This window comes from Bacteroides sp. LFL-34 (genome assembly GCF_027257075.1).
GTDB classification, from domain to species: Bacteria; Bacteroidota; Bacteroidia; order Bacteroidales; family Bacteroidaceae; genus Bacteroides; species Bacteroides ovatus.
Map to the genome: position 1 here is coordinate 1 of NZ_JAPQKZ010000005.1, position 57,671 is coordinate 57,671.

Genomic DNA, 57,671 nt, shown 5'->3' on the forward strand with positions numbered 1-57,671 from the left:
ATAATTGGAATATAGCAACTTGTTGCCAAATGCATGAGGAAAAAGCAGCATAGCCAAAAGAAAATATAGCAGAACTGTAAAATATAAAAGAGGTTGTGCCAACGTTTTGACACAACCTCGTTCGACACCGAGAAACATCCTGTTTCTTTTAAAGGAACGAGCTGTTTCTTTAAAGACGGATATTAAATAGTTTACTTTGTAATGATTTTATCTTATTGATGTTTTTTCAGTTCTTCTTGTAAGATGACTGGTTCGTTGGTGGTAATGAAATCTACTTTCTGTTCGATCAGCGATTTCATATCTTCCACTTCGTCCACAGTCCACACATTTACTTTCAAGCCGAGTTCATGAGCTTCTTTGATCCATTCGGGGTGTTTCTTAATCACTCCCATGTGATAATCAAGACCGGCAGCACCGAGTTCCTTTAATTCTTTGGGAGACAGTTCCCCGTTAAGGTAAAATACCGGAGTACCGGCAGGAGCCAGGCGGATAAACTCTTTCATGGCATGCAGGGAGAACGTGATATATTCCATGCGGTTTTCCAGTCCCATTTTCTTCACCATGGCAAGGATTCCCTGTACGGCTTTGGTTTCACGTTTCTTGTTACTATGTGCTTTCAGTTCGAGAATCAGTCGGGTATTACAGTTTTTCCCGGCTTCCAGATATTGTTCCAGGCTGGGTAAGTTTTCTCCGTTGGATAATTTAAGTCCGGTCAGTGCGTCACCTTTGGAATACTCCATCGGTCTCATCTTGTATACAGGATCATGGTTGACCACCAACTTGTTATCCTTAGCGATCCATACGTCAAATTCTGAACCGTAACAACCGATGGAATCTGCTTTTAGAAGTGATGAAATACTGTTTTGTGATGATCCCGGAGTTTTCCAGAATCCACGGTGGGCTATCACTTTTGTCTGTGCCTGCATACAGCAAGCAACCATTAGAAGGGCAGAAGCCATCATCATTTTTTTTAAATTCATTTGTTTGGTCTTTTAAAAGTTTGATAGATTTAATTTGGTTTGGCCTCAAAATTATAAAAAAGAAAACGCAAATCAGACAATAATATGCTAATCTGCGTTAATCCTTGAGATTTTAAAATAGAAATGTTACAAAAGAATAACAGAAAGAGCAGATTCTGTTATTCTTATCAGTTAAGTATAGGCCTCTTCGTGTATTCCTCTCACCGCACGTCCGCTAGGCTCATTCAGATTCCTGAAAGCAATATCCCACGCCAGCGCTTCTGCTGTGGAGCAGGCCACACTGGGAACACTGGGTACGGTGCGTGCTGCACTTTCACTGGGGAAATGCTCTTCAAAGATACTGCGATAATAGTATTCTTCTTTATTTTGTGGCGTGTTGATAGGGAAGCGTTCGGTAGCATGTTCCATTTGCTGATCGCTCACAGCAGCAGCTGTGATTTCCCTCAATGTGTCAATCCATGAATATCCTACACCGTCACTGAACTGCTCTTTTTGTCTCCACGCCACACTTTCCGGTAACATCTCGGCAAAGGCTTCGCGAACAATCCGTTTCTCAATTTCCTTTCCGGGGCACATTTTAGCTTTCGGATTCAGGTTCATGGCTACGTCGAGGAATTCTTTATCAAGGAAAGGAACACGTCCTTCTACTCCCCATGCTGACAAACTTTTATTGGCGCGGAGGCAATCGTACATGTGCAACTTTGAAAGTTTACGTACTGTTTCTTCGTGGAATGCTTGTGGAGTGGGAGCCTTGTGGAAATACAGATAACCACCGAAAACTTCATCGGCGCCTTCACCGCTCAACACCATTTTGATACCCATCGATTTGATGACACGTGCCAGTAGGTACATGGGAGTGGAAGCGCGTACCGTGGTTACATCGTATGTCTCGATGAAATAAATGACATCACGCAGGGCATCCAAACCTTCCTGAACAGTATAGTTTATTTCGTGATGGACAGTACCGATATATTCAGCCACTTCACGTGCTTTAATCAAATCGGGAGCACCTTTTAGTCCGATGGCGAAGGAGTGGAGTTGAGGCCACCACGCATCACTCGCTCCGTCTGTTTCTATACGCTTTGCCGCATATTTTTTGGCAATGGCGGAGATGACAGAACTATCCAACCCGCCCGAAAGAAGCACTCCGTACGGTACGTCACTCATTAACTGGCGGTGTACAGCCTCTTCTAATGCTATTTTCACATCAACGGTTTGTGCATCATTCTCTTTTACGGTTTCATATTCTGTCCAGTCGCGCGAATACCAACGTTTCATTTTTCCCTCTTTACTATAGAAGTAATGTCCGGGGAGAAATATTTCATATTCGTCACAAAATCCTTCAAGGGCTTTCAACTCGCTGCCGAAGTAGATTTTTCCCTCTTTATCTTTTCCTATATATAAAGGAATAACCCCTATCGGATCACGGGCAATCAGAAATTCATCCTTTTCCTCATCATAAAGAACGAAAGCAAAGATACCGCTAATATCTTCCAGAAAATGGATGCCTTTATCTTTGTAAAGGGCAAGAATTACCTCACAGTCACTTCCGGTCTGAAAGTTATATTTTCCCGCATATTTAGCGCGAATATCACGGTGATTGTAAATCTCACCGTTGACGGCGAGCACTTGTTTACGATCGGGAGAGTATAACGGCTGTCCGCCACTTTGCGGGTCGACAATGGAAAGACGTTCGTGAGCCAGGATGGCACTTCCGCCTACATAGATTCCACTCCAGTCCGGTCCGCGATGACGGATCTTCTGGGCCATTTTCAGTGCTTTATCTCTTAGCTCTTTCGTTTGAACTTTGATGTTGAGTATACCTGCTATTCCACACATAACTTTAATTTTTAGAGGGGGTAATGTAATCTGTTGATTGTTTATTCGCTATTTCAAAGAAGCTGACTAGCTATTCTTAATTCGTTCCGCCTTGGTTTCCCTTTCGTTCCACCAAGGTTGTCTTTCCGTTCCACCTGGGTGTTTCTTTCGTTCGACCATGGTGGAACGAATCAGATAGTACTAATCAAACTTCTGCTTTTTCCTTACTGCAAAGCTATTTCGTCAGATAAGCATCTATTTCCGCAGCTGCCTCTCGTCCTCCCGCCATGGCGCGTACCACCAGGCTGGCACCTGTTTCAGCGTCTCCGGCAAGAAATACATTCTTTGCAAATTTGGGTTGTTCCGGTTTCAGGAATCCCATCGCCAATAATACCATATCAGCCTCGATGACTTCCTTTTTTCCTGTCGGTTTCATCGTGGGACGTCCGCCATCTGCAGCCGGAATCCATTCCACTTCTTCCACTTCTACGCCTGTCACTTTTCCATTCTTTCCGAGGAACTGATTGGACGCCAGACACCAACGGCGTGTACAACCTTCTTCATGGCTGGAAGTCGTTTTGAAGACTACCGGCCATTGTGGCCAAGGAGTAGCCGGATTGTAGCCGACAGGAGGTTTCGGCATGATTTCGATTTGAGTGACACTGACGGCTCCTTGTCGTACACTGGTTCCGATGCAGTCGGAACCGGTATCTCCGCCACCTATCACAAGTACTTTTTTGCCTTTGGCATTCACCAATTTATCTTTCGGGAAAGTTTGTCCTGCCAGAATCCTGTTCTGCTGTGCCAGCATTTCAAGTGCGAAATGGATGCCTTTCAGTTCACGTCCCGGAATACTCAAATCACGTGCAGTCGGCGTTCCGGTACAGATGCAGTAAGCGTCGAATCCTTCCGGCAAATGATTGACGTCTATTTCTACTCCCATCTCAAACTGTATTCCTTCAGCAGCCAATATCTTCATCCGTCGGTCAATTACATTCTTATCCAGTTTGAAATTAGGAATACCGAACCGTAATAACCCTCCGGGCGCTTTATCCTTATCGAATAAAGTAACGCTATATCCTTTTAAATTCAGCTGATTAGCCACCACCAATCCGGCAGGACCCGCACCAATCACCGCCACTTTCTTTCCGTTTCTTCTCGGCGTCTTTACCTGTATATATCCTTCACGAAAAGCCGCTTCCACGATAGCTGCTTCATTCTCGCGAATAGTCACCGGCTGATCGCAGGAAAGTTTCAACACACACGATTTCTCGCAAAGGGCAGGACAAATACGTCCCGTAAATTCCGGAAAATCGCAAGTAGACGACAATACTTCGTATGCCTCCTTCCATTTTCCCCTGTATAATGCATCCTGCCATTCCGGTTGTTTATTTCCTATCGGGCATGCCCAATGACAGAAAGGTACGCCGCAATCCATACAGCGTGACGCCTGCAATTTACGGCTGTTTGTATTCAAAGTCTGTTCTACCTGACTATAGTCAGCGATTCGCTCGTTTACAGGGCGGTATCCCGCCTCTTGTCGAGGTATATTTAGAAATGCTTTAGGATCTCCCATCTTGTTATTTACTATTTGACGATTTACTATTTACTATTTTTAGACTATCTTGTCATTTGCTATTTGACTATTTACAGACTATACATTCAAATAGTAAATTGTAAATAGTCAAATTGTAAATCTAATAGTCTCTTTGCATGTCTGCAATTTTTTGTTGTAATTTTCTCATCTGTTCCTCCTGCAATACTTTTTTGTATTCGATGGGTACTACTTGGATGAACTGTTCTGCATAATGATTCCAGTTGTCAAGCATGGTACGGGCTAGTTTTGAGCCTGTGTACAGATAATGTTGGCGGATTAGTTCGTGTAGCTCTTTCCGGTAGCTGGCTTCTTCGATGAGTGACAGTTCCACCATTTCCATGTTGCAGAAATAATCGAAGTTGCCATCCTTGTTCCATACGTAAGCCACACCGCCACTCATACCGGCTGCAAAGTTACGTCCGGTTTGTCCGAGGACTACCACACGACCTCCGGTCATGTATTCGCAACAATGGTCACCCACGCCTTCTACGACGGCAACTGCGCCGGAGTTACGAACAGCGAAACGTTCTCCTACACGGCCGTTGATATATACTTCACCGCTTGTTGCGCCATAAAGCAAGGTATTACCGGCGATTGTATTTTTTTCGGCTTCGAAATTGCTGCGGATAGGAGGCAATACGGAGATACGCCCGCCGCTCAATCCTTTACCCAGGTAATCATTCGCTTCACCTTCCAGTTTAAAGTTAACTCCCGGTACGAGAAAAGCTCCGAAAGATTGACCTGCCGAACCTTTGAATTTTACATTCAGCGTATGTTCCGGCAATCCTTTGGCACCATATTTCTTGGCGATTACTCCGGAAAGCATAGCACCTATTGCACGGTCTGTATTGGCAATCGTATATTCTAAAGAAATCTCTTTCTCATGTTCGATAGCTTCTTGTGCGGCATCGATGATGGTTACATCCTTTACAGCAGAAATTCCATGATCTTGGTCGATGACATGACGGATAGCCGCACTGTTGTCAACACGTGCCAGCAATTTGGTGAAGTCGATTAAAGCATGTTTCGGATTTGGGTCATTGGCATCGGACTTGCGCTCGATTAAGTCTGTACGCCCGATGATATCATCCATCCGGGTGAATCCCATTTCAGCCAAATGCTCGCGGACTTCCTGTGCCAGGAATGTGAAAAAGTTTACTAAATATTCACTGCGTCCATGAAAGCGTTTACGTAACTCTTCATTCTGTGTGGCAACTCCCACCGGACAAGTATTCTGATGGCATTTGCGCATCATTACACACCCTAATACAATCAATGCCGAGGTGGCGAAGCCATATTCTTCGGCACCCATTAGTGCCATTAAGATGATGTCACGTCCGGTTTTCAGTTGTCCGTCGGCTTGCAGAACTACTTGGCCACGAAGTCCGTTCAGAACCAGTGTTTGCTGTGTCTCGCTCAATCCCAATTCCGGTGAGATACCCGCATAGCGGATAGAAGAAGCCGGAGAAGCACCTGTTCCCCCTTCAGCACCAGAGATGACAATTAGGTCCGCCTTTGCTTTTGCCACACCCGCAGCAATCGTACCGACGCCGCTTTCTGCTACCAGTTTCACACTGATTTTGGCCTGTGGATTTACATTTTTCAAATCGAAGATTAATTGTGCCAAATCCTCAATCGAATAAATATCATGATGAGGCGGAGGAGAAATCAGCGAAATTCCCGGAATGGAATGACGTGTTTTCGCAATCACATCGTTCACTTTAAATCCCGGTAGTTGTCCGCCTTCACCCGGTTTGGCTCCCTGTGCTATCTTGATTTGAATTTCGTCCGCATTAACCAGATATTCTGCCGTTACACCGAAACGACCGGAAGCTACCTGCTTGATTGCACTTCGTAAAGAACTGCCATCGGGCAGCGGTTGGAAACGGGCAGCGTCTTCGCCACCTTCACCGGTATTACTGCGTCCGTGAATTTTATTCATGGCAATAGCCATTGCCTCATGAGCCTCTTTGCTGATAGAACCAAAAGACATAGCCCCCGTGACGAAACGATGCAGAATGTTTTCCACCGGTTCTACCTGATCGATTGAAATCGGATTACGACGGAATCCCAGAAAGTCACGAAGGAAAATAGGCTTCTCTTTTTCGTCTACCAGATGGGTGTACTCTTTAAATTTTTTATAACTCCCCAGTCGTGTAGCCAATTGCAGAGTGCTGATTGTTTCCGGATTCCATGCGTGCTTTTCTCCATCTTTACGGAAAGCATACAAACCGTTATTTTTTAATAACTCTTCATTTTTAATACTTTCAAATCCTTCTTTATGGAAAGCAATGGCATCTCTGGCTATTTCTTCCAGACGGATACCTCCGATCGGTGAACCGAGTCCTCCAAAATAAGCCTTGCTCAATTCTTCACTCAAACCGACAGCTTCGAAAATCTTAGCACCACGATAGGAGCGGATCGTAGAGATACCCATCTTACTCATGATTTTAAACAAGCCTTTACAGATGGATTTGATATAGTTCTTTTCAGCAGTGGTATAATCTAACTGAATATCTTTGTCTTTTACCAGTCGGTCGAGGACAGCGAATGCCATGTAAGGATTCAGGGCACTTGCTCCGAAACCCAACAATAACGCGGCGTGCATCACTTCACGTATTTCACCACTTTCTACGATCAATGCCGTTTGCACCCGTTTACCAACTGAAATCAGGTGGTGATGAACAGCGCTTACTGCCAGCAATGATGGAATGGCAGCATGGGTAATATCCACCTCACGGTCGGTCAGGACAATGTAGTTTACACCTTCCGTCACGGATTCTTCCGCCATTTTACAAAGATGGGTCAGTGCTTCCTGCAGTCCGGCTTTCCCTTTGGCAACCTCAAACAACATGGGTAGTTTGACTGTTTTGAAGCCTTTATACCGGATATTACAAAGAATATCCAGTTGGGTATTGCTTAAAATCGGATGATTCAGGCGTACCATTTTGCAATGACTTTCACTGGGCGTCAGAATATTCATACCGACTGCTCCAATGTATTCCGTCAATGACATCACCAGTTCTTCACGAAGGGGATCAATGGGCGGATTGGTTACCTGTGCAAATTGCTGACGGAAATAGTTGTAAAGCAACTGTGGTTTATCTGAAAGTACGGCGAGTGGCGTATCGTTACCCATTGAATTGATCGGTTCTGCTCCGGTGCTTGCCATCGGCATAATCAGCCTTTCGATGTCCTCTTTGGAGTAGCCGAAAGTACGAAGCATCCGGTCGTAGTTTGCTACGTGATGAGGAACTTTGCGCCCGCTTTTCAGTTCATCCAGTTCGATTCGGTTGGTAGATAGCCAGGTGCGGTAAGGCTTGGCTTCAGCCAACTGTTTTTTCAGTTCGCCGTCATAGTAGATCTCGCCTTTTTCCGTATCCACCAGCAGGATTTTGCCGGGCTGTAAGCGACCTTTTTCTTTGATGTCTCCCGGTTCGAAATCCATAACACCGACTTCCGAAGCCACTACCATCATATCGTTTTTAGTAATCAGATAACGGGCAGGGCGCAGGCCATTGCGGTCGAGCATACCTCCGGCAAATCGTCCGTCGCTGAATAGTAGTGCGGCCGGTCCGTCCCACGGTTCCATCAGGATGGAGTGGTATTCGTAGAATGATTTCAGATCCTCACTGATCGGGTTCTTCTCGTTGAAAGATTCCGGCACGAGCATAGCCATGGCATGTGGCAGGCTCAATCCTGACATCACCAGGAACTCCAGTACATTGTCCAGAGAAGCACTGTCGCTCATGCCCGGTTGTATAATCGGGCGGATTTCTTTTATATCGCCTAAAGTGGGAGTGGAGAGTACACTTTCACGGGCTTCCATCCATCCTCGGTTACCACGGATAGTATTGATTTCACCGTTGTGTGCCAGCAGACGGAACGGCTGTGCCAATCCCCATGTAGGGAATGTATTGGTACTGAAACGAGAGTGCACCAATGCCAGTCCGCTGGTAAAATAGCTATTTGTCAGGTCCGGATAATAGTTGCGCAGCTGTAATGATGAAAGCATACCTTTATATGTAATGCTTTTGGTAGAGAGTGACACAACATAAAAATCGTCTTTTGCCGGAATAGATGACAATCTGACTTTATTTTCGATTCTTTTCCGGATCAGATATAACTTCCGGTCGGCAGTTTCCGTTTCCGTAAATCCGGTGATGAACACTTGTTTGATGTCCGGTTCGTTTGCCAGAGCCGATTCTCCCAGGATTTCGGGGCAGGTGGGCACATTGCGTAAATGCATCAATGTGAGTCCTTCTTTTTCAATTTCTTCAATAATAATACTTAGAATAGCTGCCTGGTCTTTTTCGTTTTTCGGTAAAAACAATAATCCTGTGCCGTACCGTCCTTTTTCGGGGACAGGAATACCTTGTAATAAAATAAACTCATGCGGAATTTGAAGCATGATACCTGCACCGTCACCGGTCTTGTTATCCGCACCCTCGGCACCACGATGGCGCATGTTTTCTAATACCTTTAAAGCCGACTCAACAATGTCGTGTGACTTTTCTCCATGAATGTTAACCAGCATACCGACACCGCAGGCATCGTGTTCGTATGCCGCATCGTACAAGCCTACCTGTTGGGGCTGTCGTTGGTAAGGGAATCCTTCTGTTACGTTGTTAAAAAGTTCTTGTTTCTTCATTCTTACTAGCTTTATTGTATGATAATACCTGTTTGATGTATCAAATTGTTTGGCAAAGTTAATATTTTAATTTCAAAATGATAGTGAAATTTAGCTTTTGTGTGACGCGAAATGAGAATAGGAATCTTTATTCTTTTAATTTGTTATTAAAAACAGGAAATTTGCTTTTAATTTGTTAGCTTATTTATCCTTATTTGAAGCTGATTGTAATTTGTTTCTTTTTGAGCTAAAAATAATATATTATTTAACTTTTTGATGTGTTTGCAACTTTTTTATGCGTTTCTGTCAAATAAATATGCTTTTTGTTGTCTTTATGTTATTTGTAATGTGTATATTTGCAGGCGAAATAAAAATATCATAATATGTGTGGAATAGTAGGCTATATTGGTAAACGAAAAGCCTACCCTATCCTTATCAAAGGGCTGAAGCGACTGGAGTATCGTGGATATGACAGCGCGGGGGTAGCAATCATTAGTGATGACCAACAGTTAAATGTGTATAAGACGAAAGGAAAAGTCTCTGATCTTGAAAATTTCGTCACACAGAAAGATATTTCCGGTACAATCGGAATTGCCCATACCCGTTGGGCTACTCACGGGGAACCTTGTTCTGCTAACGCCCACCCTCATTACTCTTCTTCCGAAAAGCTCGCTCTCATTCATAACGGTATTATTGAAAACTACGCCGTTCTTAAAGAAAAACTTCAAGCCAAAGGCTATATTTTTAAAAGTAGTACAGATACCGAAGTCCTCGTTCAATTAATAGAATACATGAAAGTCACTAATCAGGTCAGTCTGTTGACGGCTGTTCAGTTGGCGTTAGGGGAGGTAATTGGTGCTTATGCGATTGCGATTCTTGATAAGGAGCATCCCGATGAGATTATTGCTGCCCGTAAGAGCAGTCCATTGGTAGTGGGGATTGGAGAGAATGAGTTCTTTCTTGCTTCAGATGCTACTCCGATTGTAGAATATACTGATAAAGTGGTTTATCTGGAAGACGGGGAAATAGCTGTTTTGAATCTGGGGAAGGAGTTGAAGGTAGTCAACTTGAACAATGTCGAAATGATACCTGAAATAAAGAAGGTGGAACTCAACCTCGGTCAGTTGGAAAAAGGGGGATATCCGCACTTTATGTTGAAAGAGATTTTCGAACAGCCCGATTGTATTCGTGATTGCATGCGCGGACGTATCAATGTGGAAGCTGATAATGTGGTGCTTTCTGCTGTGATAGATCACCGGGAAAAGCTGCTGAATGCCAAACGGTTTATTATTGTTGCTTGCGGAACTTCCTGGCATGCCGGACTGATCGGTAAGCATCTGATTGAGAGTTTTTGCCGCATACCGGTGGAAGTGGAGTATGCTTCCGAATTCCGCTACCGTGATCCGGTGATTGACGGGCAGGATGTGGTGATAGCAATCTCCCAGAGTGGCGAGACGGCAGATACATTGGCTGCTGTGGAATTGGCGAAAAGCCGCGGGGCATTTATATATGGCATTTGCAATGCGATCGGCTCTTCTATTCCCCGTGCCACTCATACCGGTTCATATATTCATGTGGGTCCAGAAATCGGGGTGGCTTCTACCAAAGCATTTACCGGACAGGTCACTGTATTGGCGATGTTGGCATTGACACTTGCCAAAGCGAAAGGAACCATTGACGAACAGCATTATCTTTCAATCGTACAGGAGTTAAATCATATTCCGGAAAAAATGAAAGAGGTGTTGGAATTGAATGATACTTTGGCGGAGTTATCGAAAACTTTCACTTATGCGCATAATTTTATTTACCTGGGACGCGGATATAGTTATCCCGTTGCTCTGGAAGGTGCATTGAAATTGAAAGAAATATCGTATATTCACGCCGAAGGTTATCCGGCTGCGGAGATGAAGCATGGACCGATTGCCCTGATCGATGCGGAAATGCCGGTAGTGGTGATTGCTACCCAGAATGGGTTGTATGAGAAAGTAGTAAGTAATATTCAGGAGATTAAGGCACGGAAAGGAAAAGTGATTGCATTTGTGACGAAAGGAGATACCGTTATCAGCAAAATCGCTGACTGTAGTATCGAACTTCCTGAAACAATCGAATGTCTCGATCCGTTAATTACTACGGTACCTCTGCAACTTCTTGCTTACCACATTGCGGTATGCAAAGGGATGGATGTGGATCAGCCGAGAAATCTGGCGAAGTCGGTAACAGTAGAGTAACTTTAAGTAGTAACTAGTATATAGAGAGATGGAACAATTGAAACATGAATGTGGCGTTGCCATGATACGCTTGCTCAAACCGTTAGAGTATTACGAGAAAAAGTACGGGACATGGATGTATGGTCTTAATAAACTCTACCTGTTGATGGAGAAGCAGCATAATCGTGGACAGGAAGGTGCGGGACTGGCATGTGTGAAACTGGAAGCAAATCCGGGTGAAGAATATATGTTTCGTGAACGCGCTTTAGGTTCCGGAGCCATTACGGAAATCTTTGAAAACGTTCAAAACAATTTTAAGGATCTCACTCCCGAACAGTTGCACGATGCAGCGTATGCCAAACGAACTTTGCCTTTTGCCGGTGAAGTATATATGGGACATCTTCGTTATTCCACTACGGGAAAATCCGGAATCTCTTATGTGCATCCATTTTTAAGAAGAAATAACTGGCGTGCCAAGAATTTGGCCCTCTGCGGAAATTTCAATATGACAAATGTGGACGAGATATTTGCCCGTATCACTGCCATTGGTCAGCATCCGCGTAAATATGCCGATACATATATCATGTTGGAGCAGGTGGGACACCGTCTTGACCGTGAAGTGGAGCGTGTATTCAATCTTGCCGAAGCCGAGGGGCTTACGGGCATGGGAATCACTCATTATATAGAAGAATATATTGATTTGGCAAACGTGTTGCGCACTTCCAGCCGCGAATGGGATGGGGGATACGTGATCTGCGGATTGACCGGGAGCGGCGAGTCCTTCGCCATCCGCGACCCGTGGGGAATCCGGCCTGCATTCTGGTATCAGGATGATGAGATAGCTGTTCTTGCTTCCGAACGTCCGGTGATCCAGACTGCTTTGAATGTTCCGTTTGAGGAAATCAAAGAATTGCAACCGGGGCAAGCATTGTTAATCAGCAAAGAAGGTAAAATCCGTACTTCGCAAATTAACAAGCCGCGCGAAAATCATGCCTGTTCTTTCGAACGTATCTATTTCTCCCGTGGGAGTGATGTCGATATTTATAAGGAAAGGAAACGGTTGGGTGAAAAGTTGGTTCCGAGAATATTGAAAGCTATCAATAATGACATCGATCATACGGTTTTTTCTTTTATTCCCAATACTGCGGAGGTGGCTTTCTACGGAATGTTGCAGGGACTGGACGATTACTTGAATGAGGAGAAAGTGCAGCAAATTGCTGCATTAGGGCATCATCCGGATATGGAGGAACTGGAAGTCATTCTTTCCCGCCGCATCCGTAGCGAAAAGGTGGCGATCAAGGATATCAAACTCCGTACGTTTATTGCCGAAGGAAACAGTCGTAATGATCTGGCAGCCCATGTGTATGACATTACATACGGAAGTCTGGTACCCGGTGTTGATAATCTGGTGATTATTGACGACAGCATTGTGCGTGGTACTACGTTGAAACAAAGTATTATCGGTATTCTCGACCGTCTCGGTCCGAAGAAGATTGTGATAGTATCTTCTTCTCCGCAAGTGCGTTATCCTGACTATTACGGTATCGATATGGCAAAGATGAGTGAGTTTATCGCTTTCCGAGCTGCTGTCGAACTTTTAAAGGAGCGGGATATGAAAGATGTGATTGCGGCTGCCTACCGTAAATCGAAAGATCAGGTGGGACTGCCGAAAGAGCAGATGATAAACTATGTGAAGAATATCTATGCTCCGTTCACCGATGAGGAAATCTCTGCCAAGATGGTGGAACTGCTGACTCCCAAGGGAACAAAGGCGAAAGTGGAAATTGTCTATCAACCGTTGGAGGGATTGCACGAGGCTTGTCCGCATCATAAAGGCGACTGGTATTTTAGCGGTAACTACCCTACACCGGGAGGTGTGAAAATGGTGAACCGGGCGTTCATCGACTATATAGAACAAATGTATCAATTCTAACAACCATACAACGATTCAATAATAAGAATGAGAAATGTGACATTAATCCTTGACGACGGGAGCCGGTTTTCCGGTAAGTCGTTTGGCTACGAGAAGCCGGTGGCAGGCGAAGTAGTTTTTAATACTGCCATGACCGGATACCCGGAGAGCCTTACTGACCCTTCATACGCCGGACAGTTGATGACGCTTACCTATCCTCTGGTAGGCAACTACGGTGTTCCTCCTTTTACCATCGAACCGAATGGACTTGCCACTTTCATGGAAAGTGAGAAAATCCATGCGGAAGCGATTATCGTAAGTGACTATTCTTATGAATACAGCCACTGGAATGCGGTGGAAAGTCTCGGTGACTGGTTGAAACGCGAGCAGATTCCCGGTATCACAGGCATTGATACGCGCGAGCTGACTAAGGTTCTTCGTGAACATGGAGTAATGATGGGAAAAATCGTTTTCGATGATGAACCGGATAATGTGCCTGAAGCAGTATACGCAGGCGTCAATTATGTAGATCGTGTATCTTGCAAAGAGATTATTTGCTATCTTCCTGCCGGAACTTCACAAACTTTCTCCGTAAATAGTTCCTATGCGCAGCTTAATTCTCAATTCTCAACTTTCAATTCTCAATTTAAGAAGGTTATCCTGGTAGATTGCGGTGTAAAGACAAATATTATTCGTTGTCTGCTGAAACGTAATGTAGAAGTGATCCGTGTACCTTGGGATTATGATTATAGCGGACTCGAATTTGACGGGTTGTTTATCTCCAACGGACCGGGTGACCCGGATACTTGTGATGCTGCGGTACAGAATATACGGAAGGCGATGGTAAATGAGAAACTGCCTATCTTCGGCATCTGTATGGGTAACCAGTTGCTTTCAAAAGCGGGCGGAGCCAAGATTTATAAATTGAAATACGGACATCGTAGCCACAATCAGCCGGTGCGTATGATAGGTACGGAACGTTGTTTCATTACTTCACAAAATCATGGTTATGCCGTAGACAATAATACGTTGAGTGCAGAGTGGGAACCGTTGTTTATCAATATGAACGATGGGTCCAACGAGGGAATCAAACATAAAAAGAATCCCTGGTTCTCTGCGCAATTCCACCCGGAAGCTGCGAGTGGACCTACGGATACGGAATTCCTGTTCGACGAATTTGTAAAACTATTGTAACAATGAAAGAAAATATAAAGAAAGTATTGCTATTAGGTTCAGGTGCCCTGAAAATCGGTGAGGCTGGTGAATTTGACTATTCCGGTTCACAGGCACTTAAAGCCTTGAAAGAAGAGGGTATTGAAACCATTCTTATCAATCCGAATATTGCTACGGTGCAGACTTCCGAAGGAGTGGCAGATCAAATTTACTTTCTTCCGGTGACTCCGTACTTCGTAGAGAAAGTGATCCAAAAAGAAAAACCGGAAGGTATTATGCTGGCGTTCGGTGGTCAGACGGCTCTGAACTGTGGAGTAGCATTGTATAAAGAAGGTATTCTTGAAAAATATAATGTAAAAGTGTTGGGTACTCCGGTACAGGCCATTATGGATACCGAGGACCGTGAACTTTTTGTTCAGAAATTGAATGAGATCAATGTAAAAACCATCAAGAGTGAAGCCGTAGAAAATGCGGAAGATGCACGTCGCGCAGCAAAAGAACTGGGCTATCCGGTGATTGTTCGTGCTGCTTATGCGTTAGGAGGCTTGGGGTCCGGTTTCTGTGATAATGAACAACAGCTGGATGTGCTGGTAGAAAAAGCATTCTCTTTCTCCCCACAGGTATTGGTGGAGAAATCACTACGCGGTTGGAAAGAAGTGGAATATGAAGTGGTACGTGACCGCTTCGATAACTGTATCACCGTTTGTAATATGGAAAACTTCGATCCGCTGGGTATTCATACCGGTGAGTCTATCGTTATTGCTCCTTCACAGACGCTTACCAATAAAGAGTATCATAAACTTCGGGAATTGGCAATACGTATCATCCGCCATATCGGTATCGTGGGTGAATGTAACGTACAATATGCCTTCGATCCCGAATCCGAAGATTACCGGGTGATCGAAGTAAATGCCCGCCTTTCCCGTTCATCGGCTTTAGCATCTAAGGCAACCGGTTATCCGCTGGCTTTCGTTGCTGCCAAATTGGGATTGGGTTATGGACTCTTCGACCTGAAGAATTCTGTAACCAAGACTACTTCCGCTTTCTTTGAACCGGCACTGGATTATGTCGTATGTAAGATTCCTCGTTGGGATTTAGGTAAATTCCACGGTGTAGATAAAGAGTTGGGTTCTTCTATGAAATCTGTGGGTGAAGTGATGGCTATCGGACGCACTTTTGAAGAAGCTATCCAGAAAGGTCTTCGTATGATCGGACAGGGAATGCATGGTTTTGTGGAGAACAAAGAATTGGTTATTTCCGACATTGATAAAGCCTTGCGCGAACCGACCGATAAACGTATTTTCGTGATCTCGAAAGCGTTTCGCGCCGGCTACACCATCGATCAGGTGCACGAATTGACTAAGATTGATAAATGGTTCTTGCAGAAGTTAATGAATATTATGAAGACTTCCGAAGAACTGCATAGTTGGGGAAACAATCACAAACAGATTGCCGATTTGCCGAACGAATTGCTCCGTAAAGCTAAGGTTCAAGGTTTCTCCGATTTCCAGATTGCCCGTGCCATCGGTTACGAAGGTGATATGGAAGATGGAATTCTTTATATCCGCAAACACCGTAAAGAGGCAGGCATTCTTCCGGTAGTGAAACAGATCGATACGTTGGCAGCCGAATACCCGGCACAAACCAATTATCTGTATCTTACTTATAGCGGTGTAGCAAATGATGTGCGTTATCTGGGCGACCATAAATCCATCGTCGTATTGGGTTCCGGTGCTTATCGTATCGGTTCTTCCGTAGAATTCGACTGGTGTGGCGTACAGGCTTTGAATACCATTCGCAAAGAGGGATGGCGCAGTGTCATGATTAACTATAATCCTGAAACCGTATCTACGGATTACGATATGTGCGACCGTTTGTACTTTGATGAATTGACTTTTGAACGTGTGATGGATATTCTGGAACTGGAGAATCCGCATGGGGTAATTGTATCTACCGGCGGTCAGATTCCAAATAACCTTGCTTTGCGTCTGGATGCACAGAAGATCAATATTCTAGGTACGAGTGCCAAGAGTATTGATAATGCCGAAGATCGTGAGAAATTCTCTGCCATGCTTGACCGTATCGGTGTGGATCAGCCCCGTTGGCGTGAATTAACTTCTATGGATGACATTCAGGAGTTCGTTGAAGAGGTAGGTTTCCCCGTACTTGTTCGTCCGTCTTATGTGCTTTCGGGAGCTGCGATGAATGTTTGTTCCAACCAGGAAGAATTGGAACGTTTCTTGAAACTGGCAGCTAATGTATCGAAGAAACATCCGGTGGTAGTAAGCCAGTTTATCGAACACGCCAAGGAAGTGGAAATGGATGCGGTGGCGCAGAATGGAGAAATTGTAGCATACGCTATAAGTGAGCATATCGAATTTGCGGGAGTACATTCCGGCGATGCAACAATCCAGTTCCCGCCGCAAAAGCTGTATGTAGAAACTGTTCGCCGTATTAAGCGTATCAGCCGTGAGATTGCTAAGGCTTTGAATATCTCCGGTCCGTTTAATATTCAGTATCTGGCGAAAGACAACGATATCAAGGTGATTGAATGTAATCTGCGTGCCAGTCGTTCTTTCCCGTTTGTCAGCAAAGTGTTGAAGATCAACTTTATCGAGCTGGCAACGAAAGTAATGCTCGGTCTGCCTGTGGAGAAACCGGAAAAAAATCTCTTCGAACTGGATTATGTGGGAATCAAGGCTTCCCAATTCTCTTTCAACCGCTTGCAGAAGGCTGATCCGGTGTTGGGAGTAGATATGGCTTCTACCGGTGAAGTGGGTTGTATCGGAATGGATACTTCCTGTGCCGTACTCAAAGCGATGCTTTCCGTAGGCTATCGTATTCCGAAGAAGAATATCCTGCTGTCTACGGGAACAATGAAACAGAAAGCCGATATGATGGATGCGGCCCGTATGTTGGTGAATAAGGGATACAAACTCTTTGCAACGGGTGGTACACACAAAACGCTTGCAGAGAATGGAATTGAAAGTACTCATGTCTATTGGCCGAGTGAGGAGGGACATCCGCAAGCATTGGAGATGCTTCATCGCAAGGAGATTGACATGGTAGTCAATATCCCGAAGAATCTGACAGCCGGAGAATTAAGTAATGGGTATAAAATCCGTCGTGCTGCCATTGACTTGAATATACCGTTGATTACGAATGCCCGTCTGGCTAGTGCATTTATCAATGCCTTCTGTACGATGAGTGTGGATGATATAGCTATCAAGAGCTGGGCAGAGTATAAATAAGCAGAATGTCATCTTTTTGAAAAGAGGCTGACATCATATTGAAATGAAAATGGTAAGGCCGTTCCTGTTATTCGGGAGCGGTCTTTGTTGTTGTAGAAATGTAATAACTCTGTCATTCATTGGTATTTCCATGTCGTTTACTTTGCGCCTGCAAAACGATAGAGATACGATATGAGAAAAAGAAACATGATTCTGGTTGCCGGTCTGCTGGCATTTACTTCAGTATGGGGACAAAACACGACTTCCGGTTGGGAAGATGAATCGGGTAAGATACCTGTAAAGGCTTATTTTGAGAGTGGAAAACTTCACTTTGCTTCTAAAAATGAAAACTTTCATTTATGGTTTGATAATCGAATTTATTTGGATGCAGCGGTTTATTCGCCCACGTCGAATGTGGATGATCTGACATCCAAAACGAACAAGGATCTGGAGGACGATGACAATCAATTCCGTTTTAGCAACGGGGTGAGTATTCGTCGTGCACGTTTCGGTGTGAAAGCCACTTTATACAAAAAATGGTTTGCAGAACTGGATCTGGATTTCGCTTACAATGAAGTGGAAATAAAAGATATGTATCTGGGCTATAAATTTAATAATCATTTCTTTGTAAAGGCGGGAAATTTTAAAGTTCCGATGAGTATGGAACGTACAACGAGTTCTAAATATCTGATGGCTTCGGAACGTCCGATGGCAGTGGAAGCTTTTGCTGACGGGCGCCGTCTGGGACTTGCCGGAACTGGTTGGGGAAAACATTGGTGGGCTTCCGCTGGAGTATTTGGTAGGGAAGTGGATATCATTCAGAAAGAGCGTAATAGAGGGAATGACGGTTATGCTCTGGCTACCCGTGTAGCAGTGTCGCCTATTTACAATGAAGATATGACGATTCATGTCGGCGGATACTTTAACTATCAGACACCTTCCGGTTCAGGGCTGGAGGATAAGACGGTTCTTTTCCGGACTTTCCCGGAGAGCAGGGTAGACCGTCGCCGATTTGTGCAAGCCGAGATTTCGAATGTCAATCATTATTATACTACAGGCTTCGAACTGGGATTCCGTTATCGTAAGTTACTGACTTATGGAGAATATATTTATAACAACATATCCCGCTATATCTATGGTGCTAATAATCAAAAGACTGATTTGAAAAATGCAGTATTTAATGGTTGGTATGCTACGGCATCTTATATGATATTGGGAGAAAACCGTCAATACTCCCCGGATGAGGCGGAATTTGGTCCAATGAAAATGCGTCGTAAAGGGGGGAATTTGGAAGTTGCGGCTCGTATCAGTAATATAAATATGAATGATTTCCATGATCCGGCTGCGTATATTACAGGAGGTAAGGCAACCAGCTATTCTGCTTCGTTGAACTGGTATCCTGTACGTAATGTGGTGATTGGACTGAATTACATTTATATGAATAATGATAAATATGCCGACTCTAAAGGACAAATTACCAAGGGAGGTAAACCTTTAAGTGAAGTAATGCCTTCAGGAATCGATTTTAATGTATTTCAGTTGCGTACAATGATTTCTTTTTAAACGCGAATAACGATATAAATTAAAAAAAGATGATTATGAAAAAGTTTTTGCTGATGAGCACACTTTGTGCTTTGGCTTTGGTTGGATGTAAAGATGACTCGGAACCGGAAATTCCTACTGATATTGATTATTCAGGATTGGTATTGAATGAAATTTGTGGAAACGATGGGAATGCAAGTGAAGAAGATTGGATTGAGATTTATAATACTTCCAATACAACAATTAATCTCAATGGCGTTAAACTGGTGAAAACTGATGAAGAAGGTGTTTCGGAGATTATTTATACATTTGGGGAAGGGGCAGCCATTGCCGGTAAAGCATATTTGCTGAAAGTCAAAGGCGTTGATTTTACTCAAGGAATCTCAAATACTAAATCTGTTTCTATCACTTTGCAAATGCCCTCTGGTAAAGATATAGACAAATTTGATAAGGATGCGGAATTTGGTGATGGAGGTAAACATGAAGTGGGAGGCAGTTATTCACGTATTCCTGACGGTACGGGAGAATGGACTGTTGTATTGAAAGCTACTAAAGGAACAGCTAATAAAATTACGGAACCTGAAGGACCTTCCGGTATTGATTATATTGGATTGGTGCTGAATGAGTTGAACGGTAATAAACCCAAATATATTGAGTTGTATAATAGTACAGGTCGTGAACTGGATATAACCGGAGTAAAGATTAAAAAAGATGATGGGGATATTGTTTATATAGCTCCCGAAGGGACTAAAATACAGTCTCATGGTTTTTTAGTGCTTCTTTCGGATCAAGCGGATTATTCTACAGGCTTTACAAGTGGACTCTCCGCTAAAAAATCTGTGAAGATTGAGCTTCTTTCACCGGAAGAAACTGCCATAGACGTATTCAAGAATCTAACGGATGCCGGTGAAGAGGTTTGGGGAGAAACACCTAAATACAATGGAGAAACAGAGGGAATGGCGTATGCCCGTAAGGATAACGGTGCTGAATGGTATATGATGAAAGCCACTCAAGGTGAGAGTAATAGCACCACTGCCGGACTAAGTACAAAAATAGAATGGTAAGATTATAATTGTAAGGAATGAGAAAGCTAATCCTTTTATTATTTACGGGAATTCTTCTTTTTAGCTGCACCGCTGTCGGAGCAGACGAAGGAAGAATTCTTCGTTTTATATATTGTTCAGACGTACATTATGGTCTTGAACGTGAATTTCGGGGAAAAGAAGTGGGAAGTGATGAGGTAAGTCGTGCTATGTTGGCAACCTTCAAATTGCTTTCTGAAACTCGGCTGCCGGAAGATAGTGGGGTGGGTGCAGGAATAAAATTCGGTTCTCCTGATTTTGTTGTTTGTACGGGTGATATTGCCAATCGGATGGAAGAAGGAGTTCAATCTGCTACTACATCATGGAGTCAATTTTGCAGTGATTGGGATTCATCGATAAGTTCTCCTTTGTATCTGGTACCGGGTAATCACGATATTTCTAATGCGATAGGTTATTCCAAGGTTTTATCTCCAGAAAAAGATGCATCCAGTGCTGCCGGTATTTTCAACCGGATGATGCGCCCTGCGGTGGAACGTACGGCGGAGACTTTTAATTATCAAACGGATAAGGTGCATTATTCCTTTGTAAAGGACGGGGTACGGTTTGTTTTTATGGGAATGTGGCCTGATGCATATATGCGTCAATGGTTCGATCAGGAAATAGGAACCGATACGATTATTCCTGTTATTTTATTTACCCACGATCCTCCCATTGCCGATACCAAGCATTTTACGAATCCGAACGGTAAGCATACGATCAATTCAGTAGATAAGTTTCAGAATTTGTTGGCAGATACCTGTCTGGTGACTGATGTCAAAAAGAAAGCCACAAAGAATTGGGAAAAGCTGGAGCAGTTTATCCATTCTCATTCTATGATTAAGGCTTACTTTCATGGAGATAAGAATTACAATGAATTTTATACCTGGAATGGGGTAAATGGAACAATTGATTTACCTGTTTTCCGGGTGGACTCCCCTATGAAAGGTGAGTATTCTTCTGCTGACGAACGTCTACTTTCCTTTATTGTAGTTACCATGGATGTGAATCAACGCTTGTTAACGGCTCGTGAATGTTTGTGGAATACGGAAAACAAAACCAGTATCCAATGGGGAAGTTCTTGCACTATCACTTTCTGATAAATAGCCAAATTTAGTATTAAATCGTATAGGTTACTAAAAACTTTATAAGAAAACGACCGTAAATCACCTTCTTTGTTGTAAATTCGTTCTATTTCTCGTAATATCAAACTTATTTTAATCAATTAATATAGAAAGTAAATTATGAGAAAAGACGGATTTACCGTATGTGCAAATAATTATATAAATTGTTTGCGTCAGGAAGGGCGTTATGCCACAGCACATGTTTATGAGAATGCACTTCGCTCTTTCACCATATTTTGTGGAACAGAGTGTGTGTCATTCAGTTTGATTACTCGTGAGAACTTGAAGCGGTATAGCAGTTATCTGATGTCCTGCCGCTTGAAGTTGAACACGATTTCCACCTATATGCGAATGTTACGTTGCATATACAATAAGGGAGTAGATACTCATCAGGCTCCTTATATTCATCGCTTGTTTCGTGATGTCTTTACCGGAGTAGATACTCGTCAGAAAAAAGCAATTCCTATAAACGAATTACACACGCTGCTTTATAAAGATCCACAGTCCGAAAAACTTCGCCGGACGCAAGCCATCGCTAATTTGTTATTTTTATTTTGCGGAATGCCTTTCGCCGATCTTGCTCATCTGGAAAAGTCGAATTTGGAGGGGAATATATTGAAGTACAACCGTATCAAGACGGGAACTCCAATGAGTATAGAAATCTTAGAATCGGCTTCATGTATTGTTTCCCGACTTCGTAATACGCATTCCGCTGTTCTCCCCGAGCATCCGGATTATCTTTTTTATATATTAAGTGGAAAGAATAAACGGGATGACGAAGCGGCATATATAGAATATCAATCCACTCTGCGTCGTTTTAATAATGATTTGAAGAGTTTAGCCAAGAAGCTACGTATTCATTCATCCGTAACTTCTTATACGTTTCGCCATTCCTGGGCAACTACCGCTAAATACAGGGGAGTACCTATCGAAATGATTAGCGAGTCATTGGGGCATAAATCTATTAAGACAACACAAATTTACTTGAAAGGTTTTGAATTGAATGAGCGTACCAAAGTAAATCGGTTGAATTATTCTTACGTTAGGAATTATAGGGGAATTCTTTGAAAAGTATATTAAGTCTTTGATAACCAGTCTAAATACGCAGCTGTTACTTCTTAGGTAACGGAAATTATTCGGTGCAAATATAGACAAATTTGTTAATAACATACAAGCAAAATTCCTTTTTTTTCTCTTTTTATTTAAATATACAGTAAAAATGTATCGGGACATGAAACATTCCTATTTCATGTTCTATGAATTCGACTGCCTATACTTTTCAAATATCTCTGTATATCAGGCAAAATGTATCTAAACTCCCTTGTTCGTACGTATTTCTTCTTCTTTTTGTGGTAGGTGTCCAGTACTCTATAATTTCCGTTACCTAAGAAGTAACGGAAACTTAAGGGGTAAAAAAGTATGATTCTAACGAAAGAAACTTTAAGTGCTGGGCCTAAAATTGGGACAGGGGAAGGCGTAGCACACTCTAAACGCTGGTATGTTGCTCTGGTCCGTATGCATCATGAGAAGAAAGTAGCCGAGCGTTTAGATAAAATGGGGATTGAAAATTTTGTACCGGTCCAGCAAGAAGTACATCAATGGAGTGACCGCCGTAAAGTGGTTGAATCCGTGTTGCTTCCGATGATGGTTTTTGTACATGCTGATCCTAAAGAACGTAAAGAGGTTCTTTCCTTTTCTACAGTTAGTCGTTATATGGTAATGCGCGGTGAGAGTAGTCCGACTATCATTCCTGATGAACAAATGGCCCGTTTCCGTTTTATGCTCGACTATTCCGAAGAGGCAATCTGTATGAATAGCGCTCCTTTGGCACGTGGTGAAAAAGTACGTGTTGTCAAAGGTCCTTTGACTGGTCTTGTAGGAGAGCTTGTCACGGTGGATGGCAGAAGTAAGATTGCTGTCCGGTTGAATATGCTGGGGTGCGCTTGTGCGGATATGCCGGTTGGGTATGTGGAAAAGATTGAAAATCAAGTTGCTGTATAAAAATGAATTATTGCATCAACTAAATGGGGCTTAATATTAAACTTTATTCATGAAATAATTATTCGAATGAATTATATATTTATAATCTTAGCTTTTGTTATTTCTGTCTGTATAGCGTTATTTGTCATACCTCGCATATTACTAATTTCTCTTCGTAAGAGATTATTTGATATACCAGATAAACGTAAAATCCATACATGTGCCATTCCACGTTTGGGGGGAGTTTCTTTTTTTCCAACGATATTATTTTCTTGTTGTTTGGTATTGGCATTCCGTACTATAACAGGATATTATATTTCAGATTTACATGCAACTTGTTTTTTATTGGAATGTTTGTTTTTAGTCTGTGGGTTGACTCTTTTATATTTGACAGGAATTACAGATGACCTTATTGGAGTGCGTTATCGCCAAAAGTTTGTGATACAAATTCTCTGTGCTTGTTTTTTTTCTGTCGCAGAGCTTTGGATAAATGACTTATATGGGTTATTGGGAATATATGCAATTCCAAATTGGATTGGTATTCCTTTTACTATATTGACCATTGTTTTCATTACTAATGCTATTAATTTAATAGATGGAATTGATGGATTAGCATCAGGATTGAGTAGTGTTGCGCTTTTGGTCTTTGGCCTTTTGTTTATAGAGAAAGGGCTGTGGATGTATAGTATGCTTGCGTTTAGTACCTTAGGTGTATTAGTTCCTTTCTTTTATTATAATGTTTTCGGTAATGCAGAACGGGCACGGAAAATATTTATGGGAGATACCGGCAGCTTAACTTTGGGGTATATACTAAGTTTTCTTGCTATCAAATATAGTCAGAACAATCCTGAGGTAATTTCTAATACCAAAGGTACTTTTCTTATAGCCTTTAGTACATTAATAATTCCAGCTTTTGATGTGATTCGTGTGGTAATGGTACGTTTGCGTAATGGAAAGAGCCCTTTTGAACCAGATAAGAATCATATTCATCATAAATTTTTGGCAATGGGATTTACACCCCGTAAAGCTATGATTATTATAATATTAATATCCTGTGCATTTAGTGTTGTAAATATTTTATTGATACCATGGGTGAATAATACTGTGATATTGATAGGAGATATTGTAGCCTGGATTGCTTTAAATCTTTGGTGGGATAAAGTGAGAGATAAGCGCACACATTTAAACAGATTATATTAAAATGAAAGGTATTGTTTTAGCCGGTGGATCTGGTACTCGTTTGTACCCTATTACCAAGGGAGTTAGTAAGCAGCTTCTTCCCATATTTGATAAACCGATGATTTATTATCCCATTTCGGTTTTGATGCTTGCAGGTATTCGTGAGATTTTAATAATTTCTACTCCGTATGACCTTCCTGGTTTTCAACGATTATTAGGTGATGGTTCTGATTTCGGTGTCCGTTTTGAATATGCAGAACAACCTTCGCCTGATGGTCTTGCGCAAGCATTCATTATTGGAGAGGAATTTATTGGTGATGATTCGGTTTGCTTGGTACTAGGAGATAATATTTTTCATGGTCAGGGGCTGACTTATATGCTAAAAGAAGCTGTACGCATGGCTGAAGAAGAAAACAAAGCTACTGTATTTGGCTATTGGGTATCAGATCCCGAACGTTATGGAGTTGCGGAATTTGATAAAAACGGTAATGTATTAGGATTGGAAGAAAAGCCTGTTCACCCAAAATCAAACTATGCTGTAGTGGGCCTTTATTTCTATCCCAATAAAGTGGTTAAAATAGCAAAGAATAGCAAGCCATCTGCACGTGGAGAATTGGAAATAACTACAGTAAACCAATGTTTCTTGGATACTAAAGAATTAAAAGTCCAACTTTTAGGACGTGGTTTTGCATGGCTTGATACTGGTACGCACGATTCTTTATCAGAGGCTAGTAATTTTATTGAAGTGATAGAAAAACGTCAGGGGTTAAAAATAGCTTGTTTAGAAGGAATTGCTTTTCGGAAAGGCTGGATTACTCCTGAAAAAATGATGGCATTGGCACAGCCGATGTTAAAGAATCAATACGGGAAATACTTGATGAATGTAATAGATGAATTAAAAGAGAAATAGAAAGATGAAGCGGAATATATTGATTACTGGTGGTGCAGGATTTATTGGAAGCCATGTTGTTCGCTTATTTGTGAATAAATATCCTGAGTATCATATTATAAATTTAGATAAGTTGACTTATGCTGGAAATTTAGCTAATTTGAAAGATATTGAAGGTCAGCCGAATTATACTTTTGTAAAAGCTGATATTTGTGACTTTGAGAGAATAATACAGCTTTTTAAACAGTATAATATTGATAGTGTGATACATTTGGCAGCAGAAAGCCATGTTGATCGTAGTATTAAAGATCCATTTATTTTTGCACAAACGAATGTGATGGGTACCCTTTCATTATTACAGGCAGCTAAGTTGGCTTGGGAAACTTCAGAAACGGGATATGATCATAAACTTTTTTATCATATTTCAACAGATGAAGTATATGGTGCATTAGATTTTGACGGAACATTCTTCACTGAACAAACAAAATATCAGCCACATAGTCCTTATTCTGCTAGCAAGGCTGGTAGTGATCATTTCGTACGTGCTTTTCATGATACATATGGAATGCCTGTTATTGTTACCAATTGCAGTAACAATTACGGGCCTTATCAATTTCCCGAAAAGCTTATACCTCTTTTTATTAATAATATCCGTCATGGTAAAGCCTTACCGGTTTATGGTAAGGGTGAGAATGTACGTGATTGGTTGTATGTAGTAGATCATGCACGTGCTATTGATATCATTTTTCATAAAGGAAAAATAGCTGAGACTTATAATATTGGTGGTTTCAATGAATGGACAAATATTGATTTAATTAAGGTTATCATTAAAACTGTGGATCGGTTATTGGGTAATCCGGACGGTACTTCCGAAAAGTTGATTACATATGTAGCTGACAGAAAAGGGCATGATTTACGCTATGCTATTGATTCTAATAAGTTGAAAAAAGAATTAGGATGGGAACCGTCTTTGCAATTTGAGGAAGGTATTGAAAAAACTGTTCGCTGGTATTTGGAAAATAACGAATGGATGGAAAATATAGCGAGTGGAGAGTATAATAAGTATTATGAAAGTATGTACAAAATATAAAAGTTATGAATGTATCAGATTGTAGGTTGATTGATCTTCCAAAATTTTTGGATAAAAGAGGTAATCTCTCTTTTGCCGAGGAATTTAAGCATATTCCATTTAAAATAGAACGGACATATTGGATATACGATGTCCCTGGTGGAGAGAAACGTGGAGGGCATGCATATAAAGAAAATCAGGAATTTATTATTGCACTTTCCGGTAGTTTTGATGTGCTCTTGGATGATGGTAAAGAGAGGAGAAAAATCCATTTGAATCGTTCATACTATGGATTGTACGTACCAAAGCAGATATGGAGACAGATGGATAATTTTTCTACTAATTCGTTAGCTTTAATATTATCTTCAACTCCATATGGAGAAAATGATTATATACGTGATTACGAAACTTTCAAAAATACTGCATTATGAGTAAAAATAGTACAGTCTATGACTGCACAATTATAGAGCTTGATAAGCATCACAGAGATGAAGGTAATATCACTGTGGTTGAAAATGTTAAAACTGTTCCATTTGAAGTAAAACGTACCTATTATCTATACGATATACCAGGTGGCGAGGCGCGTGGTGGACACGCTCATAAAGAATTGTTTCAGCTGGTGATAGCTGCTAGCGGTAGTTTTAATGTAACAGTTGATGATGGCAGTGTGAAACGTACCTTTTCATTAAATCGTCCTTATCAAGGTCTATATATTGTTCCGGGAATGTGGAGAGAACTGGATAACTTTTCATCTGGAGCAGTGTGCCTGGTACTTGCTTCAATGCCTTATGATGAAGCTGATTATATACGAATATATAAGGATTTCTTGGAGTATAAGAATACAAAATGAAAAAGCGGGTATTGATAATTGGTGGTAATGGACATGGTTCTGTTATTGCAGCTTGTATAAAAGATAATCAGAAAAACGGATACGATGAAGATATTGAAATCTGTGGTTTTGTGAACGATTTTGTAGATAATGTAGATGAGTATGCTGTTTTGGGAGGTACTGATAGAATTCAGCATTTTGTCGATGAAGGGTATTATTTTATATGGGGAATACATATGATAGGACGAAATGTCTTGACAGAAGAACTGTTTAAGAGACTAAATGTTCCATTGGATAGATTAGTAACAATAATACATTATACAGCATTTATTGGAGAGAACGTGGTTCTTCATCCAGGGGTAGTGGTCATGTGTCATGCATATATTGCTCCTCGAACAGAACTGGGCATAGGGACAATGGTAAAATCCAATACTTGTATCGGACACGATGTTAAATGTGGACCATTATGTCATTTTGCAATGGGTTCGATAACCGGTTCATTGGTGGTTATAGGTAAGTGTGCTGATGTTTCTATAGGTGCTACAGTTTTAGAAAAGAGAAAGATTGGCAATTTTGCTATGGCAGGAGCAAGAAGTTTGGTTACTCATGATATACCAGACTCTGAAATACATGTAGGGTTACCTGCAAAATTCTTGAGAAGAATTATGGAAGATTAATTCAATAATACTAGGAATGTCAGAAGCAATGGACACTGAAAACAGAAACTCGTATAAACAAAGCCTAAAAGCTACATCATTGTTTGGAGGGGTTCAAATCTTTAATATACTTATACAAATCATCAGGTCTAAATTTGCTGCAGTATTATTAGGCCCTGAAGGGATGGGGGTTATGGGATTGCTTAATTCTACCATTACAATGATTTCATCCTTTACAAATTGTGGTTTAGGGACCAGTGCCGTACGTAATATTGCAGAAGCTAACGGAGCCAATGATACTAAACGTATAGCTTTAATTATTTCTGTATTTAGGAGATTGGTTTGGATTACCGGATTGACAGGTGCATTGATTTGTTTGGTTTCAGCTTCATTGTTAAGTCAAGTGACATTTGGAAATACAGATTTTACTTTTGCTTTTATAATACTTTCATTCTCGGTTTTATTGATGCAATTAACTTCCGGGCAAAATGCTTTAATGCAGGGGATGCGGAAGTATCGTTATTTGGCGAAGGCCAATGTAGTTGGCAATGCAGTCGGTTTAATATTTATCATACCGTTATATTATTTTTGGAAGATAGATGCTATTGTCCCTGTTTTATTGTTTTCGAATGCTTTGATTTTTATCCTGTCTTATATATATGCCCGCAAAATAAAGATTGAGAAGGAAGAAATAACCATTACGGATATAAAAGTTGAAGGGCGAGATATGTTGAAGATGGGAGTGTTGATCAGTCTTCAGGGTATGTTGGCAATATTAGCTTCCTATTTCATTCGTATTTTCATAAGTCGTATGGGTTCTATTGATGATGTCGGGTTGTTCAATGCGGGGTTTACAATAGTCAACACATATGTTGGATTGGTATTTACGGCTATGGCAACAGATTATTATCCCCGATTGTCAGCGATAGCTTCGGATAATGACTCATTTGTTAGGGCGATTAATCAGCAGGCTGAGATTTCGTTACTGTTGCTTGCTCCAATAATTATTGCTTTTATCGCTTATATACGGGTAGCTGTAGTAGTACTTTATTCTACAAAGTTTATACCTACTGAAGGTATGATGTATTGGGCAATGGCAGCCATGTTTTTTAAAGCCATGGCGTGGAGTATGTCTTATGGTTTATTAGCGAAAGGTGATTCCAAAGTATACTTTTGGAATGAATTTATTACAGTTTGTTATGGATTAATTTTTAATATGATAGGGTATTACTATTGGGGATTAATAGGACTTGGCATATCATCATTCATTAAATATGGATTCTATTTTTTGCAGCTATGGATCATTTGTCGAATAAAATGTAATCTCAAATTTACCAGATCAATAATGAAATTATTTATACTATTTTCTTGTATCACTGCCATAGTCCTTACCTGCAAAATATTAATGTTTGGCTGGAGTGGATACGCAGTGGTGACAGTGTTTTTAGTTTTAACGACATATTATTCATATACGGGACTAGATCGTAGGATAGGGATTAGGCAGGTTATAATAAACAAATTACATCGTAAAAACTAATATGATGGATGATGAAGAAAATATTGCTCGAAATAAAACATTCAATAAATAAAAGAATCGGAAATGCTATAGAAAGTATATCATGTAGACTCTATTATCATTCAAAAAAGAACAGTTGGGGGCATTGTTTATATGCGATGAATAATATGGTTTTACGTTGTGTTTCGTTTGTACCGTTTGAAGTTGTTAGTCATCATGTCTATGCGAAATCGCATTTGACTTCATCTATAATACCACTTATTACTAATAGAGTAGGGTATACAAGTAAGTTAACCTATGAGTTGGAGCCTTTGAAGAAAGAACTGATATCAGTTCCGATGCAAGATATTTTTATTTATAAACATGAAGGTGTTAGAATACAAGGAAATTCCGATTTTATCTTAAATGTGAAAGAAAAGTGTGTAATTAACGACTTCTGTTATAATATGAACGATCGCTATGTGATGTTTGATGGGCTTTTATTGCGGTTAAAGAATAATGTTGCTGTTTTACGTAACGATGGCGGTATTGGGAAATGTCGTTATTTGAAGTCTGGAATTATGCTTTCAGGGAAATTTTCATGTAATTACTATCATGAATTGTATGAAATTCTCATTAAACTGCTTGTCTTCAACAGAATAAACATATCAAAAGATGCTCCGTTGATAATCGATGAAATCGTAATGAAAATAGATTCTTTTAAAAAGATTTTTGAGATTCTTAATGAAACCCAACGTGACATAATTACTATAGGAGAAAAAGAAATAGTAGAATTTGGTACTTTATATTCTCTTTCTGCTGTGAATTCTATTGCACCTCATTATAGAGATATTACTGATCCTGATCATTTATTTGGGTTTGTTTTTGATTGTCATTTAACATTGCAAATGCGTGATAAATTGCTCTTGTTTAAGTCTAATTTAGCAACTCCGAAACGCATTTTTCTGACACGGAAGAGTACAAAAAAGAGGCATTATAATGAATCTGAAGTTTGGGGAGTACTTAAAGAATATGGGTTTGAAGTTGTTGCTCCCGAAACATACACTTTTTGTGAGCAAATGGCCTTGTTTAATAATGCTGACTATATTGTGGGTGGTTCTGGAGCTGCATTTACAAATTTATTGTTTTGTCATAGCGGTTGTAAGGTTATTTGTTTTAGATCCATAAGAAACTATTCTCCAATATTTTCGACTATTGCTAATATTGTCGATGTTAAAATGCGGTATTTAGCTGGTATTTCTGATAGTACAGTAGATTTACATGCTGATTACATTGTCAGCACTGATAAACTGAAAAAAATGATTGATTATAATGAGGATTAAAAATAGTAATGACATAACTTATTTTATAGGAGGTATATTACTTTTGTTAACTCTAAGGCCATTTTTTACTTGGAGTCTAAGTGGGTCTTATGCGCAAATTGTATTTCTTTTCCCATTGGCGATTCTATTCTGGCGGAATTATAGAATGAATAGATTGAATGTGCTGTATCTGTTTTTCTTTGTTTTTACCCTTTTGTTAGCTTCTATTTCTCAAAATCGTAATCTGATAGGATTCTTTTTTATGATTATTTTGGCAGCAGTACCTTTTGGATCGAAAAGATTTATGGTTAACGTGTTTGATAGGTACAAAACGTTATATTCTATAATAATTGGAATATCCATTTTGGTATGGCTGTTACTTTTCTTTGGTATTCCTGTCCCTGGAAAAATAATAGCTCCTTTGAATGCTGTAAAAACATATAATTATATTGCATATCCATTTTTAGTTATTCCCAACTATTTAGGGGCAGGTCTTGATGTTTATTTTCAATCATTAAGATTTTGTGGCCCTTTTGATGAGCCGGGTGTTGTTGGTACTATCGCCGGACTTATGCTGTATATAGATAATTTTAATCTGAAGGATAAAAGGAATATATTTATTTTAATTTCTGGACTTCTTTCATTGTCTCTATTTTTCTATGTCCTTTCTGCCATTTTTTTAGTGTATTTTTTATTTTCTAGAAATGTCAAGGTCGTATATAAATTCTTCATCTCTTCTTTAATGGCATTGTTAATTGTTTTTTCTATGCAAAATACAATGACTAGGTTGTTGATTTGGGATAGATTGGAATATGATAAAACACAAGGGATGATCAGTGGGGATAATAGGGCTGATAGTAGTTTAAAAAGTTATTTTAATTCTATTCAGGGTACAAGTCAATATTGGTGGGGGGTAGATAATAAGAGACAGTTGGCAAACTTCTCGGATAGTGCTGGTTATCGAAATGCAATTCTGTCCAATGGAGCTGTTGTCTGTATTATGTACCTGCTTTTCTTTGTTCTTTATGCCTTAAATCGTATAAAGTCCATATGGTATATTCTTATATTTATAACCTTGCTACTTGCTACATTATATCAGCGTCCTGGGTTATTTTCTGTTAATTATATCTTTCTATTTTCTATGTATATAGTAATGCACGACAAACGTGAAAATATAAAATTAAATCCATGATGCATATTTGTTATCTCACAGGGCTTTATTCTCGAAAAGACCCATTGATCTTTGACCGTCAGGGGAAGGCATTGGCAATGGCTGGCTATAAAGTTACTATTGTTGTTTGTGACTTAGAACCGAATGAAACAATTGATGGTATTGAGTTTATTTCGTGTAACTATAAGCCATGCTCGCGTATAGAGAGGATGCTGAATACCAAGAAATTTCTTTATAGGAAAGCACTGATGATAAATGCAGATGTATACCAAATTTCTGATCCGGAGCTATTATCTCTTGGGGTTAAATTGAAACATAAGGGATATAAAGTTGTATTTAATCTTCGTGAGTTTTATCCTGGCATCATTCATGATAAAGCATATTTGCCTAAAATGGCTCGTAATGTAATTGCAGTGCTGATGGAGAAATATCTGAAGTCATCTCTAAAGAAATATAATGCTGTATTTACTGTAACTGATGATACTGACAATCGCCTTGAAAAGTGGGGAATAAAGAATCATTATGTTATTAAAAATTTCCCTGTTGTATCTTCCAGGTTTACTTTATCCAAGGAGGAATATTTATCCCGTAAAAATGTTCTTGGATATATTGGAACAGTCTATTGGATTAGTTGTCAAAAAGAAGTATTAAAAGCTTTAGCGGAATTGCCGGATATCAAATATTATGTTGCAGGTGTGATTGAAGAAGGATATGTTGATGTTCTTGAAACTTTTCCAAACTGGAAGAATGTGGATTTTGCAGGGCCGTTTAAGAAAGAAGAGATATCAACAGTTTTTTCAAAAATGACTATTAGTAATACTCTTCGGGATTTTAGTCGGACAGGCAGTCCGAATGGATCTTTTGGTGTGTTGAAAATATTTGAAAGTATGGAGGCGGGGTTACCGGTGTTGCTTTCGGATGTGAAATGCTATCGTGAAATTGTAGAAAAATATAATTGTGGAATTTGTGTTGATCCACATAATTCGCAGCAAATAAAGGAGGCTATTCAATATTTAGTTGAAAATAAGGAAATGGCTTATCAGATGGGGCAAAATGGTCGGCGAGCAGTTTTAGAAGAGTATAACTGGGAAAGTCAGGCTAAACTATACATTGAAGTATTAACAAATATATAAAGCGAGGAATATATGATACACCCACTGGCTGACTGTCAAAGTAAATTGATTGGTGACGGGACTACTATATGGCAATTTTGTGTCATCTTAAATGGTGCTGTTATTGGAAGTAACTGCAATTTATGTGCCCATGTTTTTGTAGAGAATGATGTTATTATAGGTAACAATGTTACTGTAAAATCAGGAGTACAATTGTGGGATGGTCTAAGAGTAAAAGATAATGTTTTTATCGGAGCAAATGTCTCTTTTATTAATGATTTGATTCCTCGTTCAAAAGTCTATCCAAGTGAATTTTTAATGACGACACTTGAGGAACATTGTTCGATCGGAGCCAATTCTACAATAATGGGAGGATTGATTATTGGTGAGTACGCTCTTGTCGGGGCAGGAAGTGTTGTTACAAAAAATGTTCCGGCACATGAGATTTGGTTTGGTAATCCTGCATGTAAAAAAGGGTATATCACTAAAGATGGTATTGCCCTGGACTTAAATATGTGTGATAAAAATGGAGTTAAACATAAAATATAAAACGGATATGATTAAATTTTTAGATTTACAGAAAGTTACTGCAAAATATGCAGAAGAGATTCATGAAGCAGTATTGAGAGTCGTTGATTCAGGGTGGTATTTACAAGGCAAAGAAAATGCAATGTTTGAAACACATTATTCTTCATATATTGGTACTAAATATACTATAGGATGTGCTAACGGCCTTGATGCATTGATTTGGATTTTCCGTGCTTATATTGAAATGGGGATAATGAAACCTGGAGATGAAGTTATCGTTCCTGCAAATACCTATATTGCTTCTATTTTAGCCATTACTGAGAACGGACTCATTCCTGTGTTGGTTGAACCCAATCTGGAAACATATCAAATTGATGATTCTAAGATTGAAAAAGCTATAACTTCTCGTACAAGAGCTATACTTATAGTACATCTCTATGGTCAGTGTGCGTATACTGAGAAAATAGGAGAATTATGTGAAAAATATAATCTTAAGCTTGTAGAAGATAATGCGCAGGCACATGGCTGCAAATTTAATGGGAGAATGACAGGCTCGATAGGCGATGCTGCAGGGCATAGCTTTTATCCGGGTAAAAACTTAGGTGCATTAGGGGATGCAGGAGCTGTGACAACGAATGATGATGAGTTGGCACATATAGTAAGGTCGGTTGCTAATTACGGATCTGCAAAGAAATATGTTTTCCAATATGTAGGGCGTAATAGTCGTCTTGACGAAATTCAGGCAGCTATTCTTGATGTTAAACTCCGTTATCTTGATAATGATATACAATTAAGAAAAGAAGTTGCAAAATATTATATAGAAAACATTGAGAATCCAGCGATTATTTTGCCAATTGTGAAAGATTGGAATGCACATGTATTTCATCTTTTTACAATTCGTTGTGCAGATCGTGATGGCTTGCAACAATATTTAGCAGAGAATGATATTCAAACTAATATCCATTATCCTATTCCTCCTCATAAACAAGAATGCTATAAAGAATGGAATGATCTTAGCTTTCCAATTACAGAATTGATTCATGCTGAAGAATTGAGTATTCCAATGAGTCCTGTTATATCTATGGAAGAGGTTGAAAGGGTTGTAAAAGTGTTGAATGCTTGGAAGTAATAATCTTATGATGAAAAAAAAGACTATTTGGTTCATAAATAAAGATGCAGCACCTATTGAATTTTATGGCACTCATTTGAGAACAATAAAGTTGGCACAATATTTTCAATCAGAAGGCTATAATGTGAAATTGTTTTGTTCTAGTTATGTTCACAATAGAAACTTATGTTTGTCTGACTCTAATAAGACATTTGAAGAGAAAACTTATGATAATATCCCTTTTGTTTTAGTAAATGCAGGTTGTGGATCTACTAATGGGATAAGAAGGATTATATCATATTTTAGGTTTGCGGTTAAATTATTCATCCATAGAAAACAATTTGAGAAACCGGATGTGATAATTCATACATCTCGTATTCCTTTTGATATTCCAATTTATCAACTTGCTAAAAAGGTAAAAGCAAAATATATCGTGGATGTTACAGATTTATGGCCTGATTCATTCGTAAGCTTAGGCTTATTGGGAAAAAATAATCCATGCGTGAAAATTGCTTATTGTTTAGAACGATATATTTATAGTAAAGCAGACAACGTTGTTTTTTCTATGCCTGGTGCAGTTAATTATGTGAGAGAAAACGGATGGGATAGTGATCAGGGGGGGACAATTGATTTAAACAAATTGCATTATATAAATAATGGTATTGATTTGTCTGAGTTTAATGTTAACATGCAAAGATACAAAATAGAAGATTTTGATTTGGCAAACGATAAAACTTTCAATATTATTTATCTGGGAAGCATTCGATTGGCAAATAATCTTAAACTGCTTATAGATTCAGCTAAAATATTGCAGAATAATAGTGTGCAGGTCTTGATTTATGGTGATGGTGAGGATAGGGCTTTTTTAGAGCATTATTGTGAAGAACAACAGATTACAAACGTAAAATTTAAAGCAAAATGGACATCACCTGAGTATGTGCCATATATACTTTCAAAAGCAGATGTGAATGCTCTGAATTATTCTACTAATTTCGGGAAGTATGGTGGCAGTATGAATAAGATGTTTTTGGGACTGGCAAGTGGTAAACCATTATGTTGTAATGTAGGAATGCCATACAGTATCATATTAGAGGAGGGTGTCGGAATAGACTGTAAGTTAACTGATCCGCAGGATTATGCCGCTGCTATACTTTCGCTTAAAAACTTGCCTTCTGATGAGTATCAGACAATATGTAATAAAGCGAAAAAAGCAGCCGAAAAATATGATTATGCGAAACTATGCGTGAAATTTAAAGATGTCTGTAATTTGTAAATTGTTAGTAAAAAGATAATTAGTAAAAAACATGAAAATAACTTTAATTGGTGCGTCAGGTTTTGTCGGGACTCGTTTGATTACACTTTTGAAAAAAGCACAAAGATATGAGATGTTGAATATTGATTTGCAACAAAGTCGTTTCTTTCCAGAAGTTACAGCAATTGGTGATGTACGTGATCAGGATTATTTAGATAAGAAATTGGAAGGGGCTGAATGTGTTGTTTTATTAGCAGCACAGCATCGGGATGATGTTGTTCCGGTATCTCTTTATTATGATACAAATGTAGGTGGTATAGAAAAGACATTAAAAGCAATGGAGAAAAATAATATAAAACGAATCATTTTTTTTTCATCTGTTGCAGTATATGGTCTAAATAAAAAGAATCCAAATGAAGAATATCCGGCAGATCCGTTTAATCACTATGGGAAAAGTAAATGGCAGGCAGAGCAAATTTTGCATGAATGGTATAAGTTACATCCGGATTGGAATATTGATATTATTCGTCCAACAGTCATTTTTGGAGAACGTAACAGAGGCAATGTGTACAATTTATTAAAGCAAATTGCGAGTGGAAAGTTTCTAATGATTGGTTCTGGAAACAATAAAAAGTCAATGGCTTATGTCGGTAATGTTGTTGCTTTTGTAAAATACATGATTGATGAGGTTCGGACAGGTTATAATGTGTTTAATTATGTTGACAAGCCGGATTTTACAATGAATGAACTAGTGGCTCATGTGAGCAAAGTTATGAATAAACATATTCCGGCTACTCATTTCCCTTATTGGTTGGGCATGATAGGAGGATATTGTTTTGATATATTTGCTTGCATTACTCGTAAGAAATTGGCAGTAAGTTCTGTGCGTGTGAAGAAGTTTTGTGCAACAACTGAATTTGATGCTGCTAAAATACATTCTTCTGTTTTTAAAGCTCCTTATTCTTTAGGAGAGGGGCTGGCAAGAACTTTAGAGTTTGAATTTATATACCCCCCTACAGATGATATTACTTTTAAAAGTGAATAAGATGATAAGAATATGGAAAAAGTAAATAAACTAATATGTATGATATTGTTGTCTTTTTTATTAGCAGCATGTCAATCTTATAAAAAGGTACCTTATTTGCAAGACGTGGAAGCAGTCAATCAAGCTACTCAGCAGGAAACTCTTTATGATGCAAAGATCATGCCGAAAGATTTATTGACAATTGTGGTTTCGTGTACCAGTCCGGAACTAGCTGCACCCTTTAACTTGACAATTGCCAGCCCGTCTAATTTATCAATACAGTACACTACTACTCAGCCTGTGTTACAACAATATTTGGTTGACAATGAAGGGAAAATATCTTTTCCAGTATTAGGAGCACTGACAGTTGGAGGGCTTACAAAGAAACAGGCAGAGCAGTTAATCGTTGATAAATTGAAGCCTTATATGAAAGAAAATCCTATTGTTACAGTACGTATGGTAAATTATAAGATATCAGTCATTGGAGAGGTTGCTCGACCGGGTACATTTACTATTTCTAATGAGAAGGTGAATCTATTGGAGGCATTGGCCATGGCTGGTGATATGACGGTATACGGTCTTCGTGATAATGTGAAGCTGATTCGTGAGGACGCAAATGGCAAACAGCAAATTGTCACTTTGGATTTAAATAATGCCGAAACGATTCTTTCACCTTACTATTGGTTACAACAGAATGATATTGTTTATATAACTCCCAATAAAGCAAAGGCTCGAAATTCCGATGTGGGCAATAGTACCAGCCTCTGGTTCTCCGCTACCTCTATCTTGGTATCCGTTGTCAGCCTATTAGTAAACATCTTAAAATAACGATTTGCAATGAAAGAAACAGAATTCAACGGAACACAAGAGCCTAAGGAAGAAAGTATAGATGTCAAGGAACTGCTGTTTAAGTATTTGCTCCATTGGCCTTGGTTTGTGGGGGCGGTTGTGGTATGTTTGATTACAGCATGGGTCTATTTGTATATAGCTACTCCTGTGTATAACATATCTGCTACGGTTTTAATAAAGGACGATAAAAAGGGAGGTAGTGCCGGAATGCTTTCTGGGCTAGAGAGTTTGGGATTGGATGGTTTGATGTCTTCTTCACAGAATATTGATAACGAGATTGAAGTGCTCCGTTCCAAGACTATCGTCAAAGAAGTGGTTGAAGATTTGGGCCTCTATATTTCTTATACGGATGAGGATGAATTTCTTTCCAGGAATATGTATAAAACTTCACCAGTACAAGTGAGCATGACTCCGCAGGAGGCCGATTTATTGGAGAAACCGATAATTGTGGAGATGATATTGCAACCACAAGGAAGTCTGGATGTGAATGTGAAGCTTGGCGATGATGAATATCAGAAACATTTCGAAAAGTTACCGGCTGTTTTTCCTACCGATAAAGGAACATTGGCTTTTTTCCTGACACCGGATTCTGTATTATCTAAAAGAATATTGGAAAAAATTACAGATTCAGAAAAGACTACACGTAATATTACAGCAACAATTAATAAGCCTTTGGCTGTAGCGAAAGGGTATTGCAAAAATATGACTATTGAGCCTACTTCCAAAACCACTTCTGTGGCTGTCATATCATTGAAAAACTCAAATGTACAACGCGGCAAGGATTTTATCAATAAGTTATTGGAGATGTATAATATCAATACGAATAATGATAAGAATGAAGTGGCACAGAAAACAGCAGAATTTATCAATGAACGTATTAGTATTATCTCCAAAGAACTGGGTAGTACGGAAAAGGATCTGGAAAGTTTCAAACGTGGGGCGGGTATTACGGATTTGACCAGTGATGCACAAATAGCTTTGACGGGTAGTGCTGAATATGAAAAGAAGCGTGTGGAGAATCAAACCCAGATTAATTTGCTGCAGGATTTGCAAAAATATATGCAAAATGAAGGTTATGAGGTTTTACCTAGTAATATCGGATTGCAGGATGTGAATCTTGCGGCTGCCATCAACCGTTATAATGATGTGCTTGTTGAGAGAAAACGTTTGCTGCGTACATCAACGGAGAATAATCCTACCATTATAAACTTGGATACAAGTATTCATGCCATGAAAGAGAATGTACAAGTATCTTTAGACAGGGTTTTGCGTGGATTGTTGATTACAAAGGCAGATTTGGATCGTGAAGCGAATCGTTATTCCCGTCGTATTAGTGAGGCACCTGGTCAGGAGCGTGAGTTTGTGAGTATTGCTCGCCAACAGGAGATAAAGGCCGGACTTTATTTGATGCTTCTTCAGAAGCGTGAAGAGAATGCGATAACTCTGGCTGCTACAGCCAATAATGCGAAGATTATAGATGACGCTATAGCAGATGATACTCCTGTATCTCCTAGAGGCAAGATAATTTATCTGGTTGCTTTAGTGTTAGGAATCGGAATTCCGGTGGGGATTATTTACCTGCTCGAATTAACCAAATTCAAGATTGAAGGTCGTTCTGATGTAGAAAAGCTTACTTGTGTGCCTATTGTTGGTGATATTCCATTGACTGATGAAAAGCAGGGTGCTATTGCTGTATTTGAGAATCACAATAACTTGATGAGTGAAACTTTCCGCAATATCCGAACGAATCTTCAGTTTATGCTTGAAAATGACAAGAAGGTGATTCTGGTTACTTCTACGGTTAGTGGTGAGGGTAAATCTTTCATCTCTGCTAATCTTGCTATTAGTCTTTCTTTATTAGGGAAGAAAGTAGTAATCGTTGGTCTTGATATTCGTAAACCGGGCTTGAATAAGGTATTTAATATTCCGAGAAAAGAAGTTGGTATAACTCAATATTTGGCTAATCCGGAAAAGAACTTGATGGATTTAGTACAGCTTTCTGATGTCAGTAAGAATCTTTATATTCTTCCCGGTGGAACAGTTCCTCCTAATCCTACCGAATTATTGGCTCGTGATGGACTGGATAAAGCGATTGAAACTCTTAAGAAGAATTTTGATTATGTGATTCTGGATACAGCTCCTGTTGGTATGGTTACTGATACCTTGTTGATAGGACGTGTGGCTGACCTGTCTGTTTATGTCTGCCGTGCAGACTATACTCATAAAAACGAGTATACTTTGATTAATGAACTTGCTGAAAACAATAAATTGCCTAGCCTGTGTACTGTAATAAATGGTTTGGATCTGAAAAGAAGAAAATACGGTTATTATTACGGTTATGGTAAATATGGCAAGTTCTATGGTTATGGTAAGCGCTATGGTTACGGTTATGGATATGGAGAACATTTTCATGACAAGGAGTCATAAATTCAACCAATATAGCGGTTAATAAACTTTGACATAGAATTCGCCAATATATATTTTATTGGTGATCGAGATTTTTTTAAGTTAATAATGTCATAGAGTACTTTTAATACTTTACACAAAAGTGAGATGGAACATGTAGGTCCCTAACTTCATGCTACACACATGAAGCACCCTACATTTTGTGGTCAGGAAATGTGCGGCGGTGTATTCCTGATCAACGCCCTCATGTCGGTGTAAATCCGATGTGATTTCTATTATATCAACTGTCTGTGAAGATCGTTGATATTTGAAATGATATTATCACTAGATAATATACAACTCAAAACGGGAGACAGCACTTTTGTTGTCTTCCGTTTTTATATTGAATACTTCTTCATTATAAATATTGGTACTTTATCGGGAGCTTACAAATACTCTTATTTTTATTTGCTGTTTTGGACATTTTAGCGTAACTTGCACACCTATTTTAAAGAATATTTTTTTTACAGGAGAATAACAGGTATGGATAATCATGTTGTAATAATGGCTGGTGGCATAGGGAGCCGCTTTTGGCCGATGAGCACTCCGGAATGTCCTAAACAATTTATTGATGTAATGGGATGTGGCCGGTCGCTGATTCAGTTGACGGCAGATCGTTTCGACGGTGTTTGCCCCAGAGAAAATATGTGGGTCGTAACTTCTGAAAAATACATTGATATTGTTCGGGAGCAGTTGCCGGAAATTCCGGAAAGTAATATTTTGGCGGAGCCTTGTGCGCGCAATACTGCGCCCTGCATTGCTTTTGCTTGCTGGAAGATCAAGAAAAAACATCCGAATGCTAACATTGTAGTAACTCCTTCGGATGCATTAGTCATTGATACGGGAGAATTCCGTAGAGTGATGGAGAAAGCCCTTCGTTTCACAGATGATGGCAGCGCCATTGTAACGATAGGTATCCGGCCAACTCGTCCGGAAACCGGATACGGATATATTGCTGCTGCCGATCAGCTCCAGACAGATAAAGAAATTTACACCGTAGATGCATTTAAGGAAAAACCGGATAAAGAGACTGCCGAAAAGTATCTGGCAGAAGGCAATTTCTTCTGGAATGCGGGAATCTTTGTATGGAATGTGCGTACTATTACTTCCGTGATGCGTGTATATGCTCCGGGCATCGCACAAATTTTCGATCGCATTTTCCCCGATTTCTATACAGAGAAAGAAAATGAAACGATCAAGAAGTTATTCCCTACTTGCGAAAGCATTTCTATCGACTATGCAGTGATGGAGAAAGCACAGGAGATTTATGTACTTCCCGCTTCATTTGGCTGGTCAGATCTGGGTACATGGGGAGCACTTCGCGGTTTGCTTCCACAGGATAAGTCTGGAAATGCAACCGTAGGAACCGATATCCGTTTGTACGAAAGTAAAAATTGTATTGTGCATGCCAGCGAAGAAAAACGAGTAGTCATTCAAGGCTTGGATGGATATATCATTGCAGAGAAAGATAACACATTATTGATCTGCAAGTTGGAAGAAGAGCAAAGAATTAAGGAATTCTCGAAATAAAATTTATTTCGAGAATTGATATTCATGTGGTGTCATTCCTGTCATTCGCTTAAAGAACTTCGAGAAAAAAGAAGGATTAGGGAAGTTCAATTCATCAGAAATTTGATAAACAAGCAGATTGCTATGTTTTAGCAATACTTTAGCTTCTAATATAATGGACTGGTTTATCCAGTCCATTACTGTTTGTTGACTGGTTTGGCGGATGATCGTATTAAGATAACGAGGAGTGAGACATAGCTTATCCGCATAAAAACTAACATTACGTTCTTTCTTGCTATAAGCATTGACTAAAGAAATGAAACGCTGGAAAATCTCTTCCTGATGTGTCTGACAGCTCTGTTCTTTTTGATTGTTGTTTTTGACAAGATATTCTATATTGCACAAAAGACTAATTAGTAGATATTGAATAGCTTCCCGTCGGAACGTCGGTTCTTGTAATATATTCCATATTAAAGCAAAATAACTCTTAAACAAGTCGTATTCATGTGAGGTCAGAGATAATATGAGGTTTTTCTGTAACTGTGAGAGATGAGTGAAGAAATTGTCTTTTCCGGCTATAGAAAGAAATTCCGCGTCCATGGCTACCATCTGCATATCAAAATCCGGAGAGACTTCTATAATCTGAAGAATGGAATTCGGAACAATTAATAGTAGCTTGTCCGGCTGAAAAGTTTCTTCTATCAGGTTGATTAATACGCGCGCATATCCCTGTTTGATAACTGCGATACGTCCCTCTTTGATACGATAAGGTTGATCTATTGTGATAAGATTGGATTCTATTTTGGCGAAGCTGTTTACGAATCCGAAATGCGGAGATATGAAACGAAATTCGTTAAATCGGACGATATCCGGATTTTCTAAGATTTCGAGACCTATATTTAATGGTATTTTCCTTTCCATCTTTATCTGTTTTTTCCGCCAAAGATAATAAAAATCAGCAAATAGCCTTTTATTCTTTCTCTTTATCGAACTATTGGAACATTTTTACTAACTATCGGAATGTGAACGTATCTTTGAAACCTCTATCTTTGTCTTTTGAAGAAATTAAAGAAATGATGTGTATGAAAAGAATGGTTTTCAGTTTCTCCTTTTTATTGTTTGTATCGGGAATAAATGCGCAGATAACGTTGGAAGAATGTCAACGGAAGACGCAGGAAAATTATCCGTTGGTACATCAGTATGGCTTGGTGGAGAAAACAAAGGAATATAATATTGAGAATGCGGCAAAAGGATATTTGCCACAGTTTGTCCTTTCGGCTAAAGCTTCTTATCAGAGTGAGGTAACGGAAATTCCGGTGAAGCTTTCCGGAGTGGATTTGAAAGGACTGCCGAAAGATCAGTATCAGGTGATGTTGGAGTTACAACAGAAAATCTGGGATGGTGGAGGAATCCGGATGCAGAAGAAACAAACGACTGCGGAAGCGGAGATAGAGAAAGAAAAACTGAATGTGGATATGTATGCGCTAAATAGTCGTGTAAATGACCTTTATTTTGGGATTCTTTTGTTGGACGAGCAACTGAAACAGAATGCATTGTTGCAAGATGAACTGGAGAGAAATTATCGCCAGATTACTGCCTACGTAGAAAATGGCATTGCCAATCAGGCCGATTTGGATGCTGTGAAAGTGGAGCAGTTGAACACAAAGCAGAAAAGAGTTGAACTGGTTTCATCGCGTATGGCGTATTTGAAGATGCTTTCACTTCTGGTAGGAGAGAAATTGTCGCAGGAAACGGTTTTGGAGAAACCTGTTCCTCAAGATGACATTTCGGCTGTCAGTGAGATTCGTCGTCCGGAATTATCTTTGTTCAATGCGCAAGGAGTAGGATTGCAAGTACAGGAGAAAGCTTTGAATGTGCGTCATCTTCCACAGTTCGGATTATTCGTGCAGGGAGCTTATGGAAACCCCGGATTGAATATGCTGAAAAATGAATTTTCTCCCTACTATATTGCGGGTGTTCGCCTTTCGTGGAATTTCGGTAGTTTGTATACCTTGAAGAATGACCGGAAGGTAATTGAAAATAAACGTCGGCAATTGGATAATAACCGGGATGTGTTTCTGTTTAATACAAGATTGGAGATGACACAACAAGATCAGGCCATCCAATCATTGGAAAAGCAAATGCAGGATGATGATGAGATTATCCGTTTGCGTACCAATATTCGCAAATCGGCAGAGGCCAAAGTGGCGAATGGAACATTGACGGTGACCGAGATGCTTCGGGAATTGACCAATGAGAGTTTGGCACGTCAGTCGAAAGCGTTGCATGAAATTCAACGGTTAATGGGAATTTATCAATTGAAATATACTACGAATGATTAATATAACTTCTTTAGATATGGAACGAATGACAAAGATAGGAATGTATGGAGTGGCATTGATTATGTTGGCTGCTTGTGGTAAGGGAATACCCGGCTATGATGCAACCGGCACGTTTGAAGCCACGGAAGTGATAGTCTCTGCCGAAGCTGCCGGAAAGCTGTTGCGACTGGAGGTAGAAGAGGGAACAAGACTGAAAGCAGGTGAGGAGATTGGGCTGGTGGATACGGTGCAATTGTATTTGAAGAAATTACAACTGGAGGCCAGTATGAAATCAGTGGAAAGCCAACGTCCGGATCTTGCTAAACAGATAGCTGCTACCAAACAGCAAATAGCAACAGCAGAACGTGAAAAGAAACGCGTGGAAAACCTGCTTGCCGCTGGAGCGGCGAATCAGAAACAGTTGGACGACTGGGACGCACAAGTCAAATTGCTTGAAAGGCAGCTTGTCGCACAGGAATCGTCATTGCAGAATAGTACGAACAGCCTGATAGAACAAGGAAATTCGGTTGCCATACAAGTTGCACAGATGGAGGATCAATTAGCTAAATGTCATGTCCAGTCGCCTATTGAAGGTACCGTATTGGCAAAATATGCAGAAGCCGGTGAATTGGCGGCAATAGGTAAACCGCTGTTTAAAGTGGCTGAAGTGGATCGCATGTATTTGAGGGCTTACATCACCTCCGAACAGTTGTCGCAAGTGAAACTGGGAGATGAGGTAACTGTGTATGCTGATTATGGAAACTCGGAGCAGAAAGCTTATCCGGGGGTAGTGACCTGGATTTCCGACCGTTCGGAGTTCACTCCCAAAACGATTTTGACGAAAAACGAACGTGCTAATCTGGTATATGCAGTGAAAATTGCCGTGAAGAATGACGGAGCATTGAAGATTGGCATGTACGGAGGAGTGACATTGAAAAATTAAAAATTGAAGATTAAAAATTAAACGCAAGGGAATGGCAAAGGAAGAACCCATAGTGGTTGTGAAAGAAGTCGGCAAGAACTATGGAACAGTGGAGGCGCTGAAAGACGTTTCTTTCGTTGTGGAACGGGGAGAAATCTTTGGGCTGATAGGGCCTGATGGTGCCGGTAAGAGTTCCTTATTCCGTATTCTGACTACTTTGTTGCTGGCGGATAAAGGAACGGCCATAGTTGCCGGGCTGGATGTGGTAACGGATTATAAACAGATTCGTACGAAGGTGGGATATATGCCCGGTCGTTTTTCACTTTACCAGGATCTTTCGGTAGAAGAGAATCTGGAGTTTTTTGCTACCGTGTTCCATACGACAGTTCAGGAGAATTATGATTTAATTAAAGATATCTATCAACAGATAGAACCGTTCAGGAAAAGAAGGGCAGGGGCTTTGTCAGGTGGTATGAAGCAGAAACTGGCATTGAGCTGTGCTTTGATTCATAAACCGGATATTTTATTCCTGGATGAACCTACTACCGGAGTAGATCCCGTGTCGCGTAAGGAATTCTGGCAAATGCTCCGAAACTTACGGGAACAGGGTATTACCATTGTCGTTTCTACTCCTATCATGGATGAGGCCCGGCAATGTGACCGGATTGCTTTCATCAATCATGGACAGATTCATGGCATTGATACCCCGGAACGTATTCTTCATCAATTTGCGTCTATCCTTTGCCCTCCTTCTTTGGAGCGGGAGGAAGTGAAGCATGAAGTAGCTCCGGTCATTGAAGTGGAACAGTTGACAAAATGTTTTGGAGATTTTACTGCAGTAGATCATATCTCCTTTCAGGTGAATCGAGGCGAGATATTTGGCTTTCTGGGTGCTAATGGAGCAGGAAAGACGACAGCTATGCGTATGCTTTGCGGATTAAGTAAACCGACATCAGGCATCGGAAAGGTGGCAGGATATGATATTTACCGGGAGGCCGAACAAGTTAAGAAACATATCGGATATATGAGCCAAAAGTTTTCGCTATATGAAGACCTGAAAGTGTGGGAGAATATCCGTCTGTTTGCCGGAATTTATGGCATGAAGGAACAAGAGATAGAACGGAAGACAGAAGAATTGTTGGATCGTTTGGAGCTTACTGCCGAACGGGATACTCTGGTGAAGAGCCTTCCGGTGGGATGGAAACAGAAATTGGCTTTTTCAGTATCAATATTCCATGAACCGAGAATCGTTTTTCTGGATGAGCCGACCGGTGGAGTAGATCCTGCTACGAGAAGACAGTTCTGGGAATTGATCTATCAGGCAGCCGATCAGGGTATTACCGTGTTTGTCACTACCCATTATATGGATGAAGCGGAATATTGCAACCGGATATCTATCATGGTGGACGGTCAGATTAAAGCACTTGATACACCTGCCCGTCTGAAACAACAATTCGGTGCGGAAACGATGGATGACGTTTTTCAGAAATTAGCCCGCGGTGCGGTGCGCAAAGCAGATTGATTATGAGACAGTTTATAGCTTTTATAAAGAAAGAGTTTTATCATATTTTCCGTGACCGGCGAACCATGCTGATTTTGTTGGGGATGCCTGTCGTACAAATTATTCTATTCGGTTTTGCTATCAGCACGGAAGTGAAGAATGTTCGGTTGGCGGTGCTCGATCCTTCTAATGATGTGGTAACACGAAAAATAATTGATCGTTTGGATGCCAGTGAGTATTTCACCGTTACTGCGCGTTTTCATTCGCCCCAGGAAATGGAAGCTGCTTTCTTAAAGAATGAAGTTGATATGGCGATTGTCTTTAGTGAACGGTTTGCAGATGATCTCTATACGGGTGATGCTCGTGTACAGCTGGTTGTAGATGCGACGGATCCCAATATGTCGACTTCGCAAGTTAATTATGCGACAGGAATCGTTGCTATGGTAGGTCAGGAGATGATTCCCCCGAATATGTCGGCTGCCCGCCTGATTCCTGATATCAAATTGCTCTACAACCCGCAGATGAAGAGTGCTTATAACTTTGTTCCGGGAGTGATGGGCCTGATCCTGATGCTGATTTGCGCCATGATGACCTCGATTTCCATTGTTCGTGAGAAAGAAACAGGTACGATGGAAGTATTATTAGTTTCACCTGTGAAGCCACTATTTATTATTTTGGCAAAGGCTGTACCTTATTTTGTGCTGTCGTTTGTCAATCTGATAACGATCCTTTTGCTTTCGGTCTTTGTGTTGGATGTTCCGGTGGTAGGAAGTTTATTCTGGTTAATCACCGTATCTTTGCTGTTTATCTTCGTATCCTTGGCATTGGGCTTATTGATTTCATCAGTCACACGTACACAGGTTGCGGCCATGCTGGTTTCCGGATTGATGCTGATGATGCCCACGATGCTTTTATCGGGCATGATTTTCCCTATAGAGAGTATGCCGGTGATACTTCAATGGATCTCGGATATACTTCCGGCACGTTGGTATATACAGGCTGTGCGTAAACTGATGATTGAAGGAGTACCTGTTGCATTGGTGTATAAAGAGATTGGTATCTTGTTATTGATGGCGACGGTACTTATTACGATCAGTATCAAGAAATTTAAGTATAGATTGGAATAATATGTCGATATGCCAATTGGTTGTATGAATAGTATACAGTGTGCTAATGGGCAGATTGATAAATGGAAGAATTATTTATGATAAAGTTCCTGATAGAAAAAGAGTTTAAACAATTGCTTCGCAATTCGTTTCTTCCGAAATTGATTCTTGTATTTCCATGCATGATTATGCTGTTGATGCCTTGGGCGGTAAATCTGGAAATCAAGAATATACAGCTGAATATTGTGGATAATGACCATTCGGCTATTTCACAACGTTTAGTCAATAAGATTGCCGCCTCTACCTATTTCCGTCTGGTGGAAGTGCCGGTTTCGTATGAAGAAGGCCTACGGAATATTGAAATTGGAACGGCGGATATTGTGATGGAAATTCCGCGGCATCTGGAACGGGATTGGATGAATGGAGAAGATACCCACATACTGATAGCAGCCAATGCTGTGAATGGGACAAAAGGAGGGCTGGGGAGTTCTTATCTATCTTCTATTATTAATGATTATGCAGCCGAGCTGCGTTCGGAATATCCTGCAACTGTTACAGTCTCCGGTGCTTTCCCTTCGATAGGCATTGATACACAGGGGTTGTTTAATCCGAATCTGAACTATAAACTCTATATGATTCCGGCATTGATGGTCATGTTATTAACTTTGATTTGTGGTTTCTTGCCTGCATTGAATATAGTTAGCGAGAAGGAAGTAGGAACGATTGAGCAAATCAATGTGACGCCGGTTCCGAAGTTTATCTTTATTTTGGCAAAGCTCTTGCCTTACTGGTTGATTGGTTTTGTGGTGCTGACTGTATGTTTCATATTAGCTTGGTTAATTTATGGCATAGTGCCAGTCGGTCATTTTCTATTAATTTACTTTTTCGCAGTTCTTTTCGTTCTGGTAATGTCCGGTTTCGGACTTGTTATTTCCAACTACTCGGCAACGATGCAACAGTCTATGTTTGTTATGTGGTTCTGTTTGTTGGTTGTAATTTTGATGAGTGGTTTGTTTACTCCCATTAGCAGTATGCCGGAATGGGCACAAATGATAACGAGGCTCAACCCTTTGAGATATTTTATGGAGGTGATGCGAATGGTATATTTAAAGGGTAGTGGTTTCTTTGATTTACTGCCACAGTTTGGAGTATTGTTGTTTTTTGCAGTAGTGTTTAATAGTTGGGCAGTGATTAGTTATCGGAAGAATAACTAAGGATAATAATATAAAAACAGCTCGTTTCCTTTTCAGGGAAAGAGCTGTTTTATTACTTCTTATCACCGTTTCCGGTGAACAGCAAGTGGTTACCGTATTACTTTATTTCGATTTGCCGATTGGGCTTCTTCACTTCTTCTTCAGAGAGTTTCGGAAGTTCGATGTTTAAAACACCATGTTCTACGGATGCAGCAATTTTTTCTTTGTCCACATTGTCCGGTAGAATCATTGTTTGCTGGAACTTAGAGTATGAGAATTCGCGACGCAGATAGCGACCGTCTTTCTTTTCCTCCTTGTTTTCAGTCTTCTTCTCCATGCTGATAACGAGGTTGTTGTCTTCATCAATGCGAACATTGAAATCATCCTTCGTCATACCAGGAGCAGCCAATTCCACTTTGTACTCTTTTTCTGTTTCCAAAACATTAATTGCAGGTGCAGTAGCATTTGCTTTTACCATCCAATCGTTATCAAAGAAATCATTAAAGATACTTGGTAACCAACTTTGAGTTCTTCTAACAGGCATCATAATTTTAGTCTCCTATCTTTAAGTTAAACATTCAATTAATAAATTTAGAACTTCGGCATTTTCACTTCCGATGGTATCGGTTATCCCGCCTTCCATCGTCCGCTCTCGAACCGTTGTTCGCTTCTATAAATGCAAACCTTATGCCAAGAGATTTTAGAGACTAAAATTGTCTATTTGTCATTTTTATAATGTCATTTTTGCAATATAAATGACAAAATGTATCCTGTTTTTATTTATTTTATATAAGATAGATATTAATTTGATAACCTGTTTACTTCTTCTCGATCAGTTTGAACCTTATTCTTAGTGTTTGCCTTTCTTCGTCATAATCATAACTAATGATTTTGAAGGTACCCACTTCAGAAGTATGGGATACATGCAATCCGATGCAGGCGCAGGCATCATAATCTCCAATGCGGACAATGCGAAGAGTTTCGCTTGCATCGGCAGGTAGCTTACTTAAATCTACAATATCTTTGGCCTGTTCATGAGTCATAAACTCAACAGTCACAGGTAGGTTCTGACTGATTACCTCGTTCACTCTATCTTCAATAGACTGGATTTGTTCCGCTGTCGGACATGACGAAAGTATATAGTCACATTTGCTTTTTTTTCTTTCGATGTGGGCATTGCGAGAACGTGGGCAGCCAAAGGTTTTCACCATGGTGGCATTGAGTAAATGCTCTGCTGTATGCATAGGAGGGTATTCCTGCTTGTTGTGATCGTTGAGTTGAATTTGTTGTTCCATAAATTATTTCAATAACTTTTTATTTTTAATATCTTCTAATATGTTCATTTGTTGAATTGCTATTTGATTTAATTTGATGAGTCTATCCTTTTGTGCCAAACCTTCGTTTATGAAAACTGCATTTTAGTTTTCCATATTTGATAAGCAGATAAGTTCGTTGATTGAGGCATAATCGCGGATATTTCCTTTTAAATCAGGGTGTGTATCCCGCCATTCTAAGGCTGTCATTCCAAACATGGCTACATTAAGGACATCAGCTTCGCTGGCATAAATCATAGATGTTTGCTGTGAAGTGATTTCTTGAGGGATAAGATGTTGTTTGATTGCATCAGTATGAATATGGTAATTAATTTTAGATAATTCTCGCTTTGCCGACCAACCAAGTTGAGCTTGCTCTTGCTCTTTGAGACGTTGGAATTCTTTTACTATGTATAATTCAAATTCAACGGAAATCCAACTTGCAAATTTGAATGCAATGTCTTTGTGAGCAAAAGTGCCCCCATATCGTCCTGATTTGGATATAATTCCAATAGCACAGGTGGTTTCTATCCATTTTTGAGGGGAAAGAGTAAACGCATTTAGTCCTGCTTCTTTTTTAAACCCCTCGAATTCGAGGGGTTTAAAATGGGGGTTGTACAATATCTCCCATAATCCTAAATATTCAATGGTCATTCTATTACGTAGCCAGTTGGCAATAACAGCATTGGCATCTGTCGTCTTGTATTTAGCTATGTCGGTTAAGGAAATGTAATCTGTATCGTTGATTTTTAGGATAGTAATATCTGTTTTCTGAACTGTAATCTTTGCCATATTCTGATTTTTCAGTAAAGGTAGAGCTATATTTGGGAATAAAGAAACGTATATCACTTTTTATTCAGAATATGTTAAACTCACTTCCATGCATCGGAGGTATCTCGCTTATTCAATTATTATTTTCTCTCCCAAGAAATGAGGTTGTTTATCTATACCTAAATCTATAAACATTTTGACTCTTGCAAGTAATTCCCGGATGTTAGTTTTCAGTCCGGCATAAGCATTTACATTTGGGGCGTTGTACCCGATGGCGTCTATTCCATTTTTCTCTGCAAGATAGATCGCTCGTTCGTTATGGAAACGTTGGGAGATGATGGTCAGACGATTTTGTCCAAACACTTCTTTGGCACGTACAACAGAGTCGAGAGTCCGGAATCCGGCATAATCTAAATAAATGGATTTTTCAGGAATACCTTTTTGCATGAGTGCTTTCTTCATTTCTTCCGGTTCATTGTAATCCTCTTTACGGTTATCGCCGCTGATGAGGATATATTTAATTTTTCCGGCTTTATATAACTCCACTGTTGCAAGAATCCGATAATCGAAGTATAAATTGTTATTTCCACTTTTCAACTTGGGAGAAGTTCCGAGAAGTAATCCTACATTGTTGGAAGGGATGGTATTTACTTCCGTATATAGTTTGGAGACTGTGTGTTTCTTGATCGTCCTGTTACATACAACTATGCTGATTACACACAGGATAGCAATTATTAGAGTGGTATAAAGCAGTTTGCGTTTCATGTTTCGGATAATAATTGTGACTTCACAAAAATACCATTCTTTTTTAGGAAATCAAGCATATAGACATAAAAAAAGGAGCAACGCCTTGCTCCAACCTTTGTTAACCTTAAATCTAATACTATGAAAAACACAGTGCAAAGATACGGACTATCGTGAAATTAGCAAATAATCCAAGAAAAAACGTATGTTATATAACATTGATTAAGAAAAATTACCTTCGCCTTAACGGTTATTCGATGTTTTGGGCGATAGACAAATGTGGATGCTCCATTCTTCTTTCTTCATCAACTTTTTTAATAATTACTATGAACTGATTTAACAGCTGAATTTATTCGAAAAAAGCAAAGCTACAAATAAATTTTAGCACATGCGATTTGCGTTATAAAGATTCAAAAAATAGAAAAATCGAACTATATATTTTAATATATAGTTTATTATTTATATATTTATAATAATACCGGTAAGTGTTCAAGGGGGACTTTTTTAGGTAGGTGTAACCGGCTGCCATATAGCGAGTTATCTGCCTTTGGAGAGCGTTCCACTATGCGTTCGGCAAAAAGGCGCTTTTTTATCCCCCAAATGGAGGCTCTAAACTCATGCGGCAGAGCCTCCGTTTGATACATTCAGAGGCTTTGTTTCAAGTAAATGGAGCCTCTAACTTTTGCTTCCCCAAAGAAAGGTTATTAATATGCGAACGTATATGACTATTTAGAACCGAAACCAACTGAAAAGAACCGATGAGTTTAGAAGCTCCCCGCGTATGGCGTATTTTTGCAGGAAAACTGAAAACAATAACAAATATGCAGAAAAAATCTCTCCCGTCTGACATTTATCAGCACATTATGGCATGGAAATGCACAAAAAATGGCCATACAAAGTATAGTGCATCGCTTTTCTTTTTATCTTTGCATGAAATATAATATTACTAATACTTAATATAAACATGAATAAAAGAAGATGGGGCCAATGGATATTATTGGCTGTTGTTTGCTTGAGTTTCTCGATAGGAGAAAGCTATGCACAGAAAAATGATTTTGCTAATCTACGTCGTTATTCAAAAGAAAATGCTGCACTTCCACAAGCGACAAAGAAAGACAAACGGGTTATTTTTATGGGAAATTCCATTACGGAAGGATGGGTAAGGACTCATCCGGATTTTTTCAAATCAAATGGTTACATTGGCCGTGGAATCAGTGGGCAGACTTCCTATCAATTCTTGTTACGGTTCCGGGAAGATGTGATTAATCTTTCTCCTGCTTTAGTGGTGATTAATGCCGGAACAAATGATGTCGCTGAAAATACACAGGCGTATAATGAAGATTATACATTCGGAAACATTGTTTCTATGGCGGAACTGGCAAAAGCAAATAAAATAAAAGTAATTTTGACTTCCGTATTGCCTGCTGCTGCATTTAAGTGGAGAATGGAAATAAAAGATGTTCCGCAGAAAATTAAATCTTTAAATGACCGGATAGAGGCTTATGCAAAAGCAAATAAAATTCCGTTTGTTAATTATTACAAGGCAATGGTGGTTGACGAAAATCAGGCCTTGAATCCTCAATATACTAAAGATGGAGTTCACCCAACGAGCGAAGGGTATGATATTATGGAACCGTTGATTAAAAATGCCATAGAGAAGGCTCTTTGATTTATCATCGCTTGAAGTAGGAATAATCCAACTATAAGAAATGGGAGGATTGCATGAATAGATTCAGCCGTAATGAACGATCAGTCTATATCTGCAATCCTCCTTAATTTATGCTTTAGAGAGTGGTACATTATGTCTTTTCAATTTTATATTTTTCATTGAAGGTGACGTATAGACATAAAAAAAGGAGCAACGCCTTGCTCCAACCTTTGTTAACCTTAAATCTAATACTATGAAAAACACAGTGCAAAGATACGGGATTCCGGTAACTTTGCAAATTATCAGCCCTTAATTGGTGTTTTTATAACACTAATTAATAGACTAAATGCGAAGTTACAGGTTTGTTAAGAGTTTCAGCCCTTAACAATCAGGCTATAATAGGTGAACAATGGGGAAATTTTATCCCCATTTCTCTTTCATCAAGTCCTCCAGTTTCAATAATTCGTCACGATATTGTGCGGCTTCGATAAATTCAAGTTTCTTGGCTGCTTCCTGCATCAGTTTGCGGGTACGCTCGATACTCTTTTCCATCTGCGCTTTACTCATATACTGCACTATCGGATCTGCTGCGATATTCGGAGTAGAAGGTTCTACATAAGCATGTCTTTCTTTCAACAGCTCATCTGCCTCTTTTGCATTACCGAATACAGACAAGTTTCTGGCCTTTTTAATCTGTTGCGGGGTAATTCCGTTTGCCTCATTGTATGCCAACTGCTTTTCGCGGCGACGGTTCGTTTCATCAATCGTCAGTTTCATACTATCCGTCATCTTATCAGCATACATGATTACCTTACCGTTCACATTACGCGCGGCACGTCCCGCAGTTTGTGTCAACGAACGGTGGGAGCGGAGGAATCCTTCTTTGTCTGCATCGAGAATAGCGACGAGAGACACTTCCGGAAGGTCGAGACCCTCACGAAGCAGGTTGACCCCGATAAGTACGTCATAAACTCCTTGCCGGAGATCATCCATAATCTTCACACGTTCCAGTGTGTCGACATCACTATGGATATAGGTACATCTCACATTATTATTAAGAAGATATTCTGCCAGTTCTTCTGCCATTCGTTTGGTTAGTGTAGTGACGAGTACGCGTTCTTCCTTTTCAATACGGAGCTGGATTTCTTCCATTAAATCGTCAATCTGATTGAGACTCGGACGTACTTCGATGATAGGATCAAGCAGACCGGTAGGACGAATCACCTGTTCCACGACGATTCCTTCCGACTGAATCAATTCATAATCCGCCGGTGTAGCACTGACGTAGATTACTTGTTTTGCCATCTCCTGAAACTCTTCAAATTTCAACGGGCGATTGTCCATAGCGGCAGGCAATCGGAAACCATATTCCACAAGATTGATTTTTCGCGCACGGTCTCCTCCGTACATTGCACGGATTTGGGGTACACTTACGTGGCTTTCGTCGATAACGATCAGGAAATCATCCGGAAAGAAATCGAGCAAACAATAGGGGCGGGTACCGGCAGCACGGCCGTCGAAATAACGGGAATAATTCTCAATTCCGGAACAATGTCCCAATTCCCGAATCATTTCCATATCGTAAGTTACTCGCTCATACAATCGTTTGGCCTCGTATTCCTTGCCGATAGATTCGAAGAAAGCTACTTGCTTGGTCAAATCATCCTCTATTTCATGAATAGCACGGAGAGTAGCCTCTTTGGTAGTCATGAACAGGTTGGCCGGATAAATCTTATAGGCGTCAAATGGTGCGATAGTGACTCCTGTGATAGGGTCTACCTCTTCGATGCCGTCAATTTCATCCCCCCAGAAGGTGACGCGGAGCAGGTTGTCGGTATAAGCCAGATAAATATCCACCGTGTCGCCCTTGACCCGGAAATTGCCACGGTTCAAGTCGATATCATTGCGAACATACAAACTGTCTACCAAACGACGTAGAAACACATTGCGGTCCATCATCCGTCCCCGTTCTATTTCGATGACATTTTTGTAGAAGTCCGAAGGATTTCCCATACCGTAGATACAAGATACGGAAGAAACCACTACCACGTCTTTTCGCCCGGAGAGTAGGGCGGAAGTGGCAGAGAGCCGGAGCTTGTCGATTTCGTCATTGATGGCGAGATCTTTCTCTATATATGTATCACTGTTCGGCAGATAAGCTTCCGGCTGGTAATAATCATAGTAAGAAACGTAATATTCTACCGCATTGTTTGGGAAAAAACCTTTAAACTCACTGTAGAGCTGGGCAGCCAGTGTTTTGTTATGGCTCAAAATCAACGTAGGTTTATTGATATTGGCGATCACATTGGCAATGGTAAATGTTTTTCCCGACCCGGTCACTCCCAATAAAGTCTGTGCGGGAACTCCCTGAAGGACCCCTTCAGTAAGTTGTGCTATAGCTTCCGGCTGATCTCCGGTAGGTTTATAAGCTGATGTTAGTTCATAATTCATAGTTAAATCCTAAAAAGTGGAGCAATATTCGGTAAAATAATCGAGATAACAAATCATTTTTCCAAATAAATCCTTTACTTTGCAACATATTAATATCAAAAAACAGATTCATACAACTAGTAATACCAGAAACACATGATTTGGAATGAGAGCATTGAGTGTATGGACCGCGAAAGTCTTCGCAAGATTCAAAGCATACGACTCAAGAAAATTGTAGATTACGTTTATCACAACACGCCTTTCTATCGAAAGAAGATGCAGGAAATGGGGATTACTCCCGATGACATCAATAGTATTGATGATATTGTAAAACTGCCGTTTACCACGAAACATGATTTAAGAGATAATTATCCGTTCGGACTTTGTGCCGTGCCGATGAGCCAAATTGTACGTATTCATGCTTCTTCCGGAACAACCGGAAAACCGACGGTTGTCGGATATACCCGTAAGGACTTGTCTACATGGGCGGAATGTATATCACGTGCTTTTACCGCTTATGGAGCGGGGCGTTCTGATATTTTTCAGGTATCTTATGGATACGGACTGTTCACGGGCGGATTGGGAGCACATGCAGGAGCCGAAAATATCGGTGCTTCTGTTATTCCGATGTCCAGTGGTAACACGGAAAAACAGATAACCTTGATGCACGATTTCGGATCGACCGTGCTGTGTTGTACTCCTTCCTATGCGCTTTATCTGGCAGATGCAATCAAAGATTCCGGTTTACCGCGTGAAGAATTCCGACTGAAAGTCGGTGCTTTCGGTGCAGAACCCTGGACGGAAAATATGCGTCATGAGATAGAAGAAAAGTTGGGAATCAAAGCATACGATATTTATGGCTTGAGTGAGATTGCCGGACCGGGTGTCGGGTACGAGTGCGAATGTCAGCACGGGACTCACTTGAATGAAGACCATTACTTCCCGGAAATCATCGACCCGAATACATTGCAACCGGTGGAATTCGGTCAAACGGGAGAACTGGTATTTACTCATTTAACCAAAGAGGGTATGCCGTTACTTCGTTACCGTACGCGTGATTTGACGGCCTTGCATCATGATAAATGTTCCTGTGGCCGTACATTGGTACGTATGGATCGTATTTTGGGACGTAGTGATGATATGTTGATTATCCGCGGTGTGAATGTATTCCCGACGCAGATTGAATCAGTCATTCTTGAAATGGAAGAGTTTGAACCGCATTATTTGTTGATAGTAGGTCGTGAAAACAATACCGATACAATGGAACTCCAGGTTGAAGTACGTCCGGAATTCTATTCGGATGAGATCAACAAAATGCTGGCTTTGAAGAAGAAACTGGGAGGACGTTTGCAAAGCGTACTCGGACTGGGAGTCAACGTGAAACTGGTAGAGCCTCGCAGCATTGAACGCAGCGTAGGTAAAGCAAAACGTGTGATTGATAACAGAAAGATTTAATACTTAAAACTTTACGATAATGGTAGCAAAACAACTTTCTATTTTTTTGGAAAATAAGTCAGGCCGTTTGACGGAAGTGACTGAAGTGCTGGCGAAAGAAAATATCAATCTTTCTGCCTTGTGCATTGCCGAAAATGCTGATTTTGGTATTTTGCGTGGAATTGTATCCGATCCGGATAGAGCATACAAAGCTTTAAAAGATAATCATTTTGCAGTGAATGTGACTGATGTGGTAGGTATAAGCTGTCCCAATATACCAGGTGCTTTGGCAAAAGTGCTGGGATATTTATCAGAAGAGGGCGTATTTATTGAATATATGTATTCGTTTGCCAATAACCATATTGCAAATGTAGTGATCCGCCCCAGCAACCTGGATAAGTGTATCGAGGTGTTGAAAGAAAAGAAAGTCGATCTACTGGCTGCAAGTGACTTGTATAAGCTGTAAATATACAGTGAGCAATAAATAATGAACGGTAAACAGTTGTGTTATCCAATTCAAGGACAACGCAATTGCTTACCGTTTTTACTATAAATATAGTGACGCTATCCGGTGAAGAT

Annotated in this window: 43 protein-coding genes and 1 pseudogene; 34 read left to right on the top strand and 10 right to left on the bottom strand. The window is 40.0% G+C overall.

The window, feature by feature from the left end; translation table 11 throughout:
* Positions 1-212: 212 nt before the first annotated feature.
* The 4 genes from N5O98_RS04055 to gltB all read right to left on the bottom strand — a co-directional run bounded on the left by N5O98_RS04055 (position 213) and on the right by gltB (position 9,046).
* Positions 213-980, bottom strand: coding sequence for a glycerophosphodiester phosphodiesterase family protein (locus N5O98_RS04055; RefSeq protein WP_004300081.1), 768 nt, complete (start codon positions 978-980; stop codon positions 213-215).
* 171 nt (positions 981-1,151) lie between these two features.
* A complete protein-coding gene (gene asnB / locus N5O98_RS04060) occupies positions 1,152-2,819 on the bottom strand; it encodes an asparagine synthase B (protein WP_195664439.1) in 1,668 nt (555 codons plus the stop codon).
* A gap of 214 nt (positions 2,820-3,033) precedes the next feature.
* Positions 3,034-4,374: a glutamate synthase subunit beta gene (locus tag N5O98_RS04065; protein WP_118161027.1), complete on the bottom strand. Its 1,341-nt coding sequence runs from the start codon at positions 4,372-4,374 to the stop codon at positions 3,034-3,036.
* A 121-nt stretch (positions 4,375-4,495) separates the two neighbouring features.
* Complete coding sequence (gene gltB, locus N5O98_RS04070; RefSeq protein WP_061447585.1) at positions 4,496-9,046, bottom strand: glutamate synthase large subunit; 4,551 nt, start codon at positions 9,044-9,046, stop codon at positions 4,496-4,498.
* Between the two features lie 362 nt (positions 9,047-9,408).
* Between gltB and glmS the strand changes: the two genes are divergently transcribed.
* The 26 genes from glmS to N5O98_RS04200 all read left to right on the top strand — a co-directional run bounded on the left by glmS (position 9,409) and on the right by N5O98_RS04200 (position 41,730).
* Complete coding sequence (gene glmS, locus N5O98_RS04075) at positions 9,409-11,253, top strand: glutamine--fructose-6-phosphate transaminase (isomerizing) (RefSeq protein WP_008776596.1); 1,845 nt, start codon at positions 9,409-9,411, stop codon at positions 11,251-11,253.
* Between the two features lie 28 nt (positions 11,254-11,281).
* Positions 11,282-13,165 (top strand): amidophosphoribosyltransferase, encoded by a 1,884-nt coding sequence (locus tag N5O98_RS04080; protein WP_004309300.1) that lies wholly within the window; start codon positions 11,282-11,284, stop codon positions 13,163-13,165.
* A gap of 27 nt (positions 13,166-13,192) precedes the next feature.
* Positions 13,193-14,338, top strand: a complete 1,146-nt coding sequence (carA, locus tag N5O98_RS04085; protein ID WP_004309298.1) for a glutamine-hydrolyzing carbamoyl-phosphate synthase small subunit — start codon at positions 13,193-13,195, stop codon at positions 14,336-14,338.
* Positions 14,339-14,340: 2 nt separating this feature from the next.
* Complete coding sequence (gene carB, locus N5O98_RS04090) at positions 14,341-17,568, top strand: carbamoyl-phosphate synthase (glutamine-hydrolyzing) large subunit (protein WP_004309296.1); 3,228 nt, start codon at positions 14,341-14,343, stop codon at positions 17,566-17,568.
* A 171-nt stretch (positions 17,569-17,739) separates the two neighbouring features.
* Positions 17,740-19,110: an OprO/OprP family phosphate-selective porin gene (locus N5O98_RS04095; RefSeq protein WP_224262689.1), complete on the top strand. Its 1,371-nt coding sequence runs from the start codon at positions 17,740-17,742 to the stop codon at positions 19,108-19,110.
* A gap of 35 nt (positions 19,111-19,145) precedes the next feature.
* The gene (locus N5O98_RS04100; protein WP_004309294.1) at positions 19,146-20,153 is read left to right on the top strand and encodes a lamin tail domain-containing protein; all 1,008 of its coding nucleotides are present in this window, start codon (positions 19,146-19,148) and stop codon (positions 20,151-20,153) included.
* Between the two features lie 17 nt (positions 20,154-20,170).
* A complete protein-coding gene (locus N5O98_RS04105; protein WP_004309291.1) occupies positions 20,171-21,268 on the top strand; it encodes a metallophosphoesterase family protein in 1,098 nt (365 codons plus the stop codon).
* Positions 21,269-21,412: 144 nt separating this feature from the next.
* The gene (locus tag N5O98_RS04110; protein ID WP_004309289.1) at positions 21,413-22,360 is read left to right on the top strand and encodes a tyrosine-type recombinase/integrase; all 948 of its coding nucleotides are present in this window, start codon (positions 21,413-21,415) and stop codon (positions 22,358-22,360) included.
* A 351-nt stretch (positions 22,361-22,711) separates the two neighbouring features.
* Positions 22,712-23,293, top strand: coding sequence for a UpxY family transcription antiterminator (locus N5O98_RS04115; protein ID WP_004300054.1), 582 nt, complete (start codon positions 22,712-22,714; stop codon positions 23,291-23,293).
* Between the two features lie 66 nt (positions 23,294-23,359).
* Positions 23,360-24,472 carry an MraY family glycosyltransferase gene (locus N5O98_RS04120; protein WP_004309287.1) on the top strand — a complete coding sequence of 371 codons (1,113 nt, stop codon included), beginning with the start codon at positions 23,360-23,362 and terminating at the stop codon, positions 24,470-24,472.
* A 1-nt stretch (position 24,473) separates the two neighbouring features.
* On the top strand, positions 24,474-25,361 hold the full coding sequence (gene rfbA / locus N5O98_RS04125) for a glucose-1-phosphate thymidylyltransferase RfbA (RefSeq protein ID WP_004309285.1): 888 nt from the start codon (positions 24,474-24,476) through the stop codon (positions 25,359-25,361).
* A gap of 4 nt (positions 25,362-25,365) precedes the next feature.
* Entirely contained in the window at positions 25,366-26,430 is a 1,065-nt protein-coding gene (gene rfbB, locus N5O98_RS04130) for a dTDP-glucose 4,6-dehydratase (RefSeq protein WP_004309284.1), read from the top strand.
* Between the two features lie 5 nt (positions 26,431-26,435).
* Complete coding sequence (locus N5O98_RS04135) at positions 26,436-26,840, top strand: sugar 3,4-ketoisomerase (RefSeq protein ID WP_004300047.1); 405 nt, start codon at positions 26,436-26,438, stop codon at positions 26,838-26,840.
* Complete coding sequence (locus N5O98_RS04140; RefSeq protein WP_004300044.1) at positions 26,837-27,259, top strand: sugar 3,4-ketoisomerase; 423 nt, start codon at positions 26,837-26,839, stop codon at positions 27,257-27,259. Before N5O98_RS04135 ends, N5O98_RS04140 begins: the two co-directional genes overlap by 4 nt.
* Positions 27,256-27,915, top strand: a complete 660-nt coding sequence (locus N5O98_RS04145) for an acetyltransferase (protein ID WP_004309283.1) — start codon at positions 27,256-27,258, stop codon at positions 27,913-27,915. Before N5O98_RS04140 ends, N5O98_RS04145 begins: the two co-directional genes overlap by 4 nt.
* A 16-nt stretch (positions 27,916-27,931) precedes the next feature.
* Positions 27,932-29,431: an O-antigen translocase gene (locus N5O98_RS04150; protein ID WP_004300040.1), complete on the top strand. Its 1,500-nt coding sequence runs from the start codon at positions 27,932-27,934 to the stop codon at positions 29,429-29,431.
* A gap of 8 nt (positions 29,432-29,439) precedes the next feature.
* Positions 29,440-30,732 (top strand): glycosyltransferase family 61 protein, encoded by a 1,293-nt coding sequence (locus N5O98_RS04155; RefSeq protein ID WP_004309282.1) that lies wholly within the window; start codon positions 29,440-29,442, stop codon positions 30,730-30,732.
* Between the two features lie 145 nt (positions 30,733-30,877).
* A complete protein-coding gene (locus N5O98_RS04160) occupies positions 30,878-31,903 on the top strand; it encodes a hypothetical protein (protein WP_224262690.1) in 1,026 nt (341 codons plus the stop codon).
* A complete protein-coding gene (locus tag N5O98_RS04165) occupies positions 31,900-33,015 on the top strand; it encodes a glycosyltransferase (protein WP_004309280.1) in 1,116 nt (371 codons plus the stop codon). Before N5O98_RS04160 ends, N5O98_RS04165 begins: the two co-directional genes overlap by 4 nt.
* Positions 33,016-33,027: 12 nt before the next feature.
* A complete protein-coding gene (locus N5O98_RS04170; RefSeq protein WP_004300033.1) occupies positions 33,028-33,543 on the top strand; it encodes an acyltransferase in 516 nt (171 codons plus the stop codon).
* A 7-nt stretch (positions 33,544-33,550) separates the two neighbouring features.
* On the top strand, positions 33,551-34,651 hold the full coding sequence (locus tag N5O98_RS04175; protein ID WP_004309278.1) for a DegT/DnrJ/EryC1/StrS family aminotransferase: 1,101 nt from the start codon (positions 33,551-33,553) through the stop codon (positions 34,649-34,651).
* A gap of 7 nt (positions 34,652-34,658) precedes the next feature.
* On the top strand, positions 34,659-35,903 hold the full coding sequence (locus N5O98_RS04180; protein ID WP_224262691.1) for a glycosyltransferase family 4 protein: 1,245 nt from the start codon (positions 34,659-34,661) through the stop codon (positions 35,901-35,903).
* 31 nt (positions 35,904-35,934) lie between these two features.
* Positions 35,935-36,927 (top strand): NAD-dependent epimerase/dehydratase family protein, encoded by a 993-nt coding sequence (locus N5O98_RS04185; RefSeq protein WP_004300024.1) that lies wholly within the window; start codon positions 35,935-35,937, stop codon positions 36,925-36,927.
* A 12-nt stretch (positions 36,928-36,939) separates the two neighbouring features.
* Entirely contained in the window at positions 36,940-37,734 is a 795-nt protein-coding gene (locus tag N5O98_RS04190; protein ID WP_004300023.1) for a polysaccharide biosynthesis/export family protein, read from the top strand.
* Between the two features lie 9 nt (positions 37,735-37,743).
* Complete coding sequence (locus tag N5O98_RS04195) at positions 37,744-40,182, top strand: GumC family protein (RefSeq protein ID WP_117515280.1); 2,439 nt, start codon at positions 37,744-37,746, stop codon at positions 40,180-40,182.
* A gap of 501 nt (positions 40,183-40,683) precedes the next feature.
* Positions 40,684-41,730 (top strand): mannose-1-phosphate guanylyltransferase, encoded by a 1,047-nt coding sequence (locus N5O98_RS04200; RefSeq protein WP_004325717.1) that lies wholly within the window; start codon positions 40,684-40,686, stop codon positions 41,728-41,730.
* A 3-nt stretch (positions 41,731-41,733) separates the two neighbouring features.
* On the opposite strand, the gene N5O98_RS04205 is transcribed toward N5O98_RS04200, so the two are convergent.
* Positions 41,734-42,630, bottom strand: a complete 897-nt coding sequence (locus tag N5O98_RS04205; protein ID WP_118161026.1) for a helix-turn-helix domain-containing protein — start codon at positions 42,628-42,630, stop codon at positions 41,734-41,736.
* A 161-nt stretch (positions 42,631-42,791) separates the two neighbouring features.
* On the opposite strand from N5O98_RS04205, the gene N5O98_RS04210 reads away from it, so the two are divergent.
* The 5 genes from N5O98_RS04210 (at position 42,792) to N5O98_RS04230 (ending at position 48,773) form a co-directional block, all read left to right on the top strand.
* Entirely contained in the window at positions 42,792-44,051 is a 1,260-nt protein-coding gene (locus N5O98_RS04210) for a TolC family protein (RefSeq protein ID WP_118161030.1), read from the top strand.
* A gap of 16 nt (positions 44,052-44,067) precedes the next feature.
* A complete protein-coding gene (locus tag N5O98_RS04215) occupies positions 44,068-44,973 on the top strand; it encodes an HlyD family secretion protein (protein WP_004325720.1) in 906 nt (301 codons plus the stop codon).
* 31 nt (positions 44,974-45,004) lie between these two features.
* Positions 45,005-46,474: an ATP-binding cassette domain-containing protein gene (locus tag N5O98_RS04220; RefSeq protein ID WP_004309269.1), complete on the top strand. Its 1,470-nt coding sequence runs from the start codon at positions 45,005-45,007 to the stop codon at positions 46,472-46,474.
* A 2-nt stretch (positions 46,475-46,476) separates the two neighbouring features.
* Positions 46,477-47,580 carry an ABC transporter permease gene (locus N5O98_RS04225; RefSeq protein WP_118161025.1) on the top strand — a complete coding sequence of 368 codons (1,104 nt, stop codon included), beginning with the start codon at positions 46,477-46,479 and terminating at the stop codon, positions 47,578-47,580.
* Between the two features lie 77 nt (positions 47,581-47,657).
* The gene (locus N5O98_RS04230) at positions 47,658-48,773 is read left to right on the top strand and encodes an ABC transporter permease (RefSeq protein ID WP_118161029.1); all 1,116 of its coding nucleotides are present in this window, start codon (positions 47,658-47,660) and stop codon (positions 48,771-48,773) included.
* Between the two features lie 97 nt (positions 48,774-48,870).
* Here N5O98_RS04230 and N5O98_RS04235 read toward each other — a convergent pair whose 3' ends face one another.
* The 4 genes and pseudogenes from N5O98_RS04235 to N5O98_RS04250 all read right to left on the bottom strand — a co-directional run bounded on the left by N5O98_RS04235 (position 48,871) and on the right by N5O98_RS04250 (position 51,601).
* Positions 48,871-49,299, bottom strand: a complete 429-nt coding sequence (locus tag N5O98_RS04235) for an Hsp20/alpha crystallin family protein (RefSeq protein WP_004300008.1) — start codon at positions 49,297-49,299, stop codon at positions 48,871-48,873.
* Positions 49,300-49,570: 271 nt separating this feature from the next.
* Positions 49,571-50,047 (bottom strand): hypothetical protein, encoded by a 477-nt coding sequence (locus N5O98_RS04240; RefSeq protein ID WP_004303639.1) that lies wholly within the window; start codon positions 50,045-50,047, stop codon positions 49,571-49,573.
* A 3-nt stretch (positions 50,048-50,050) separates the two neighbouring features.
* Positions 50,051-50,857 (bottom strand): annotated as a pseudogene (locus N5O98_RS04245) (KilA-N domain-containing protein).
* A 108-nt stretch (positions 50,858-50,965) separates the two neighbouring features.
* Positions 50,966-51,601 carry a SanA/YdcF family protein gene (locus N5O98_RS04250; protein ID WP_004300005.1) on the bottom strand — a complete coding sequence of 212 codons (636 nt, stop codon included), beginning with the start codon at positions 51,599-51,601 and terminating at the stop codon, positions 50,966-50,968.
* Positions 51,602-52,544: 943 nt separating this feature from the next.
* On the opposite strand from N5O98_RS04250, the gene N5O98_RS04255 reads away from it, so the two are divergent.
* Entirely contained in the window at positions 52,545-53,249 is a 705-nt protein-coding gene (locus N5O98_RS04255) for an SGNH/GDSL hydrolase family protein (RefSeq protein WP_004317900.1), read from the top strand.
* A 399-nt stretch (positions 53,250-53,648) separates the two neighbouring features.
* On the opposite strand, the gene uvrB is transcribed toward N5O98_RS04255, so the two are convergent.
* Positions 53,649-55,679, bottom strand: coding sequence for an excinuclease ABC subunit UvrB (gene uvrB / locus N5O98_RS04260; protein ID WP_004303633.1), 2,031 nt, complete (start codon positions 55,677-55,679; stop codon positions 53,649-53,651).
* Between the two features lie 135 nt (positions 55,680-55,814).
* Between uvrB and N5O98_RS04265 the strand changes: the two genes are divergently transcribed.
* Complete coding sequence (locus tag N5O98_RS04265; RefSeq protein ID WP_004309261.1) at positions 55,815-57,113, top strand: phenylacetate--CoA ligase family protein; 1,299 nt, start codon at positions 55,815-55,817, stop codon at positions 57,111-57,113.
* A 19-nt stretch (positions 57,114-57,132) separates the two neighbouring features.
* Positions 57,133-57,558, top strand: coding sequence for an amino acid-binding protein (locus N5O98_RS04270; protein WP_004299992.1), 426 nt, complete (start codon positions 57,133-57,135; stop codon positions 57,556-57,558).
* The last annotated feature ends 113 nt before the right edge of the window (positions 57,559-57,671 follow it).

Excerpts from the sequence above, each read along its gene's own strand:
- N5O98_RS04055 (WP_004300081.1), bottom strand. The coding sequence starts at position 980 with ATGAATTTAAAAAAAATGATGATGGCTTCTGCCCTTCTAATGGTTGCT.
- asnB (WP_195664439.1), bottom strand. The coding sequence starts at position 2,819 with ATGTGTGGAATAGCAGGTATACTCAACATCAAAGTTCAAACGAAAGAG.
- N5O98_RS04065 (WP_118161027.1), bottom strand. The coding sequence starts at position 4,374 with ATGGGAGATCCTAAAGCATTTCTAAATATACCTCGACAAGAGGCGGGA.
- gltB (WP_061447585.1), bottom strand. The coding sequence starts at position 9,046 with ATGAAGAAACAAGAACTTTTTAACAACGTAACAGAAGGATTCCCTTAC.
- glmS (WP_008776596.1), top strand. The coding sequence starts at position 9,409 with ATGTGTGGAATAGTAGGCTATATTGGTAAACGAAAAGCCTACCCTATC.
- N5O98_RS04080 (WP_004309300.1), top strand. The coding sequence starts at position 11,282 with ATGGAACAATTGAAACATGAATGTGGCGTTGCCATGATACGCTTGCTC.
- carA (WP_004309298.1), top strand. The coding sequence starts at position 13,193 with ATGAGAAATGTGACATTAATCCTTGACGACGGGAGCCGGTTTTCCGGT.
- carB (WP_004309296.1), top strand. The coding sequence starts at position 14,341 with ATGAAAGAAAATATAAAGAAAGTATTGCTATTAGGTTCAGGTGCCCTG.
- N5O98_RS04095 (WP_224262689.1), top strand. The coding sequence starts at position 17,740 with ATGAGAAAAAGAAACATGATTCTGGTTGCCGGTCTGCTGGCATTTACT.
- N5O98_RS04100 (WP_004309294.1), top strand. The coding sequence starts at position 19,146 with ATGAAAAAGTTTTTGCTGATGAGCACACTTTGTGCTTTGGCTTTGGTT.
- N5O98_RS04105 (WP_004309291.1), top strand. The coding sequence starts at position 20,171 with ATGAGAAAGCTAATCCTTTTATTATTTACGGGAATTCTTCTTTTTAGC.
- N5O98_RS04110 (WP_004309289.1), top strand. The coding sequence starts at position 21,413 with ATGAGAAAAGACGGATTTACCGTATGTGCAAATAATTATATAAATTGT.
- N5O98_RS04115 (WP_004300054.1), top strand. The coding sequence starts at position 22,712 with ATGATTCTAACGAAAGAAACTTTAAGTGCTGGGCCTAAAATTGGGACA.
- N5O98_RS04120 (WP_004309287.1), top strand. The coding sequence starts at position 23,360 with ATGAATTATATATTTATAATCTTAGCTTTTGTTATTTCTGTCTGTATA.
- rfbA (WP_004309285.1), top strand. The coding sequence starts at position 24,474 with ATGAAAGGTATTGTTTTAGCCGGTGGATCTGGTACTCGTTTGTACCCT.
- rfbB (WP_004309284.1), top strand. The coding sequence starts at position 25,366 with ATGAAGCGGAATATATTGATTACTGGTGGTGCAGGATTTATTGGAAGC.
- N5O98_RS04135 (WP_004300047.1), top strand. The coding sequence starts at position 26,436 with ATGAATGTATCAGATTGTAGGTTGATTGATCTTCCAAAATTTTTGGAT.
- N5O98_RS04140 (WP_004300044.1), top strand. The coding sequence starts at position 26,837 with ATGAGTAAAAATAGTACAGTCTATGACTGCACAATTATAGAGCTTGAT.
- N5O98_RS04145 (WP_004309283.1), top strand. The coding sequence starts at position 27,256 with ATGAAAAAGCGGGTATTGATAATTGGTGGTAATGGACATGGTTCTGTT.
- N5O98_RS04150 (WP_004300040.1), top strand. The coding sequence starts at position 27,932 with ATGTCAGAAGCAATGGACACTGAAAACAGAAACTCGTATAAACAAAGC.
- N5O98_RS04155 (WP_004309282.1), top strand. The coding sequence starts at position 29,440 with ATGATGAAGAAAATATTGCTCGAAATAAAACATTCAATAAATAAAAGA.
- N5O98_RS04160 (WP_224262690.1), top strand. The coding sequence starts at position 30,878 with ATGAATAGATTGAATGTGCTGTATCTGTTTTTCTTTGTTTTTACCCTT.
- N5O98_RS04165 (WP_004309280.1), top strand. The coding sequence starts at position 31,900 with ATGATGCATATTTGTTATCTCACAGGGCTTTATTCTCGAAAAGACCCA.
- N5O98_RS04170 (WP_004300033.1), top strand. The coding sequence starts at position 33,028 with ATGATACACCCACTGGCTGACTGTCAAAGTAAATTGATTGGTGACGGG.
- N5O98_RS04175 (WP_004309278.1), top strand. The coding sequence starts at position 33,551 with ATGATTAAATTTTTAGATTTACAGAAAGTTACTGCAAAATATGCAGAA.
- N5O98_RS04180 (WP_224262691.1), top strand. The coding sequence starts at position 34,659 with ATGATGAAAAAAAAGACTATTTGGTTCATAAATAAAGATGCAGCACCT.
- N5O98_RS04185 (WP_004300024.1), top strand. The coding sequence starts at position 35,935 with ATGAAAATAACTTTAATTGGTGCGTCAGGTTTTGTCGGGACTCGTTTG.
- N5O98_RS04190 (WP_004300023.1), top strand. The coding sequence starts at position 36,940 with ATGGAAAAAGTAAATAAACTAATATGTATGATATTGTTGTCTTTTTTA.
- N5O98_RS04195 (WP_117515280.1), top strand. The coding sequence starts at position 37,744 with ATGAAAGAAACAGAATTCAACGGAACACAAGAGCCTAAGGAAGAAAGT.
- N5O98_RS04200 (WP_004325717.1), top strand. The coding sequence starts at position 40,684 with ATGGATAATCATGTTGTAATAATGGCTGGTGGCATAGGGAGCCGCTTT.
- N5O98_RS04205 (WP_118161026.1), bottom strand. The coding sequence starts at position 42,630 with ATGGAAAGGAAAATACCATTAAATATAGGTCTCGAAATCTTAGAAAAT.
- N5O98_RS04210 (WP_118161030.1), top strand. The coding sequence starts at position 42,792 with ATGAAAAGAATGGTTTTCAGTTTCTCCTTTTTATTGTTTGTATCGGGA.
- N5O98_RS04215 (WP_004325720.1), top strand. The coding sequence starts at position 44,068 with ATGGAACGAATGACAAAGATAGGAATGTATGGAGTGGCATTGATTATG.
- N5O98_RS04220 (WP_004309269.1), top strand. The coding sequence starts at position 45,005 with ATGGCAAAGGAAGAACCCATAGTGGTTGTGAAAGAAGTCGGCAAGAAC.
- N5O98_RS04225 (WP_118161025.1), top strand. The coding sequence starts at position 46,477 with ATGAGACAGTTTATAGCTTTTATAAAGAAAGAGTTTTATCATATTTTC.
- N5O98_RS04230 (WP_118161029.1), top strand. The coding sequence starts at position 47,658 with ATGATAAAGTTCCTGATAGAAAAAGAGTTTAAACAATTGCTTCGCAAT.
- N5O98_RS04235 (WP_004300008.1), bottom strand. The coding sequence starts at position 49,299 with ATGATGCCTGTTAGAAGAACTCAAAGTTGGTTACCAAGTATCTTTAAT.
- N5O98_RS04240 (WP_004303639.1), bottom strand. The coding sequence starts at position 50,047 with ATGGAACAACAAATTCAACTCAACGATCACAACAAGCAGGAATACCCT.
- N5O98_RS04250 (WP_004300005.1), bottom strand. The coding sequence starts at position 51,601 with ATGAAACGCAAACTGCTTTATACCACTCTAATAATTGCTATCCTGTGT.
- N5O98_RS04255 (WP_004317900.1), top strand. The coding sequence starts at position 52,545 with ATGAATAAAAGAAGATGGGGCCAATGGATATTATTGGCTGTTGTTTGC.
- uvrB (WP_004303633.1), bottom strand. The coding sequence starts at position 55,679 with ATGAATTATGAACTAACATCAGCTTATAAACCTACCGGAGATCAGCCG.
- N5O98_RS04265 (WP_004309261.1), top strand. The coding sequence starts at position 55,815 with ATGATTTGGAATGAGAGCATTGAGTGTATGGACCGCGAAAGTCTTCGC.
- N5O98_RS04270 (WP_004299992.1), top strand. The coding sequence starts at position 57,133 with ATGGTAGCAAAACAACTTTCTATTTTTTTGGAAAATAAGTCAGGCCGT.